The sequence below is a fragment of the Ewingella sp. AOP9-I1-14 genome, from assembly GCF_052375995.1.
GTDB lineage: Bacteria > Pseudomonadota > Gammaproteobacteria > Enterobacterales > Enterobacteriaceae > Ewingella > Ewingella allii.
The window spans coordinates 111,153-168,823 of sequence record NZ_JBQSVA010000007.1 but is presented as its reverse complement, the minus strand read 5'-3'; the positions used below and the strand labels follow the sequence as shown (position 1 = coordinate 168,823).

The following is a 57,671-nucleotide window of genomic DNA, read 5'->3' as shown; positions in this document are numbered from 1 at the left end:
GTCTGGGCGGTGATTGTCCCGGCGCTGATGGCTCGCGCCTCGCGCCTGCGTTTTGGCAGCCCGCGTTATCGCGTCTGGGGTGGCAAGGCGATGATTGCTTTAGTGCTGCTGTTTGGCGTGCTCAACGCCACGGTGCATATTCTCTCCAGCCTCAACTGGCTGCCGATATATCGCTAAAAAGCGGTCTGCTGTCGGCAATAAAAAACCGCCTTTATCGGCGGTTTTTTATTGCTAAATGCTTAACCACGGCAGCCTTATAGCCAGCGTTTAAACCACGCGGTTTGCTCGGCGACTACCGGCGTGAAGTGCTCGCCAGAGTAGAAGTCGTAGTGCTTCGCGCCTTGCTCTACGTAGAGCTTTTTCTCGGCGGTGGTCAGCGCGTGGTACAGGTCGATTCCCTGCTCCGGCGGGTTAACCTTGTCCTGCTCGGCAACCATCACCAGCACCGGACAGGTAACTTTGGCGGCGTGAACGGCGGGTTTGTAGCGCAGGGTTTCGCGCACGGTGAGGAATGGGATCTTGATATCCATCGCTGGATACTGGGTTTTATTCTCTTCGAAGAAGGCTTTGGACTCGTCGTCGCTCAGCACTTTAGTGATGGAAACCATCATCTCTTTGCCGGTGGCCAACTTCTTATCATTCATTTTTTCCAGCGTGGCGATAAAGCCCGCCTTATCTTCCGGCGACATCGCGCCGGTCACCACGTTTTCACCGTCGGCGAAGCCCAGCTGGCTCACCACGGCTTTCACGCGCTCACCCGCCTGCGCGGCAGCAGCCATCACGTGACAGCCGCCGAAGCTGGTGCCCCACAGGCCAATGCGCTGGCTGTCGATGATACTTTCATCTTGCAGCGTGCCGAGTACGGTGAGGATATCCGCGATCTGCATTTCAGGCACTAAACGGCCTTTCTCGCCGCCGCTGGCACCAAAGCCGCGATAGTCGAAGGTGACGGCGGCAAAGCCCGCGTCAACAAAGGCTTTCACGAATGCAGGCAAGAGGATTTCCTGAATACCGCAAAAGCCGTGGCAAAGAAGAATGGCGGGTACATTTTCACCGGTTTGGGGTGCATGAAGCGTAACAGCGATGTCGTCTGCGGTTTTATATTTTGAAATTTTCACCTGAACTACCTTATTGGTACGAAAGGAGCCCGTTGTATATCAACAAAATTAGCTTGGAAACAAGAGGCTAATTCTGACTTGATTACTACAGAATATTTCATCAACCGCCCAACCCTGCCGATTAACCGGCAAACACCCCACGTCCTTCCAGACAATCATCAATCACCTGCAACACGGCTTCCTCGCTATTCAAACCCGCGCGAAATTTGGCGTGAGTAAACACCGCAGGCTGGCCGTTTTGCATCGCGAAGCCATAACCGGCGGTTTTCAGCATTTCTAAATCATTGCCGCCGTCGCCGAAGGCCATCACTTCCGCATCTTCCACGCCATAAATCGCCTGGATCTTCTTCAAACCGTTGGCCTTGTGGTTGCCCGGAATAATCAAATCCACCGAGTCGTGGCCGCTGGAAACCGGAGTGACGATGTCGCCCAGAGCTTGCTGCACCTCTTTCATCAACTGCGGCAAATGGTCTTGCGACATTTCCAAGGCGAATTTGAAAATCACGTCGTCAATCTGTCCATAATCGCTGATGCGGTTCAGGCGGAAGTAGTAACGGTTCATCTTCTTGAAGAAGGCATCGCCAAAGGAATTGAGCATGTACGCGCCGTTTTTGCCGCACACCACCACCTGCAGATAATCAATTTGGCTGATGAACGCCAGCACCCGCTTTATCTGCTCTTGCGGCATTTGCCCGCAATAAATCTGCTGCTGTTTGTCCACCACGTAGGCACCGTTTTCGGCGACATAGGCGATATCTTTGTCCAGCTCATCGAAGAAGGTTTTTAACTGGTAATACTGGTTGCCGCTGGCGACCACAAACTTGATCCCCCTGCTCTGCAACTCGGCGTACTGCTGGGCAAAGCGCGGGCGATTGTAGTCGCCATGTTCATTCAAAAAGGTCCCGTCCATATCGACGGCGATAAGCTTAACTGCCATGTTAACTCCCCAAGTTTGTGAAAAAAAAGCCAGTACCCTCGTACTGGCTGGCACCATGCCACTCAGAAAAAATCAGTATTTCAGTTTATAAGCCCCAAGGCTGATGACGATAAACAGTGCCGCCATCATGGCGAAAGCCGCGGTCAGGCTGGAAAGATGGGCCACGAAGCCGATAAAGGCTGGTCCGGCTAACACGCCGAGATAGCCCAGCGTAGCAACCATTGCGACCGACATATTGACCGGCATCACCTTCTCTTGCCCGGCCAGCGTGATAAGCACTGGTACAATGTTAGCGACGCCAATCCCTACCAGCGCGAAGCCAATCAGCGCGTTACTCCAGCCCGGCGCGAGCACCACCAGCAGGTAGCCCGCAATGCCCAGCAGTGCGCCAAACACCAGCACCTTTTTGCGGCCCAGCTTCTTCACCACCGCGTCGCCGGTTAAACGCATAATCGACATGGTGATAGCGAAAATGGCGTAGCCCCAGCCCGCGTGTTCCAGCGCCAGCGCGCGGTCCTGAGTCAGAAACACTCCGCCCCAGTCGAGCACCGCGCCTTCGCCCATAAAGCAGATCATCGCCATCAGCGCCATCAGGATCAGGCGGAAGTTAGGTCGCGCCTTGCGCCCCGGTTCATGAGAGGCGTCTTCGTTGCCGCCGGTGGGCAACAGTCGGTTAAAGAACAAGGCGGTGATAAGCACCACCAGCGCCACGGCGTAGCCGGTGCTGTGTAACGGCGGCAGCCCGGCACTGAGCAATAGCGCGCCGCCGCCCGCCCCGGCAATGCCGCCGACGCTGTACAAACAGTGGAAACCCGACATCAGAGGTTTGTCGGACGCTTGCTCAATCAGCGTGCCCTGCACGTTCATTGCCACGTCGGTTAAGCCGATGCCCATGCCGAAGATAAACAGCGACAGCGCCAGCAAGCGGATGTCGCTCAGAACCGCCAGCGGCGGCAGCATCAGGCAAAACAGCGCAATGCCAATCACAATCATCGAACGGCAGCCAAAACGGCCAATCAGTCGCCCGGAGCCGAACATCGCCAGCAGGGAACCACTGCCCAAACAGAGCAGCAGCAGGCCGAGATCTCCCGCCTCCGCTTGCGTGCGCACTTGGGCATAAGGCACCAGCGCGGCCCACAGGCCCATCGCCAAACCGGTAACAAAGAAGATAGCCCGCGTCGCCAGACGATTAACGGGAGAGTCAGTAATGGAAGTCGCAATTTGCAGTGACATCAAGCGTTACTCACGTGTATTCAGAGGGAAAATAGGGCGCGAAAAAGAAATCACCACCACTTATTAAAAGTCTTTTAATAAGTGGTTAATCTACAGGTGATGCAGAAATAAAGTCAACTAGCGGAAAGGTAAAGAAGTGAAATTAGTCAGCGAAGATGCGCTGCCGCTGAAAGTTCGCCAGCGTCAGTTCGGCAATGCCGGTTAGGTAATCTGACTGAATCGATTGGCGATACACCAGCTGGGGCATGTGCTGTGGAGGGATAGTTAGCAGGCATTGGCGGCCGACTTCAGTAATCACCTCGGGAGAGATTTGCGCGCCGGAAATCGCAATCGTTGCGGGGTTAATCACCGCCACCAGCGACCTGACCAGATTGACCATTTTGGTGATAATCGGCACGTCATTGCCCTGCGGCACCGGCAAGAATGAAACTTCTCCGGCAAAGTGGCTGGCACCCTGCAACACCTGTCCATTAATCACCACCCCGCAGCCGGTACAGTGCTGCTCAGGTTGCAGAATATAGGCCAGCGGCGCTTGCTCATGCGGGCAACTGTTGCGGTAAAAGCCCCAGGCGCTGTAGTTCATGTCATTTGCCGCCTCGACAAAAATGCCGAACTGCTGGCGCAGCTGCTCGGTCAGCTTCACCCCTTCGAACAGCGGAATATCGCAGGCTAATACTTCGCCTTGGGAGACGACGCCGGGCAGGCCAATGCCCATCGCGCGGATCGCCGGGTGGCGGCCAATCGCCTCGCTAATGGTGTCAGTGAACTGCGCCAATGTGAGGAATTCAAAGTGCTTATCCCACTGCTCCAGCACCTCGCCCAAAGCCGAGCAAACCGACACCACGATGCGGCTCTGCTCGGTCGTGCCTTCGACGTACAGGCTGAGCAATGAGAAGAAGCTTGGGTCACAGGCGAAACGCTGGGCCGGACGCCCGCCGCTGGAAACGTCCTGCGCCAGCGCCATCACCTCTCCCGTCAGGCAGAGTTCATTGAGCACCGTGCCACAGGTGGCAATGCTCAACCCGGTGTGCGCCGCCAACTCGGCCTTGGTCGCTGACGTCAGCGCTTTTAAGGCATTAATCACCAGCACCACGTTGTGCTTTTTGATTTCGCGAGTTGTGCGGGTAACTGGGGTATTCATAACGCCTCATAGACTGGGAGTGAGCAGGATAGAAGTTAATTCATTGAGCCGAAAGGGATTACACCACGCGCCACACGCCGTTCTTGGTGGGGCCAACGCGGGTCAACAGCCCCTTTTCTTGCAGGACTCTAACATTACGTTCGACGGTACGGCGACTTTTCTACCGACATTTGTACCGACATTTCACGCGGGTGGCTGATAACCCGCCATGTAGAACCGCCGGTATCCCTAATCCAAAAAGCGCTGAGCGTGGTCAGCATCGAGTTTCTGTACTGCATCGTAACGGCCAAACAGCCGGTAACGGTTGATAGCAATGCGGTTGTAACACATGTCGCGGAAGGATTGCGGGAAAATGCGCAATATTCCCATCCAGCGCCAGGGCGCGGGTAAACCACTCATGGCGCGGAAAATTGCCTCAGAGCGCAGGAACACTTCCCCCTTATCAATCAACACGATGGTGTTGATCTTGTCGGCTGGCAGCCCGGACCAGACAAACAGCGCTTTGCCCTTTTCCGACTGCACCGGCACCATGCGCACCGTATGGTGTCGGTCATGGCGAATCAGGAAATTGACCCAGCCGATGCACAATTTGCAGGTGCCGTCGAAAATCACTATCCGGTCACCGGGCTGAATATAAGGGGGATTGCCGCGCATACTGTGCTCCAGTAAGTCTGTCAGCCGCGACCAAAAATGGCGATCACCGCGTCCAGATGTTCTTTCATCGCCTTTTTCGCGGCGCGAGTATCGCGCGCTTCAAGGGCAGTCAGAATAGCCAGGTGCTCGACTTCCGAACGATGCGGCATATCCTGCGGCGTATAGTGCAACTGTAGCCCGCGGAACATGGTGCCATAACGATGTCCGAGCAGATGAGCAATGATAAAAGCATAGGCCGGGTTTCCGCTAGCCTGTGCGATGCGAATATGAAACAAACGGTCACCGGGATGGGTCGCTGAACCTTGGCGATTATCGCGGCAGTTCTGCTCATATGCCTGCCTGATACCCGCCAACTCCTCATCAGACGCGTATCTTGCCGCCAGCGCGGCTGTTTCAGGTTCGATCAATCTTCTGGTCTGTAACAGCGAGAACGGCGGCAGCTCGGCGGTGAAATCCAGCTCAATATTCAGCTCATCGTCGACATCCGCCCACTGGTTGCGCCCTGCCTGAGCCATCACCGGTTCTTGGGTAGGTTGCTGCACAGTTGCTGGCTGTTCGCGGACGATCACGCCATTTCCCACCTTAACGTCCACCAGTCCGATCACTTCTAAAGCAATCAGAGCTTCACGCACCGAAGCGCGGCTGACCTGTAACTGGCTGGCCAGTTCGCGCTCGGCGGGCAGGCGGCTGCCGGGTGGAAATTCTTTCTTGTCGATTAAGGTTTTCAGTTGATCAGCTATCTGCCTGTAAATACGAGGATTTTCTAATTTTTTTATCGGCATCGGACACCTGAAGTCATTTTAAATTAAGTGATTCAGCTAACATTTATGGGACAAAAATCTTGCTGAATTGTTTTATGCATGTAAAAAACTAGTTAAATGAAAAGGCGTTTTAAGTTGCACTCTGGCTGGTATTTTAGCAAAAAGATAGCAAAAAGAGCCTGACTTGACCCGTTTTTTTCGCTTTCAATGGCCTGACCATTAGACCTAAATTCACCACATCGTCTTCGGAGAAATCATGGATCTGACCGGGAAAAAAGTGCTGATCACCGCAGCGGGACAAGGTATTGGCTTCACCACCGCCAACCTTTTTGCCAAGCAGGGGGCGCAGGTTTTCGCCACCGACATCAATATCGACCAGCTTCACGGCATCAATGGGATTCAGCCACACCTCCTCGACGTGACCAACCCACAGGCTATCAGCCAGATTGCCGAGAAAATCGGGCCGGTGGACGTGCTGTTCAACTGCGCGGGCGTGGTACACAGCGGCGACATTCTCAGCTGCACCGAGCGCGATTGGCAGTTCGCGTTGGATCTCAACGTCAGCGCCATGTTCCACATGATCCGCGCCTTCCTGCCTGCCATGCTCGAGCGCCAAACCGGCTCAATCATCAACATGTCTTCCGTGGCCTCAAGCATCAAGGGCGTGCCAAACCGTTTCGCCTACAGCGCCACCAAGGCCGCGGTGATTGGCCTGACGCGCTCGGTCGCCGCCGACTACGTCACGCAGGGCATTCGCTGTAACGCTATCTGCCCTGGAACCGTCGAATCCCCTTCTCTGCGCCAGCGCATTGCCGCTCAGGCCGAAGCCGAAGGGCGCAGCGAGGAAGAAGTTTACAAAGCCTTTGTGGCGCGCCAGCCAATTGGCCGCATCGGCAAAACCGAAGAAATCGCCCAACTGGCGCTGTATCTGGCCTCAGACGCCAGCTCCTACACCACTGGCACAGTGCAAATCATTGATGGCGGCTGGAGCAACTGATCTTCGCGCCTTGGTAACACATTCAATTAGAGGGATTTTGGCATGAAATTATTACGCTACGGCCCGGCAGGCAAAGAGCGCCCGGCCATTCTGGACAACAACGGCAAGATCCGCGATTTATCGGCTCAGGTGAGCGACATCGGCGGCGACGCCCTGTTGCCCGCTTCACTCAATAAGTTGCGCCATCTGGACATCAACAGCCTGCCCTTGGTTGACGGCAATCCGCGGCTCGGCGCCTGCATTGGCAGCGTCGGCAAGTTCATCTGTATTGGCCTTAACTACGCCGACCACGCGGCAGAAACCGGCGCTGAGATCCCCAAAGAGCCGGTGATTTTCAACAAGTGGACCAGCTCGATTGTTGGGCCAAACGACGATGTAGAAATCCCCCGCGACTCGGTAAAAACCGACTGGGAAGTGGAGCTGGGCGTGGTGATTGGTAAAGGCGGCCGCTACATCAGCGAGGCCGACGCCCTGTCCCACGTGGCGGGCTATTGCGTAATTAACGATGTCTCAGAGCGTGAATTCCAAATCGAGCGCGGCGGCACCTGGGACAAAGGTAAAGGCTGCGACACCTTTGGCCCTATTGGCCCATGGCTGGTGACCGCCGACGAGATCCCCGATCCGCACCAGCTTAACCTTTGGCTGGAAGTGGACGGAAAGCGATATCAGAACGGCAACACTCGCACCATGATTTTCAAAGTGCCGGAAATCGTCAGTTACCTCAGCCGTTTCATGAGCTTACAGCCGGGCGACATTATCTCTACCGGCACCCCGCCGGGCGTCGGGTTAGGGCAAAAGCCACCGGTCTACCTGAAAGCCGGACAAGTGATGCATCTGGGGATTGAAGGCCTCGGCGAGCAGCGCCAGAAAACGGTGCAAGCGTAAATTTTAAGGAGTTGTCACTCATGACCACCATCACGGCATTACGTGTTGAAGATATTCGCTTCCCGACTTCGCTGGCACTCGACGGCTCGGACGCCATGAATCCGGACCCGGACTACTCGGCGGCTTATGTCATTTTAGAAACAGATAATCCGTCGCTGTCAGGACACGGCCTGACCTTTACTATCGGGCGCGGCAATGAGATCTGCTGCGCTGCCATTAACGCGTTGCAGCATTTGGTGATTGGCCGCGATCTGGCTGCCATTACTGCCAATATGGGTGCTTTCTGGCGGGAATTCACCAGTGACAGCCAACTGCGCTGGATTGGGCCGGACAAGGGTGCGATTCATCTGGCGACCGGCGCGGTGGTCAACGCGGTGTGGGATCTGTGGAGCAAAGCCGAAGGCAAACCGCTGTGGAAATTGGTGGCCGACATGTCGCCTGAGGAGCTGGTGCGCTGCATCGACTTCCGCTACATCACCGACTGCATCACGCCGCAGGAGGCCCTAACGCTGCTGCAACAGCGCGCCGACAACAAGGCGCAGCGCGTCGAGAAGCTGCTGGCCGAAGGCTACCCGTGCTACACCACGTCGGCAGGCTGGCTGGGCTATCCCGACGACAAGCTGCGCCGCCTGTGCCAAGAAGCGGTGGACGCCGGTTTTGATTATTTGAAGCTGAAAGTCGGCCGCGATTTAGAAGACGACATTCGCCGCGTGCGCATCGCCCGTGAAGTGATCGGCCCAGACCGCAAGCTGATGATTGACGCCAATCAGGTGTGGGAAACCAACGACGCCATTCCGTGGGTCAACGCGCTGGCCTTCGCCAAGCCGTGGTTTATCGAAGAACCCACCAGTCCGGATGACATCGAGGGACATCGCAAAATTCGCCAAGGCGTGGCTCCGGTGAAAGTCGCCACCGGCGAAATGTGTCAGAACCGCATCATGTTTAAACAGTTCATTATGCGCGAAGCCATCGACGTGGTGCAGATTGACGCCTGCCGCATGGGCGGCGTCAACGAGGTGCTGGCGGTGATGCTGATGGCCGCCAAGTACAACCTGCCGGTATGCCCACACGCGGGCGGCGTCGGACTGTGCGAATACGTGCAGCATTTATCGATGATCGACTATCTCTGCATCGCCGGTACCCACGAAGGCCGGGTGATTGAGTACGTTGATCACCTGCACGAGCACTTTGTCCACCCTTGCGACATCAGGGGCGCGGCCTATATGCCGCCGCAAGCGCCGGGCTTCTCTATCGAGATGCATCAGGCGTCTATCGACCAATATCGCCACCACGCCTGATGGCATAGCTTTAGGAGCAGACGCGATGAGCCAGCCGAAAATCGATGTCCACCAGCACTTTTGGCGCTACACGCCGCGAGATTATCGCTGGATAAGCGACGACATGGCGGAGCTGAAGCAGGATTTATTGCCTGAGCAGCTGGCATCGGCGTTACAACGTCACGATATTCATGGTTCTGTGGTGGTTCAAGCCTGTTCAAGCCTCGAGGAAACGCGCTGGCTGCTGGAGGTTGCCGAGCACGCGGCTTTCGTGAAAGGCGTGGTTGGGTGGGTGGACGTGGCTTCGCCAGAGCTTGGAGTACAGCTCGAACAGCTGGCCCATCCGCTGCTGCGCGGCATTCGCCATCAGGTGCAGGACGAAGCCGACCCGGCGGCGTGGCTGCGCGACGGCGCGGTGAATCGCGGGATTCGCCAGCTGCAACAGCACGGCTATGTGTATGAGCTGCTGGTGACCCATCGCCATCTGCACGAAGGCGCGCAATTCGCGGCGCGCCATGACCAGCACCCAGTGATTCTGGACCATTTCGGTAAGCCTGATCTCAGCCGAGGCGTGGGCCACTGGGCGCAACAGATAGCGCCCTTTGCCAAGCTGGAGCACGTCAGCTGTAAGCTCTCCGGCCTGTTAACCGAGCCGCGCCCGGCGGGCATGACGGCCAACGACCTACTGCCCTATTTTGAGGTGGCGCTGGACGCCTTCGGCCCCGAGCGCCTGCTGTTTGGCTCCGACTGGCCGGTCTGCCTGCTCGCGGGGAGCTACGAAGATGCGCTAACCCTGTGCCAACGGGCCACCGCCGCGCTAAGTCGTGACCAGCAGGACGCCATTTTCGGTGGTAACGCTTACCGCCTGTACAACCTGCAAAACGCATTTTTGGAGTAACCATGAACCTGCATCTCGACAACAAAGTGGTGATCGTCACCGGCGGTGGCTCCGGCATTGGGGCCGCCATTTCGCTGACTCTGGCCGAAGAAGGGGCCATTCCGGTGATCATCAGCAATACCGAACCGGCCAACGAGCTGATGCACCAGCTGCAACAGCTTCAGCCGCGGGCAGGCTTTGTACTCACCGAGCTGCGCGACGAAGCTAGCTGCACGAAGGCGGTAAAAGAGGTGTTGACCCGCTATGGCAGCATCGACGGCCTGGTGAACAACGCCGGAGCCAATGACAGCGTGGGGCTAGAAGCCGGGCGCGAAGCCTTTGTGCGCTCGCTGGAGCAGAACCTGATCCACTACTACCTGATGGCCCACCTCAGCCTTGAGGCGCTGCGCGCCAGTCGCGGAGCCATCGTCAATATCAGCTCCAAAACGGCGCTGACCGGGCAAGGCAACACCAGCGGTTATGCCTCTGCCAAGGGCGGGGTGCTGGGGCTGACCCGCGAATGGGCGGCCGCGCTGCTCAAAGACGGCATTCGCGTCAACGCGGTGATCCCCGCCGAGGTGATGACTCCGCTGTATGAGCGCTGGATTAAAAGCTTTGATAAACCTGAAGAAAAGCTGAGCCAAATTACGTCGCATATCCCCCTCGGCCAGCGCATGACCACGCCGCAGGAAATCGCCAATACCGTGGTGTTCCTGCTCTCGTCCCGCGCCTCGCACACCACCGGCCAGTGGCTGTCGGTCGACGGCGGCTACACCCACCTTGATCGGGCGCTGACATGAGCCGCCGCTTCTGTCAGGCCCTGGATCTGGTCGATGACCCCCAGCTAATTGCCGAATATCAGCAGCACCATCAGCGCATCTGGCCGGAGATCGCCGAACATCTGCGCCAGCACGGCATTGTAGAGATGGAGATTTACCAGCTGGGCAACCGGCTATTTATGGTGATGGACACCACGGATGACTTCGACGGCGAGCAGTTCGCCCTTCGCAGTCAGGAGAACCCAAAAATCTGCGAATGGGAACAGCTGATGTGGAAGTATCAGCGCCCCACGCCATGGACGCCCGCAGGTGAAAAGTGGGTCGAGCTGAAGCGAATTTTTGCGCTTTCAGACCAGCCCTAGCTCGTAACCTAAGAGATTGTTTTTCAAGTTATCTGACATAAAAAACCAGCCCCGTGCTGAAACAAACCCTGCAACCAGATATCAAGGAATTAACCATGCTCGCCAATAAAACCGAAAACCCTGCTTATGCAGGGCAAAAAGCGGCCTCCGGATTCCGGCTGGCCTTTATGCTGGTCACCACGCTGTTCTTCCTCTGGGGCTTGTCCTACGGCCTGCTCGACGTGCTGAATAAGCATTTTCAGGAAGTGCTGCACGTCAATAAAGCCCAGTCCGGTCTGCTACAGGCGGCTTACTTCGGCGCTTACTTCGTCATCGCCCTGCCCGCCGGTTTCTTTATGGACAGATATGGCTACAAGGCGGGCATCTTAGTGGGTCTGTGCCTCTATGCCCTCGGCGCGCTGCTGTTTGTGCCTGCCGCCGGTGCCAGCAGTTTCACCATGTTCCTGCTGGCGCTGTTCGTGATCGCATTAGGCCTGGGCTGTCTGGAAACCGCCGCCAACCCTTATGCCACCGTGCTGGGTGAGCCTGCGGGGGCCGAACGCCGCCTGAATTTAGCGCAATCCTTTAATGGCTTGGGCCAGTTCGTTGGGCCAATCATCGGCGGTTCGCTGTTCTTTAGTGCCACCCAAGGCCCGGCGTCGGAAAGCCTCGATTCGGTAAAAATAACCTATGTCGCCATCGCCGTACTGGTGCTGCTGATTGCCCTGCTGTTTGGCCGCACCAAGCTGCCGGATATTCGCGAGAGTGGCTCTGCATCTGAGCAGGCCAGAGGCGTGGAAAAAGGTCTGTGGCAGCACGGCCACTTCACCGGCGGCGTAATTGCACAGTTCTTCTACGTGGCGGCACAGGTTGGCGTCGGCGCGTTCTTCATCAACTACACCACCGAGCACTGGCACACGCTGTCGAACCAGAATGCCTCTTATCTGCTGTCTATCGGTCTGGTGAGCTTCATGATCGGCCGCTTCTTCAGCACCTGGCTGATGGGCTTTGTGCGCCCGGCCACCCTGCTGGTGATTTACGCCATCATTAATATTGTGCTGTGCGGCATCGTGGTGGCGGGGATTGATAATGTCTCGGTGATCGCGCTGGTGGCGGTGTTCTTCTTTATGTCGATCATGTTCCCAACCATCTTCGCCATGGGCGTCAAGGACATGGGTAAGCAGACCAAACGCGCCAGCTCGGTGATGATCATGGCGATTGTCGGCGGGGCAATCATGCCTTACCTAATGGGCGCGGTCGCTGACCATTACGACACGGCGGTCTCCTATCTCCTGCCGCTGGCTTGTTTTGCCGTGGTGCTGGTCTATGGTTTACGTCAGAGAGCGCGTTAAGCGCATCGGCTTGCCGGGAAAACCAAAGGAATGCTGAACCATTATGATTATTTCTGCTTCAACTGACTATCGGGCGGCCGCGCAGCGCAGGCTGCCGCCCTTCCTGTTCCACTATATTGATGGTGGTGCCTACAACGAGCATACGTTACGCCGTAACACCGCCGACCTAGCGGACATCGCGCTACGCCAGCGCATCCTTAACAATATGTCGGAACTGAGCACCGCTACCACGCTGTTCGGCGAGCAGTTGGCGATGCCGGTGATCCTCGCCCCGGTGGGGTTAACCGGCATGTACGCCCGGCGTGGGGAAGTGCAGGCCGCGCGCGCCGCCGCCAAGAAAGGCATCCCTTTCACTCTCTCCACCGTGTCAGTTTGCCCGATTGAGGAAGTGGCACCGGCCATCGATCGCCCGATGTGGTTCCAGCTGTATGTGTTGAAGGACCGTGGATTCATGCGCAATGCGCTGGAGCGCGCGCAGGCGGCGGGGGTCAAAACGCTGGTGTTCACCGTCGATATGCCGGTGCCGGGGGCGCGCTACCGTGACGCCCATTCCGGCATGAGTGGCCCCAACGCCGCCGCACGCCGCATTCTGCAAGCCGTGACGCACCCGCAGTGGGCGTGGGATGTCGGCCTGAACGGCAAGCCGCACGACTTGGGCAATGTCTCGGCGTATCGCGGCAAACCCACCACCCTTGAGGACTATATCGGCTGGTTAGGCGCCAACTTCGACCCGTCGATTTCATGGAAGGATTTGGAGTGGATCCGCGAATTTTGGAAAGGGCCAATGATCATCAAAGGCATTCTTGACCCAGAAGACGCAAAAGACGCGGTGAGATTTGGCGCAGACGGCATCATCGTATCTAACCACGGCGGCCGCCAGCTGGACGGCGTGCTCTCCACCACTCGCGCCCTGCCTGCCATCGCCGACGCGGTCAAAGGGGATATCACGATTTTGGCCGACTCCGGTATCCGCACGGGTCTGGACGTGGTGCGCATGATTGCCCTCGGTGCCGACAGCGTGCTGCTGGGCCGCGCTTTCGTCTACGCCCTCGCCGCCGCGGGCGAAGCCGGGGTGATAAACTTATTGGAATTGATCGAAAAAGAGATGCGCGTCGCCATGACCCTGACCGGCGCGAAGACCATCGCCGATATCAGTAGAGATTCTTTGGTAGCGGGGAGTTTTGGTTAACCTATTCAGACAAAGTGATTATCGCCACTCGTCACGACTCTGGTTTTCAAAGGCAACGCTTTCGACCGACTGGTTTGCCCAGAGTCCAAAAGTTGAGTCATTCTGAATCAGGCCGCTGGTGCGCGCCAATGCAGTGATGGCATTTCGAATAACCTTATCTCGGGGAACCTGTAACAAGGTTCCCAGCTCATCTAACCGTTGAAGTTCCTCTTCTGATAGATCAATCACTAAGCGAGCCATAGCAACTTCCTCCTAAGTCCTTTTGACAAGCTTAGCGCTTTTACTCTCATTATTGCCAGACCGAAAATGACTGTTTTAGCACCAACAAAAACGCCCGCAATAAGCGGGCGTGATGCAGAGCGGGATCTCGGGTTACTTGGTTAAGGCAACAATACCCAAGGTCACGGCGGCGACGGCGGCAACACCACCGGCGACAGCGCCTGCGGTATCCCAGTTGTCCTGCGTGGTGCCTTTCATACAGGTATTGGTGTGAACCAAGCGGCCTTCGGAGTCGTACATCGGCGGGCACGGAGAGTTGGTGGCGCAGCCCGCCAGTAAGGTTGCCAATAGCCCAGCGATAATGAATTTTTTCATGGTATTCCCTTCATGGTGTCACCCTCTGCAATGGCAGGCTGGGTGATTATCGCGCGACTGTACCACTAATCTGTCGCGCGCCATTATCGGGGAATATTTGCAAATTATTTGGAATGTAAAGTTTCAGCAATCAACCGCGAGAACTCTGCGCCAAGTGCTAAGAAAGCGTAAGCGGCGGCAGTTCGAGGTTCTCGCGGAAGGTATCGCCGAGGTAATCTTCGTCAAGCAGATGGCGTTTTCGCAACTCGGGCAGCAGGCCGTTGAGCAGCAAATCTTCCTGATCGGGCTGGCCCAAGCCGTGGAGTGAAATCACATCCAGCACGCCCGCGTGATAGCGTTTTTCAATGGCATCGGCCAGCTTTTCCGGCGTCCCGGCGTTGAACCAGTGGCCGGTTTCCTGCGCCTGAATAATCAACTCACGCACGGTTAACCCCTGCTGGGCGAAGCGTTTGAAAATCTCGGCGCGGCCGCGACGGCGATTGACCTGCGCCACGTCGGGCAACAGGCTGGCGGGCAGAGGCTGGTCGAGCAACACGTCGCTCAAATCAATCTCGCCTCCCAGCATATCGGCCAGCTTGAGCCGCCCCTGCTGGTAGTCGATGCGTTCATGCTTTTCGCGCAGTCGGCGCGCCACGTCGGCATCGCTTTCGCCAATCACCGAATGGAAGGAGTTCATCACAAACGGCAGATTTTCGTGTCGGCCATAGGCCCGCGCCCGCTGGTGTAACTGCTCGACGAAGGCCACGGCATCCTCGAAGGTTGGCTGCGAGGTATAAATCACTTCGGCATAGCGCGCGCCGACGGAAACCCCCTCTTCCGACTGGCCGGCCTGAAACTGCACTGGCCGCCGCTGGGGCGGAACCGGCACGTTTAGCGGCCCTTGCACGCGGAAGAAATCGCCGTGGAAATTCACCGGATGCAGCTTTAACGGGTCAATTTTGGTGCCGCCGGACGCCGTGCGCTGCACCGCGCTGGTCTCGTTGGCGTCAAACAGCGCGTTCAGCACGGCAATAAACTCTGCCGCGCGGGCATAACGCTGGGATGGGTCTGGCAGGTTCGCCCCGCCGAAATTCTCTTCGCCCACCGAGGAGGTCACGGCGTTCCACGCGGCACGGCCACCGCTCACGTGGTCCAGCGTCGCCACCAGCCGGGCCAGATTATAGGGGTGCTGATAGGTGGTCGATACCGTGGCAACCAGACCAATACGCTCAGTCACCTGACTGAGCGCCGCCAGCGTGATCAGCGGGTCCTGACTGCCCGTCGTGCCCGCCAAACCGGCCGGATCGGCTTGCAATAGATCGGCGGTGAACAGCCCGGTAATTTTTTGCGCTTCGGCTTTACGCGCCAGTTCAACGGCGCGTTTTATGCCCGGTAATGGCCGCAGATCGTTGGCGGCATAGAGGTAACTCCCCGCCCCTACCAGCGTTTTTAAGCGTCTTCTGTTGTTTCCAGCCACGGTATTCCCTTCTTTGCTAAGCCAAACCTATAAAATAGGGCGCGGGGCTTTTTATTGGCTACCAAGAAAAAGGCATGAGCTTTCTACAATATAAGATAATCAGAGCGCTTACTGGCGCAGCCAAGGGGCGGCGGTGGTCCAGAATATAATATTCACCCCAAGGTAGTTCTCGGCGAACTGGATAAATTCCTGCTCGGTGAATTTCTTATGGGTTTTAGGATTGGTATAGGTCAGCGTGGGTTGTTGCACCGCCATCGCCACCAGATTCAGCTTGCCTTTATAGTGATGAAAAAACGGGTAAGCATTTTTCATCTGGCCCTTTTTATAAGGCACAATATCCGGGCCACCTAGCCCAATATTATTAGCCTGAGCCGTCTCAAATAGCCGCGACATATATCCATGGTCGTTATTCCATTCGCAGGGCCAAAAATTGACATACTGCACCACGTAGGATTTCTTAAACACCGACTTGGCAAACAGCATATTTTCCTGCGTAGCGGCGAAATAACGCTCACAGGTAAAACCGCGTTTTGCGGCCTGTTTCTCATCAATATCTATAGAGGTTTCCGGCAAGTTGATCCCGGCAATTCTGCCATCAAAGCTCTTGGCTAGCGCAGCCAAAAGCTGTTGATATTGCTGTCTTAGTGCAGGATTCCACTGCATCGCTACCCAGCCAGAACCCACCGGTTTGCCTTCTCCTGGGTTATCCGTCTGTTCTAATAAGCCGCCGAGATACTGCGGCTCTTGCTGGAGATAACTCGGGATATTTTTATGTTGCGGCTCAAAGAAGCGATCTTGCAGTTGAATAAACAGTTTCTTATGCAGTTTATGGGTGAAGGCTAAATCCTTTTCGATGGCCGAAAAATCATACTGCCCCTTTGCTTTCTCTAACTGCTTCCAGGAATAGACAATCTGCACGCCCTGAATATCATCGCGCTGCAACAGCGGGCGAATATTTTCTAATTCGTCGGACTCGGTAAAAAGATAATTTTGTGGCGTGGCGGCCTGTACCGCGCTGGCAAATAACAGGGCAAACAGAATAAACATAATGATGAATCGCATACCTGAAACCTTATTTCCACTGAGATAGGAATAACAGTATGGCGATAGCCCCGAGGTGAATTGTCAGAGCAATGTCAGGATGTAAAACTAATTTTGCAGGCTCAGCAGCGGCCCGGCGAAGCGATGCTCCAGCCGCAGGGTCAAGCCACCCCGCGCCTCCACCCGAATGACCGACATATTAGCCCAGATGGCGTCGGCGTCCGCGCGCTGCGGCCACGTCTTGGGCTGAAGATTATCGCTGCGCTGCCACCAGATTTGTTGGAAGTCGCTGCGGCGCAGCAACGTTTGTTCCAGCCATACCGGCGGGCAGGCCGCTGGCACCGTCGGTGGCCTCAGGGTGATTTTTTGCCCCTGTCGCTGGACCCAGTTCAGCCCGCCGCTGCCCTGTAAGGCCAGCGTTTGCTGCCACACCTCACTACCCGAACGGACGGTTAACTTATAAATTCCGGCGGGCAATGGCTCGCCGCGCTCCTGACTGTCCAGCCGAAATTGCTGGTCTGGGTCATATTCAGCATTGGCTTGGTTCATTACCTCCTCACCATTGGGCAAAGTCAGTGAGATTTGCAGGTCGTGTCGCAAACTTTTGCCACTGAACTGCACGCGGTAAATACGACTGAGAGGAATATCGCGCTGTATCAGCACCAGTGTCGGGTGATCTAACCACGCGGGCGCGGCTATCGGCAGGTCATTGCCGCATTGGCGGGATACCACGGCGTCCAGCGCCTGCCGCCACGCGTCGCGCTGCGCGGCGCTGCTCATCTGCGGCCAAAGGTTGATTAACTGCTGCCACGCCTGAGCATCCTGCTGGCTGAATAATGCGTGATAAACCGGCTCGAGGGGCGTCACGGGCAGCGCGCTCTTTGCGGGAGATGTCATCGCCAATGTAAAAAACAGGGCAGTGAGAATTTTCGACGTCATGATGTTTTATCCAGACGATAACCCACGCCGCGCACGCTGCTGATAGCAATGCCGGGCAGCTTTTGGCGCAGTTGCAAAATATGAGTATCTACCGTGCGCGTCGAGGGGAAATGCTGGTAGCCCCACACCTGATTGAGCAGCTCATCGCGAGTAAACACCCGCCCGGCCATCTGCACCAGCATCGCCAGCAGGGCGAACTCGGTGGCGGTCAGCGCCACCTCTTTTTGCTGCCAACTGGCCGACTGGCGCGAAGGGAACAGTAGCAGCTCGCCGCTGCCCAATTGCCCTTCCCCCAGCGGCCGCAGCTGCGCGCGAATGCGGGCCAGCAGCTCGACGTGAGCAAAAGGTTTACTGAGGTAATCCCGCGCCCCGGCTTCCAGACCGGCAACCCGGTCTTCCACATTGACGCAGGCAGTCAGCACAATTACCGGCAGCGCCTTTCTCGCCAGCCAGTTGGGTAACAACTTCAAGCTGTCGCCGTCGGGAAATTGCCGGTCGAGGATAACCAAGTCCGCCAGATGCCAATGGCGCTCCACTTGACTCAGCTCGCTCAGCCACTGGCAGCTAAAGCCTTCCTGCTGCAAAAACAGCTGCAATCCTTGCCCCAGCGCGGCGTCGTCTTCAATAAGCAGCAGGCTATGTTGGGTTTTAATGTTCACAAGGCAGCTCCAAAGTGAAAGTGGTCGGCGGGCCGCTAAGAGTCAGTTTACCCCCCAATCTGCGGGTTACTCGCTGGACAATACTCAGGCCAAGCCCCATCCCGGCGCGGGAAGAGAGCTCGCGGCGCAGCTGGGGCAGCTGGGGCAGAGCTTTGACACCCAGATCCCCGCCATCGCTGATCTCTAAAATCAGCCGCCCGTTGCGGCAACTGGCGCAAAGGCGCACCGGCGGTTTGCCGTGGCGAAATGCGTTATCGAGCAAGTTGTTCAGGCACAGGCTGGACCAATACAGCGGCAGTTCAACCTCAAGGTCGCTATCAAGACAAAATGTCAGGTCAGGATGTGCCTGAGCGACATGCCACAGCCAGTCGCTTAAGGCTATTTTTGATGGCGCTTCCAGCAGGTCGCGCACGCCGTCCCCGGCAAGATAATGCCGGCTGGCTTCGGCCATCTGGCGCATGCGCTGTACGCTATCGGCCAGCTCGCCGAATCTGGCCTGCGCATCGGGTGACAGGGTGTCAAAGTCGCGGCGGAAGTGCTCCACCACATTGCCTAATTGGCTGATCGGGGTGCGTAATTCGTGGGTGAGCATTTGCACAATAAACCGCTGACGCTGCTGTAAACGCCGCCGCTGCCAGCCTGTCCAACCTAAGGCCAACAGGGCCGCCAGCAGCGCCACGGCCAGCAACACCCGCCAACTATTGGCATAGCTGGTGGCGGGAATGGCGCACAGGGTACCCAGCGCGACGTCGCATCGCCCTCCGGCTGCCACCAGCTCAACTCCCGCGCGCTTGGCTAGCGGCTGCCAGACCTCAGGCGCATAGCGCACCCAGCGCTGGGGCTGCTGCCGCCATAAAATGCCATCCTGCATCAGCCAGGTTTGCCCATTCGCTAGCGCATCAAGGTTGTCATCCGATAGCTGGCCGACGCCGCCCAGCGCCTGCGGCCTTTCCCGCACATGCAAGTAAGCCTGCAATCGCCCCGCCTCGGCAGGATGGCGCTGGAGATAATGCCACGCCGTGCTGCCCCCCAGCGGATAGATCGGGTGAGCCGCAAACCACTGCTCCGGCAATTCGGTTTGCTGGCACTGCGCCCGTTCAAACTGTTGAAAAGATGGCGAAATCCCTGCGAGAGTGCCCGAACAGTGCTGGCTGTATTGGTAAAGCGTCGAGAGCGCTGGCACGGGCATCTCGCTGAATTGCGGATACAGGGAGGCAGGCCGCAATAGTAGAGGATCGAGCTGGCGCAGCGGGTTGAGCGAAACCTGCCCCAGAACAGGGGCATTGTCCAATAGGCGAGAGAAATCGCGCAGTGCCTGAGAAAAAGGCGGCGGCGTGCAGCCGCTGAATATCAGCGCGCTACAAAATATCAGGCTGAGTGTCCTGACTTTCTCCCTCATGTTTACCGCACTCCTTTGCTGAGAATGTCGCGATTATGCCTTGCAATAACAAAAATCCCAACTCAGCAAAACAGACTTTATTTATTGAATTTTATTGTCCTAATTAGCCAGCAGCAGGATTTCATTGATATCCACACTTTATCTGTTGGTTCTAATTGGGCGTGAATTCATAGGGTTATCGAAACATATTCTGCTAATTTTGCTTAAGTAAAGATTTGTTGGTGCAATTCTCAATCTCTGACTAACATTAAGTCAGCTAATACAACGTGATCGCTTGACGTGGAATTAGTGACGTGGCGCACGAACAGTGAATGCGCGCTCGAACATTCAAAGATGAAAAGTACGGCAATAAAGGGAGAGAGTCTATGAACGATCATTCTGCTCCTACATCGGCTCATTACAACGAAGCTTATGTAGAACCGGTAAATGGTGTGCCATTAAAACGTATTTCGTGGAGCGCTATTTTCGCCGGCGTCATTATTTCTATTGTGGTTTATTTACTGTTATCTATTTTAGGTACTGCAGTTGGGGCCAGCACCATTGACCCACTGAAAGAGCAAAATCCGTTGGACGGCATTGGTACCGGAGCCCTTATTTGGACCGGCCTCAGCATGCTGATTTCCATTGCTGCCGGGGGTTACGCCAGTGGCCGACTGGCGCAGCGCGAAGGTGCTTTGCACGGGGTATTAATGTTTGGGGTCAATACATTAATCAGCCTCTGGTTCCTGGTTGTTGTGGTTAATAGCGCAGTGAGCGGCGCAGCCAGCGTGGTAGGCAGTGGGCTGCAAACCTTGGGCAGTGGAATATCCGCCGCCGCCCCGCCGGTCACTCAGATGGTGAAAGACAAACTGGGAGAAAATAATATTAATCTCGACAGTTTGCAGAATGAACTGGAGACGACCCTGCGCCAAACCGGCAAGCCGGAATTACAACCTGAGAATTTGCAAAATAAAGCTGAGGGAGAAGTTAACAATGCCCAAAATCAAGCTGCAAATACGGCTAATCATCCACAAACCGCCGACACAGACGTCGTAAACTTTATTAAAGGTTTAGTTCAGCGCAACGAAAGTACATTCCAGGCCGCTGACCGTGAGGCGTTGAAAAATATCATTAAAGCGCGTACAGGGAAAAGCGATCAGGAAGTTGAACAGATTGTCGCTCAGACCGAGAAAAGCTATCAACAAGCCCGTGCGAAATATGAAGAGTTGAAACAGCAAGCCGAGCAAAAAGCCCGTGAAGCAGCCGATAAAGCCGCTGCTGCCACCGCGAAAGCCAGCTGGTTCGCCTTCTTCTTACTGATTGTTGAGGCCGTGCTTGCCGGTGCCATGGGTGCCCTGGGACGCCGCACTCAGCCACGCGCCGTGTTTAGCGATCAACGTCCATTGAGATAATGGCTTTACATCGCTGGTAAACCAACCCAGAGAGAGGATAGCAATATCCTCTCTTTTTCATTGTTAAAATGCCATGGTGAGCAAAACCAGCGTCAACAGCACCAGATAAATTCTGGCGTGCAGCTTGTCGGGAATGCGCCCCACCCACGGCGTCGCCGTCTGCATTCCCAGCCATGACCCCGCGAGTAGCACCAGAAACGCCAGCATGTCGACATAACCCCAATACCAGTGTCCCGGCAGCGAAGCAGCGCCCGGCGCGGCCATCATGTAGGTCAAGGTGCCGACTATCGCCACCGGCATACTCAGAGGGTTCGCCATTGCCGTCGCGATATTCATACTTAGTCCTCGGCGACGCATCATTGGCACCGTCATCACGCTTCCCCCCACGCCAAGAAAAGTGGCGATCGCGCCAATGACCACGCCGATTAGCGCAGTTTTCCCCGCAGTTGGCTGATGGAGAGCTGTCCTAGCTTGTTGAGAAATAAACCCTTTTCGCAACAAACCGTCGGCAATAGTCAGCGCCAGATAGGCCACAAAGAGCCAGCGAATCACCCCGCCGTGGGTGGCATTGGCCAGTAAAGACCCGGCCACCGCGCCAAGGGCGATATAGCCCGCCAGCGGCCACGCCAGGCCGAGAATCAAATTGCCCCTGCGCCAGTGGCGGCGGGTTGCCATCGCCGAGGTGACAATCATCACGCAGGTCGAGGTCGCCACCGCAATGTGCATTGCTGCGTGGCCTATCGGGCTATCTGCGCCGTAGAGGGTAAGCAAGGTGCGATACAGCAGCGGCACGATGATGAAGCCACCGCCAAAACCAAATAATAGCGTGGTGATCCCGGCCAGAAAGCCGAACAGCGCCAGCGTGAAGTACAAGGTGAACATGAGGATAAGCCCGAAGTTGATAAACAGGCCTTACTTTAAGCAGTCGAGTCTTGTCCTGCTTTCGTTACTCAGTCAATAATGTTTGTGTTACAGCCAATATGAGAACTCTGCGTGCACAACGTTTCGATTAATCAGCTGGATGCCACTCCGCGCCCGGTGGTTGCCATCCGCACAGACTACGCCTACGGCACTCAACTGGCCTGGCACAGCCATAGGCGGGCTCAGCTGCTCTACGGCGCGCCGGGCGTGATGGAGGTGTCTACGCAGCACGGTAGCTGGGTGGTGCCGCAGCAAAGCGCGGTGTGGATACCCGCCGAAACACCACACAAAGTGGTGATGCTCGGCGTCAGCACGCGGAGTCTGTATATCGAACCTTCCGCCACCCCCAGAAACGGCGAGCAGTGCGAAGTGATCGCCATTCCCCCGCTTTTGCGCCAGCTGCTATTGGATGCCGTGGATATGCCGTTGGAATACGCCACCTCTGGCCGGGACGGTGCGCTGGTCAACCTGATGATGCATGAGATCACTCGTGCGCCCACCCTGCCGCTGCATATCCCTTTCCCCAGCCATCCGGCTCTGGCGAAGCTGTGTCAGGGATTTATGCAGCAGCCCAATATCCATACATATCCGGACGGCTGGGCGCAGTTGCTGCATATCAGCGAGCGAACCTTCAGCCGCCAGTTTCGGGCCGAAACCGGTATGTCTTTCCTGCAATGGCGACAGAGGGTTTGCGTGGTGCTGGCACTCTCCAGGCTCGCCGCGGGAGTACCCATTACCACTATTGCGCTAGACATGGGTTATGACAGCCCGGCGGCTTTCTCAACCATGTTCCGCAAAATGCTCGGTCAGCCACCCTCGGCGTTTAGCCAGTTCTCTGGCGCGGTGTCGAAAACTTCAGGATAAATCGCCCGATTATCTGGCTCATTTCTTAAGCTGTGCTAAACCTTATACAGACTTAACAACAAGGAGTGAGTTATGAAGAGACGTTATCTAGTTGCATCAGCGTTAGTTCTTACCGCCTTACTCGCAGGCTGTTCTAGCAATTACGCCATTCAAACCAACGATGGGCGAACGATAGTCAGCGAAGGCAAACCAAGAGTTGACCGGGATACCGGGCTAATCAAGTACAAGGATGCCTGGGGGAAAGAGCGCCAAATCGCCCAGACCGACGTGAAAGTCATGTCAGAAATTGGCAAGTAGGTTGTACTGAGTCTTAAAAGTAAAAACCCGCTTCGGCGGGTTTTTTTGTGAATTAATAGGTTGCAGGAGCTATATCAAATGTATGGAGAGTATGAAAATTAATGGTTTGAGTGATAACTATCAGATATGAAATACCCGCCCCACGCCTTCAGGCAACTCAACGTTTAGGCTCAGCTTTCCGCCCATCGCCTCAATATATCGTTTGAGAGTAGCCAGTTTTACGTCATTACCTCTTTGCTCTATCTGGGTTATGGCGGGCTGACTGACGCCCATTAATTCCGCCAGTTTCTTCTGTGAGACCTGCATCTCTTCACGCAGCAACTGCAAACCGGTTTCCAGAATCATTTCATCCGCCATATCTTTAATGCGAGCCTGGCTCTCTGGCGAACGGGCAGCGATAGCTTCACGTAATGTTTTCATTTTTTCACCTCAGCGAGAGCTATGTGGCGGTCAGCACAGGGCTAACGCTCACATTCAAAAGCAAAATATAAGCTACAACTTATAACATCAATCTTCCACAGCATAGTAAATAGACGATACTTGAAATGCGATTTAGGTGGGAAAGCAGAATTACGAGGCAATAACTGGAGTTATATTGCTGATATTTAACCCATTCCCAATAAGACTGGGAAATGAGTTAGGCATCAAACCTTACAGCACATCAGCAAACAGTTGGTACATTTGAGCGAAGGCGCGGTGGGTGACTTTCTCATTGTACTGGCTCATGCCGGGAACGTTGGCGGTTGGATCGGTGAAGGAGTGAACCGCGCCGCCGTAGTTAATGAGCTGCCAATCAATGTTGTGACCTTTCATCTCTTCGACAAAGCCAGAAATTTGCTCTGCTGGGATCAATGGATCTTCTGCGCCGTTCAACACCAGTACGGAGCCGCTGATGTTCTTCGCGCCGTCGGTGTCCTTGGTGTCTAACCCGCCGTGGAAGGTCACGAAGGCGTTGAGTTTTGCGCCGCTACGGGCCAGTTCGAGCACGCAGTGACCGCCGAAGCAGAACCCGATCGCGGCTACTTTCGCCACGTTCACTGGTGCATGTTGTTGCGCCAGCAGTGCGTCCAGCGCCCCTTGCATGCGTTGGCGCTCGGCGGGCTGGTCTTTTACTACCATCATCGCCGCGGCGGCTTCATCACCATTAGTCGGGCGAACTTTCGCGCCGTACAGGTCAGCGACAAACACCACATAGCCTTTTTCAGCCACGGATTTCGCGGCGTCGATAGCCACGTCGGCCACGCCCATCCAGTTTGGCGCGAGCAGAACGCCCGGCTGGTTTTTGGCCCCTTTTGGGAACACCAGACAGCCCTGAAAATCCTGCCCTGCAACCTGATAATCGACATACTCAACGCTGATATTGCTCATTCACGACTCCAATAGATTTTGGTTTGGTTATCATTAAAAACTATCTCGCCATAAATGTATCAGTCAAATTGCGTATAAATATGAATGTCATACGGGATTTCGATGATGAAGAAGTTCCCAACCCTTCTCCCACGCCACCAGCCAATGGGTAAGCCCAAGCTGCGCCAGAAACGCCTCGTCGTGCGACACCACCAGCAGCGTTCCCTGATACTGATTGAGCAGCGCCTCAAGTGCAGCCAGAGAGGGAAGATCCAGATGGTTGCTTGGCTCGTCGAGCAGCAGGCAATCGGCGGATGGATCGGCATAAATCACCTTAGCCAGCGCGGCTTTGAGCTGCTCGCCGCCGCTGAGTTGCGCGCAGGGCAGTAGCACCCGGCTAGCGTCTAGCCCTAGCTGGGCGAGCTGCATACGCAGCTGAGATTCCCCGGCGATGCTATTCACCTCAAGTAACTGCTCGAGGATCGTTCGATGTGGATCAAGGCAGGAGAGCCGCTGGTCAAGATAAGCCATGTTGACCCATGCTTCGCGCAGGCCGGATATCGGCGGCAGCAGGCCTGCTAATACTTTCAGCAGGGTCGATTTACCACAGCCATTCGGGCCAACCACGCCAATTCGCTGACCGCCGCTAATGTTCAAGGTTATCTGGTTGAAAGGCGGCGCAACAAAGGGCAGCGTGACATCCTTCAGCGCCGCCACCTTTTGAGCAGTATTGGTCGTGAGTGAGCCGGAGTGCATGGCGATATGCGCCGCCGCCTCGAGGTGTTTCGCCGCCTCTTGGACCTGCTGGCTGAGCTGCGCCCGCGCTTCAAGTTGCTGCTTTTGCAACTTACCCGCCGAAGCTTCGCTGCGCCCTTTTTGCCGCCCCAGCAATATATTGGCTTGATTAGCCTCTTTACCACGACGTTCGCCGCGAGACTGCCGCTTTTCGAGTTTTTCGCGCTGCTCGCGCAATGCCTGCTCTTCACGTTTACGCTCGACTTTGAGCCTTTCCAACTTCTGGGCTGCGGCGGTGGTTTCTTGCGTCTTTGCCTGCTGGTAGAAGGCATAATTACCACCATAGCTGCGCAAACCCAGTGAGGACAATTCCACAATCCGCGCCATCTGTTGCAGCAACGCGCGATCGTGGCTTATCACCACTAAGCCGCCGGTCCAGCGCTGCAACTGCTGCATCAGTGCCCCTCGGCTAGGGCCGTCGAGGTGGTTGGTCGGCTCATCAAGAATGAGGAAATCGGCGTCTGAGAGCGTCGCCCCAATCAGCGCTACGCGCATCGCTTCGCCGCCGCTAAGTTGGCTGACCGGCGACTCTGGCGAAAGATAGCCCAATCCGGCGGATTCCAGCTGGGTATGTAGCCGCTGGCGGATATCCCAGTCATCGCCGACCTGCTCGAAATCGGCTGGATCGACGCTTCCCGTCTCAATACGCAGTAACGCGGCAAGGGTGTTCTCAAAGCCCGCCAGCGCCGCGACATTGGCATATTTTTCAGGGGTAAGGTGCTGCGCCAGATACCTGACTTTACCGGAACAGTGGCACTGGCCGGAAGAAGGCGCGAGCAGCCCGGCCAACAGCTGCGCCAGCAGGCTTTTACCCACACCATTGCGCCCCACCAGCCCAGTGTGGCGGTGATCAAATTGCTCGGTGATGTCGGTGAAAAGCGGCGTGCCGTTAGGCAATACCAAAGAGACGCGTTCCAGCGTCAGAAGAGAGTTCGTCATGCGATAACCTTAAAATTAATGCACCAAAACAACGCCACGGGGGAGTTGCAAGAGAGCCGCCGAGGGTGGCGGTGGGCATTAATTGCGCATTGGACGAATACCTCATTGAGATGTGAAAAGACCGGGTGACTATAAAACAGGCGGTTTTCCGCTGTCAAATCTCCCGGTCAGTTTTGTGATTTTATAATTCAGCCGCGCCGGGGTTATCAAAGCCTACACGCCCAACAAAAGGCAGGCGCAGCGCTGGAGATTTGATATCAACGCCAAGGTTCAGCCCTAGCAGATTGACTTCAACCCCCTCTTCTACCCCCAGCGTAAAGCCGAGAACGCCGAGCACTGATACCTGCAAGCCACGCCCCGACGGCGGCAAGCCGATCGGGTTAGTCAGACCACGGTAGTCTTTGCCGATGGCATTCGACGGCATATCTAGCTTGAGCGCCGGGACTTCGCGGCCAATGTGCGCCATGAAGGTGTTGCTGTTTGGTCCCGGCCAGGCGTGATAAGTGTGCGGATAAGGGTAGCTTTTTATCGCCGCTTCAATCTGTGGGATCAGCGTTTCAGCCAGTTCGCCACGGCGATCGGCCAGCAGTTTAGGCTTAGAACCAAACCAGTAGCCGTCGGGGATCGCGTAATCGCGGCGAACCACGTTGCTGCTACCCCAGCTCACCACGTCATAACGGGTGAACTGGGTGTCGCCCGCCCGTTTATAGATGATCCACGGATGCACCGCCACCAGCCCGCGCCAGCCATAGGTCGGCGCGGCGTAAATCTGGATAATCGCGGTGCTTTTCAGCTGTACCGGGTTGGGGGCAATACCCGCAGAATCGCGGCGCGCGGTAGACCAATCGCCGCCCACCGCCTGCTGCTCTTTGCCCTGCGAGCTTTTAACGTAACTGCACCCCAACGACAGAAAGAGGATGCAGACAATACACAGGGGAACCCATTTAATCACCATCATGCCTTATGTACCTGTGGAAGCTAGCCCGCGCCCTGCGGGAAATTCAGCCTGATAAATTATCACATGTACTCGCCGACGCTATTGCTCATCCTGCTGTTTAGCACGTTCGGCTCGGGCGAGCTGTCGCCCATGACGCCAGTTCAGCAGCGGGGTGACGGTCAACCCGTGTACCAGCACGCTGGCGACAATCAGGGTGAAGGCGATATCACCCATGCGCTCCGCCTCCAGGCCACCAATGCCGTGGGTGTAGGCATAGGCGATGTAGTTGATACTGCCAATACCGCGGATCCCCAGCCAGCCAATCATCAGCCGTCGGGCGCGCGGCGCGCCGCTGCCGATGGTCGCCAGATAGACCGACAGTGGGCGGATGACCACAAACAGGATCGCCGCCATCAGCAGGCCCGCCGGGTCCCAATGCTGTGAAAGGGTAATGCCCAGCACCACGATAATCGCGGCGGCGAACAGCCGCTCAATGGTATCGCCGAAGGAGAGCGCGTCGCCCACCATCAGCCCCACTGACTTGGCCGGGCCACTGTCAGAGAAGGCGTGGCGGATGTGCGGGTTCACCAACTCTTCGGCCGGGCGATAACGCTGGTCTTCATCCATATTTTCCGGCGGATGCAGGTTCACAATCCGCAGCTCGGCGGCGCGCAGCCCGACCCCGGCGGCGAAGGCGGCGAGGAAGCCTGAGGCGTCCACGCTTTGCGCCGCCGCATAGCTCAGGGCAATTAAAGACAGCGCGATAAAGTCACTCGGCGCGATATCGCCCTGCACGCTTCTCAGGCGCGTAGCGAGCAGGCCAATCAAGCGGCCCAGCAGATAGCCAATACCCAAGCCGCCGAGCAGCGCCCACAGTACGTCCACCAAGGCCCAGTGGCCGATTTGCAACCAGCTCAGCGGCTCGGGGGAATTCATAATGAGTAGCGCCAGCATCAAAATCGGCAGGGCTGAACCGTCATTCATGCCCGCCTCGCTGGACAACGAAACGCGCAGATTGTCGTCATCGCTGGCGTTATTGACTGAAATCAGGCTCGCCAGCACCGGGTCAGTAGGCGCGACGATGGCCCCGAGCGCCAGAGCTATCGGCCAAGACAGGCCAAACAGGTAGTGCGCCACCAGCATCACGCCCGCAACGGTTATCAGCATACCGGGGAACGCCAGCCTGACGCCCATTCGCCAACCGTGATTGCGAAACGGCATCCGCAGCTTCAAGCCGGTGATAAACAGAGAGGCCGCCATGGCGATTTCGGTCAATCGGCCGGTGAGTTCTGAATGCGCCACCATATCAATGTGCAGCAAATCCAGCACCCACGGGCCACAGGCCACGCCAGCGGCAAGGTACAGACCAAAGGTGGTCACCGGGCTGCGATGGATCCAGCCCGATGCCAATGACATTAGCAACAGCAGTCCACCCACGGCCGCTGTCCATCCTAGAAAACTCATGGACTCCTCCAGTAAAAGCGGGGTTGAGTGAAAGTTTAGAAAATTGAAGGGGATATAAAAGGTTAGACTAATTCGAAGATTCTTCAATATAATCAGATTATTCATTCACCAACGAAATATAAGGAGGATTGCCATGCTGACCCGTGAAATGTTTTTCATTTCGCTCGTCCTTAGCGATCGTCACTGCTCAAGCGTTACCGGTATCGTGCTGCGATAACCTGCTTGAGCGAAGCTAACTAACAACCTGAGAACTTCCCTCCGGCTTACCGGTTATCGTCAGCGATTTTTGACGATAGGCATTTCTATGCCTAAAAATCTGAGTAAGCATCATGAGCACACTACTTTCCGCACAATCTGTCGGCTACGACAATTCCTTCGGCCCATTGCTGGCTGAGATCACCTTTAGCCTAAAAAAAGGCGACCGCATCGGCCTGATTGGTCACAACGGCTGCGGCAAAAGCACCCTGCTGAAGATCCTCAGCGGCGCGTTATCCGCCAGCTCCGGCAGCATCACCCTTGCCAATCACTGTTTGATGGCCACCGTCGAGCAGCACTTGCCCGCCACCTTGCAGCACTCCACACTGCTTGAGGCGGTACTTAACCATTTGCCGGACAGCCTGCATCAGCCCGAGAGCTGGCAGGCCGAAGTGCTGCTCGCCACCTTAGGTTTTGATGAATCGGCGTGGGAACTGACGGCGGGAACCCTCAGCGGCGGGCAGCATACTCGCCTGCTGCTGGCCCGCGCGCTGATCCGCCAGCCGGATTTACTGCTGCTGGATGAACCGAGCAACCACTTGGACCTGCCCACGCTGCTGTGGCTCGAGCAGTTTCTGCAAAACTGGGGGGGCAGCTTTGTGCTGGTTTCCCATGACCGCAGCCTGCTGGATAGCGTCACCAACTGTACATGGATCCTGCGCGACAAAACGCTGCAATTCATACGCTTACCCTGCACTCAGGCACGTCAGGCTCTTGAAGAGAAGGACGCCGCCGATGCTCATCGCCATCAGGCTGAACAGAAGGAAATTGACCGGGTGGCGAAAAGCGCCAAACGGTTAGCCATCTGGGGCAGCGTGTATGACAACGAGAAGCTGGCGCGCAAGGCCAAGCAAATGGAGAAGCAGGTGGACCGGATGAAGGATGAGCAGACTCAGCTCACCGCGGGCAACCAGTGGCAGTTGAAGTTGACGGGTGAAGCCCTGCCCGCCGACCGGGTTTTGGCGCTAACCGACCTGAAAGTTCGCCCGGACCACGATGCGCCGGTGCTGTTCGAACTGGACGAAATCCGCGTAAAAAGTGGCGATCGCGTGGCGCTGGTGGGCCGCAACGGCTGTGGCAAATCTTCATTGCTGCACAGCTTATGGCGCGCTTTCGAGCAGCCCGAAAGTCCGCAGCCGGGGATGGTCTTCCACCCCAAGGTGCAGATGGGTTATTACGACCAGAGTCTGCATCAGCTGCGTGACGACGACTCGCTGAGCGACGCTCTGGCTCCTTTCGCCCCATTGACCGAGGATCAGCGAAAAATGGCGCTGATTGGCGCGGGTTTCCCCTATCTGCGTCACCAGCAAAAGGTCAGTACCCTCAGCGGCGGCGAGCGTTCGCGCCTGCTGTTTATCGGCCTGACGCTGGCAAATTACTCGCTGTTATTACTGGATGAGCCGACCAACCATCTGGATATGGAAGGCAAAGAGGAGCTGGCCGAAACCCTGAAAACCTTCGCGGGCGCGGTGTTACTGGTTTCCCACGATCGCACCTTGATTGAGCAGAGCTGCAACCGATTCTGGCTTATCCACCAGCAGTGTTTAGAGGAGTGGCACGATCTGGCCCCCGTCTACGCCATCTTGGCAGACAAACAGGTGCCAGTGACAAGTGCGAGCTGTGATGAAAAACCAGAGGCGACACCTCTCAAAGCAGACAGCGAGGAAGAGCGCCTGCTCGCCACCCTAGTCGAACTCGAAACCAAGCTGGCCGAGGACTTGGCCCGCAAACCTAAGCATCAAAAACCCGCCCTACAGCGGGAATGGCAACAGCAAATCGAGCAGTTGAATCAGTTGTTAGATTTGGCGTAAGCGGAAGGCCGCAGGGATGCGGCCTGACTTCAAGATGGGGATAAAGAGGAGTTATCTCTACAGGAAGGACTTAAAAATGCGTCTTTCTTGTAGACTTAATGCCAGTCACTCAATCACATCTTGGCGCTCAATCAGAAAATCCTCTTCTGTCTTTTCATGCTTTAAAAGTGAGGTCCAGCTTGGCTTAGCAGGTTGCGGGATCAGGACCTCATCATTTGGTCCATTTTTTAACTCAGTCTCGAGGTTATTACCTTTTTTGGAAACCAATAAAGTGCGCATTATATTTCTCCTTGTTTTCACTCATGTGCGCTGTGCACCGCTCTCTCCTTACCCTGCCCGACCCACCAGCCCCAAAATCGTCTCCACTAACTCATTCTTAGCTTCTTCGGCGCTGATTTGTTGGCGCACTGCGGCGTTGGACAGGGCTTCGGCGGCGCCGAGCATTGCCCAGAGTCCGGCGATGGAGATCGCGCCTTGCGTAACGTAGGGGCTTAAAATCCCCCGGCACTTCTCGATAAAGCCGCACTCGTATTCACATTTGATCTTTTCCAGCTCGGGCGTGCCGCTCAGGGCAGAAACGATGCCTGAAATTTCCCGTCCTTGATTCAACACGCACTCCACATAAGAGTTGGCAATCACCGCCGCTTTATCTGCCAGCTGCTCGCCGCTTTCCTCCAATGCCTTGTCCATCACCAGCGTTTGGCGGTTGTCGTAATCCTGATACAGCACCGCCAGCAGGCCGGAGCGGGTGCCAAAATGGTCATAAACTACCGGTTTGGTCACGCCCGCTCGCTCTGCCAGATAGCCGAGAGTCAGTGCCTCGGTACCCTCTTCACGAATAATTGCCCATGCCACGCTGACCAATTGCAGATAGCGGTCCTCTCTGGACAGCCGAATGCGTGGGCGTGATGAGGCCACTTCTTTCCTGTTTTCGTCGCTTGACATGCTTATATACCAAAGGTAACTTACCAATAGTATATTATTTTACAGCTCACCCAGACCCTCTACAAGAAGGAATTTGCACCATGCACACTCTTATTGTTGTTTCACACCCGATTACCGACTCGCTAACCCACACCCTCGCCAAGCAGATTGCCGAGGGGATCACTGGCGCAGAGGGAGGTCACAGCGTCGAAATCGCCGACCTTGCCGCTGAAGATTTTGATCCTCGCTTCACCGCGACTGATATGAATGCTTTCAATGGCAAATCCGCTTTGCCCCAGGACGTGCTGGATGAACAAGCCCGCGTTGACCGGGCAGATGCGCTCATCTTGGTTTATCCGATTTACTGGTGGTCAATGCCAGGCCAGCTGAAAGGTTGGATCGATCGGGTCTTTGCCAACGGCTGGGCCTACGAAGACGATGGCTCGGGCAAAGTGGTGAAAAAGTTGCTTCACCTGAAGGTGCATTTGGTGGCGTTGGGCGGCGCGGATATGCGCACTTTCGCGCGGCACGGCTACTTTGGCGCGATGAAAACCCAGATTGACCACGGGATTTTTGACTATTGCGGCGCGCCGGTTCTGACCTCTGAACTGATTCACACGGCCAACCCTGCAGATTTCGAGGCAAACTTAGCCTTAGCCAAAAAGCTTGGTCAGAAAGTGGTCGCCACCCACCAGCACGCCGAATCACTGTGCGCATAATGGCTCATTTGCCTTAAACAAAACCCGCTTTACCCCCTTATTCCTGCGTTTGATTGCCAGCGGCTGACGGTAAAATCACCACAATCGCCGATAGAGCATTATTTTCTGCCGCTGGCACCTCTTCAAGCACCTCCAATACGGGGCAATTTTTGCGTGGCAAAATCATTTTTACGCAGTGGAAGTTTGGACGATATTCAGGCACTTGGTGAAAACGGCCAGCCGGTTTACGCCTCTGCGCTGCAAATCCGCGAAACATTACGTCTTCGCAAGCAGCAGTCGATTGCCGACGTGCTGGCCATTCCCCAACCCAACGAAGCGGGCGACCGCATTGACTGGTATTCCCCTATCGCGGGCAAAGTCACCTCGTGGTTATCCGCCAGCGACAGCGAGCGCGCCTCGGCCATTACCCAGCTCGAACAGTGCCGCGCCGTGGTGCAGACGCTGTGTCAGGCGGCGCTGAAATCTAGCAAGCCGGGCCAGCAGCTGTTTGGCACCTTGTTGGCGAAAGCCATCCAGTTTCCTGACCAAAACCACGTTTATCTGGTGAATGGCAGGCCCGTTCTGACCTTCTGGGGCTTTGTTCATCTGGATAAAAAATCCCGTATTGATGCCCTTGATTGCCTGCGCCCGCCGGTGTTTAAACCGGAAAGCTCGCTAGTTGATCTGCCGTTACCGACCGTCAAACGCACTGAGCCACTGCCACCGTTGGTGGAGCCTAAACCTCAGGTTGAAGTCAAACCGCAGCCAGAAACCGCGCCTGCCGCCGCCGTGAAAAGCCCGGCCAATCGCGGCTGGCTGCGTTTTTGGTGGCTGATCCCCGGCGCGGCGCTGGCCGCCACGCTGGTGATGCAATTTACCGGCGCATTTTCCTCAGCCAAGCACGCGGCCCCGGTGGCACCGGCAGTTGCCGAGAAGCGCGCCCTGCCTGCCAGCGATGCCCCGGTGGTCACGGCCAAGGCCATCGAGCCAAAACCTGTAGTGGAAGATAAAGTGGAAGATAAATCGGCTGCCGTGGCCGCGACGCCCGCGCCGGAAGTCATTCCTGCTAAAACCGCCGAGCTGCCATTGGCTCCCGCCGTCGCCACGCCGCCAGTGGCGGAACCCGCTCCGGCTCCTGCCCCAGTGGCAGCCACGCCGACAGCACCGGAAGATAAAACCGCGCTGACCATGCCGCCGGACGCCGTCAAAGTCGGCTCTACCAAGTTCCTTAATGGCAACTGGCGCGTGGTGCTGGACATTAAAACTCCGGTCACCGGCAAGCCGCCGAGCCTGAAATACCAAATCAAAAACGGTAAAGGCACGGCAAAAATCCAATATGGCGACGGCATGAGCTGCAAAGCAGACATCAGCGCCGGGCTGATGAGTTCAGGAAATCTGGTGATTAACAGTCGATTTAAAGCCAAATGCAGCGATGGTTCGAGGTATCAAATGCCAGAGATCGTCTGTACCCAACCTCTGAACGGCACCGCCGATTGTAAAGGCCGCTACGACGCCAACACCGTCATCCCGATGACCATGAAGCGCGAGAGTAAATAACCGATGCTGGCATCTATTCCTGATTATAAACAGCGTATTACGCTGATTAAGAACAGCGGCATCCAGTTTCTGGACTTCGCCCTGACGCCGCAGATTGATGAAGATCTGCCGTCCAAATTCGTCCGCAAAAGCGCCAACGGCCCGCTGCTGCGCCTCGACCACGATCCGCTGACCGGCAAATACTCCCTGCCGGTGCCGGGTGCGCAGGTTGAAGTGGTGCGCCCTGAATCCAGTATTTCGCTGGCCCAGTCCCTCGCGCTGCTGGAGAAAATCTGGCTGCCGTTGCCGTTCCTGCGTTTTACGCCGCCGCGCAACTTCTCCGGCGGGCCGGATAACTGGGCGCGGATGCAGGTGATTGCGCTGGATAAGCCGGATAACGAAGGCTACACCCATCGCATTATTTTGGCATTTGATACCAAGGTTTATACTGACACCGCTGAATTGGAAGAGGGCCAACAGCCCGAGCAGCTGACGCCAAATGACAATGACATCAAGACCGGCGCCAGTTTCGCCTTGGCTTTTTACAATGATGAGCTGAGTGACTTCCTCGACCTGACCTGGGTGGACGGCTGGTTGCGCGAAGCATTCAGCCAGCAGGCGATTCAGCGCGAAAACCGCAATCCGCGTGATATCAAAACCGCCCTGCGCGAATTTGAATATCAGGCGCACTACCTGAATTTGTTGGAAATGCTGGGTACCCAGCTGTCGATCCCTGAAATCAAAATCAGCACCAGCACGCTGCAAGAGCCGGCGATCAACGTGGATCTGATTCTGGATGTCGGCAACTCCCACACCTGCGGTATTTTAGTGGAAGAAAGCCCTGACGAAAGCAACGGTCTGAAGCAGACTTACGAGCTGCAAATCCGCGATTTAAGTCAGCCGCATCTACAATATAACGAACTGTTTGAAAGCCGGATTGAGTTCGCGGAGGCGCATTTCGGCAAGCAAAACTTCTCGGTGGAAAGTGGCCGCGACGACGCCTTCATCTGGCCTTCTATCGTCCGCGTCGGGCGCGAAGCCAGCCGCATGGCGCTGACGCGTCAGGGCACCGACGGCTCCACCGGGCTTTCCAGCCCGCGCCGCTACCTGTGGGATGAAGAGAGCTACGCGCCGGGCTGGCGATTCAGCCAGAGTAGCGGTCGTTCCGCGCAGGAACCGGCGGCCACCGCGCTGCCGCAAACTTTCCTGTTCAATGACGAAGGCCAGCCGCTGTTCACCGTGCCGGTGGACGAGCGCCTGCCAGTGTTCTCGCCGCACTACAGCCGCAGCTCGATCATGACCTTTATGCTTTCCGAGCTGCTGGCGCAGGCGCTGATGCAAATCAACAGCGCCGCGCAGCGTATGAAGATGATCCACTCTGCCGCGCCGCGTCGGCTGCGCAATATCATCCTGACGCTGCCTTCGGCGATGCCGAAACCCGAACGCGAAATTTTCCGTCGCCGCATGCTTGAGGCGATAGGCGTGGTGTGGAAAGCCATGGGCTGGCACCCGGCTGATGAAGAGTTCACCACGGCGGCTCAACGCGCGTTAAGCCAGGTTCCGGTGCCAGAGGTTCAGATGGAGTGGGACGAAGCCACCTGCGGCCAAATGGTCTACCTGTATAATGAATCTCAGGTGAATTTTGCCGGGCGTACCGAGGCATTCTTTGCCAGCATGGCGCGCCCGGACAAAGAGTTGGCCGAAGGAGAAACCGTAGGCAAAACCCTGCGCATCGCCTCGATAGATATTGGCGGCGGCACCACGGACTTGGCTATCACCCAGTATTGGCTGGACGACGGCGTGGGCAATAACGTGAAAATCCTTCCACGTTTGCTGTTCCGCGAGGGCTTTAAGGTGGCGGGAGATGACATCCTGCTCGACGTGATCCAGCTCTACGTGCTGCCTGCGTTGCAAGGCGCACTAAAGAAGGCCGGCATCGCCAACCCCGAGCCGCTAATGGACAAGCTGTTTGGTCATGAAGGCCGGATGGACGGCCTGTCGATTCTGCGCCAGCAGGTCACTTTACAGATCTTCATGCCGGTCGGCCGCGCGATCCTCGAAGCCTATGAAAGCTTCGACCCGTTAGACACCAGCGCCGAAATCGAAACGCGCTTTAGCGATCTGCTCGAGCAGCTGCCGACGCAAAAAGTTCGCGATCACATTAACAGCGAAGTGCAGCGCGAACTGCGCAACGACGCCGCGCCATTCGACATTCTACAAGTGCCGTTAATCCTCAATCTGAGCAAGCTGCACGCCGAGTTTTTGTCGCCGCGCATGCACATCACCCAGCAGCTGCGCTCGCTGTGCGAAGTAGTGGCGCTCTACTCTTGCGACGTGCTGCTGCTGACCGGCCGCCCTTCCCGCTTCCCGGGCATTCAGGCGCTGTTCCGCCTGCTCCAGCCTTTACCGGCCAACCGCATTTTGTCCCTTGATGGTTATCATACCAGCGATTGGTATCCGTTTAACAAGTTAGGCCGAATCGATAACCCGAAATCCACCGCCGCCGTCGGCGCGATGCTCTGCCTGCTATCGCTGGACCTGCGCCTGAACAGCTTCTATTTCAAGGCGGGCGACTTCCAGCCGTACTCGACTATTCGCTATCTCGGTATGCTCGACAGCAATAACGCGCTGACCGGGGAGAACGTCTATTACAGCGATATCGACCTCGACCAGCCGGATTTCCAACTCAGCCAAGAGGTGAGTTTCCAGATGCGCGGCCCGCTGTGCCTGGGTTTCCGCCAGTTGGACAATGACCGCTGGCCCGCGTCGCCGCTCTATACCTTGTCGATTAACGATCACAAACTGGCGCGACGCATCGCCGGAGATAACGTGCTGACCCTGAAGCTAAAAGTGAGCAAGCAAGGCGATGGCGACAGCCCCGAGCAAGTGGAAATCGCCCAAGCGGCACTTCAGGACGGCACGCCGGTGCCGACCGACCATCTGCGACTGAAATTGAATACCCTGGCGGCCAGTGGCTCAGGTGCCACTCACTACTGGATCGACAGCGGGAGCGTATTTAAGAAATGACTTCAACCCACACCGAACTTCTCAACAGCCAGCTGACCCAGATCGCCAGCGGCGTCACTCAGGCCATACAGTGGATTGAGAGTAACCGCCAGCAGTCGCCGCGCCTGAATATGGAAGCCGACCGCCTGAAGCTGAAGCTGCGCCGCCAACGCCACAAGGCCGAGAATCTTGCCATCTCAGCATCACAGAATCCTGGGATTGGGCTTTATGGCTACTCCCAGGCGGGTAAATCTTATCTGCTGAATGCCCTCACTGCCGGGGAAAACGGCACGCTGGAAACGCTGCTGGGCGATCGCGTTCTCGACTATTTCAGCCATATCAACCCCAGCAGTCAGGCCACCACGTTGGTCACTCGCTTTACGCGTCTGTCAGAGAGCGCGGACTCGCAGTGGCCGGTGCAACTAACGCTGCTTAGCGAAGCCGAGCTGATAAAAATCGCCGCGCTGGATGCCGCGACCCAAGGCCCGCACGCCGAGTGGGATCAGCAACAGATCCTGACTCACCTGCACAGCCTCTCTTTGCATCGCCAGCCCGACGCCATTGACGGCCTGACCGGCGATGACGTGGTGGCTATCTGGGACATGTTGGCGCGCACGGATGCTAAAGCCGACCGGCTGCGCGCCCTGCACTTCTGGCCTGCGGCGGTGGAACTGGCGCCTTATCTGGGCATTGACGATCGCGCCCGCCTGTTTTCCATTCTGTGGAATGAAGCCAGCCACGCCACGGCGTTTTACCGCCATTTCGCCCACGTTTTGCAACAACTGGAGGGTGCGACGCAGGTTCTGGCGCCTCTCAACGTGCTGGTGGATGACCACCTGCTGCCCGCCGATGGGATAATGAGTCCGATCACCCTAACCGCCGACTTTGAGACGGAATCGCGAGGTCAGAGCCTGTCGGTTCGCCCGGTGCACCAGGGCGTGGCCGGGCAGCCGGTTGAGATTTCTCTGGTGGAAGTAACGGTGTTGACCGCCGAACTGCTGCTGCCGTTACTGTCGGCGCCGCAGGAAGCGCTGTTTGAACAGGTTGACCTGCTGCTTTTCCCCACTCAGGCCGATGCCCGTGAGTTGGGAACCACCCACAGTCTGCTGTCGCCGGGCCTGTTGCACGCCAAAAACGCCGGACTGCTGGAGCGATATACGGAAAATCAGCAGGTCAATTCGCTATTAGTCTGCACCGCCGCCGGGAACCGTGGCGCGGTGAAAAGCGTCAGCAAGGCGCTGGATAATTGGGTGAAACAGACCCAAGGCGAAAACGCGCAGATCCGCAGCCAGCGCAAGCCGGGCCTGATTTGGGCGCTGACGCCATTCGACCAGCGCATCACTCACAGCGAGCATTTCGATGAAACAGTGCAGCGCCACGTTGGCACCCCCGGCGATGCCTGGGGCACCATGCTGGCGATGGACAAACGAGGCATTGAGCGCATGGCGAGCTGGCTCACCGCCGAGGTGACTCCGGCCAACAAACTGGCGCGCCTAGGCGAGCAGCGCGACGAACTGCGCCGCGTGCTGACCGACAACCTGCTGGGAAGCTGGCTGCCCTCTTCCAATGAGCAAGAGTTAGCGCAGAAGCAGAAAATTGCCGAAAGCTTACTCAAAGCGCTGCAAACCCGCGCGGGCGTTCATGGCGAACTGCTCGAGCGCCTGCTGCCCGCCCGCGAGGATCTGCGCCGCCTCTACTTGCAGCAGTTCGACATTCAGCCCGCCGCCAACATCACCGGCGGCGGCGCGACTGCTCCTGTTCTGACGGAAACCTTTGGTATTGGGATCAGCATCGACCTGTTCAGCGACGAACCGCTGGATGCGCCGGTCGAGGATCAGCACGCCGCCCAGCCGCCTGTGGCCGAAACCGACTTTGCGCGCCAAACCCAGCATTACTGGATTAACCACCTGCGCGGCCTGCCGGACAATGCGCCGCTGGTGGATTTGCTCGGCATAGGCAAGCCGGGGGTCGAAATGCTGGTGGAAGAGGTGATCACCGCCGGGGTGCGGATGGACGTCGCGGGCATGCTATCTGGCGTGCTGGAAGAGACTCAGCAATCCGCCGCCGCCAGCGAAAGTCAGGCCGATCGTCAGGTGTCACGCGTGCTGACGGTGATGGGTGACTTTGTGGCCTGGCTGGGCTTCTTGCAGATTGAGGAGTCACAGCGTCCGGACAGCCGCATTAACCGTGGGCACAAGATCTTCGCCAAGCCAGCGAAAAACTGGAGCACCTCCCAACGTCTAACCAAGCTGACGCTGGCACCCGCTAATAACACCGCGTTCTACATTTACGACTGGTTAGTGGCGCTGAATGACGTGATTATCCAAAACGCCGGATACTCCGCCGGGCGCGAAATTCCGCTAGCACAGCGCGAGAGGTTGGGAGAGATTTTGCAGCAGATACGCGACGAGTAACCTTACCCAAGATAGACAAAAGGCCTGCTTTCTCCAGCAGGCCTTTTTCATTATTAACGCGAGTGACATGATCACCTGCTGGCTCTGACGTTGATAACCGAGCTTACATACGTATTGGCCGATCCTTGAAGAAAGACAATGAGTGGTATAGGTAACAATATAACCCTACATTACAATTAATGAGTCTTATAAGTGACAAAAATTGAATTTTCCTCAGTTAAAGAGCACTATACTACTCATAAGACTTTCTGGAGATCCGTATGGAATATTTAACACTACAAGCTTTCCTGCAAAATCAATGGGTGGATATGGCGCACATCACCTTCCCAGAAAGTGAAAACAACGCTTTTCGAATCACTGAACTCCATTATGATTCAGACTATGCCGTTGAAAATCTCGGCCGCGATGATAATCACGCGGTGTCACTGAATCACCCTGTTTCTCTATTTTTTGAGAACGAAGGCCCACGCGGCTGGCTGAAATTCCTTGATGATATTATTCCAAGCGGGGCCAGCAGGCGCTATTGGGCAAACTATCTGGATCTTGAGGGTATGGCGGCCGACCAGCAGGATTTTGTATTACTGCGCCACGGCACCATGTCGCCGGTCGGCAATTTAAGGATTAAAGAGTCACTCCCCGAATATCACCCTCTGGCTGAACAGCTATTTTTTACCCTCGACGATGTGAAAAATAGAGCTTCGGATTTTCTGGATTACGCCCAGCAGCGCGGAGCTGCCGCCGGGGGGGCGACAGGCGCGGGCGGCGAAGCACCAAAACTATTACTAAGATGCAGCCAGCAAGGGCGAATTTGGATTGATACCTACCAGAACGATTCACTCAATCGAGATACCCACTATCTGGTGAAGTTCCCGCGCGGAGGCCGCAGTGAGGTTGACTGCAATATTCTGCGGGCTGAATTCCATTTCTATCACGAACTCGCGGCAATGGGTTTTGATACCATCCCAACTCAACATATGCGTCTTGAGGAAGGTCTAACCTACCCTTCTTTATGGCTACCAAGATTTGATATTTGTTTCGTAGATGATAACCAGATCAAACGCTTTGGCATGGAATCAGTCTATTCAGCATTAAGAAAAGCACCCGGCACGACGCTGTATCATGAGGAAGCCATCAGGGTGCTTATCAATAAAATCACCCACGGCGACACCGTGATTGAACAGGGATTTGACTTTGATATTCCAGCCTTTGTGATTGAATGGGTGCGCCGCGATTTGCTCAATATTATCTTTGGCAATAGTGATAACCATGGGCGTAACACGTCGCTGCTCAAGGATGAACACAGGATTGGTCTGGCGCCGATATACGATTTCGCCCCGATGAAAGCTGACCCCGAAGGAATAGCCCGAACCACTAAATGGACCGCCCCATTAGAAATCGGTGGTGAGTATGATTTTACGGGTATAGCGGCAGCGCTTAATGACCTTGTTCCAGCGGAAACGCTGTTAGAGGCTTTGAGGGAAACGGCTCAACAGCTCCTCGGCCTTAAAGCAAGGTTGGTGGACAGGGGCGTGCCGGAACAGATTATTAACATGCCGGGGATCGGCTTTGACTTTATCGCTGAAAAACTGCGTCGCTGGGGGCTGCTATGAAAGGTCATGAATCAGCCCCGATCTCAGCGAAAGAGACCATCCGCAAAATTCGGGAAAGGCAGAAGCTGTTGCAAAATGCCGCAGATTCTCCAGTCGAAAAGCCAGCAACGATGGCAGAGAGTTCCTCGCGTACGCCTTCTCGGCAAAGAGTATCTAAAAGCTCTACAGCTGTAAGCACTCAGGACCGGCAAGCCGTGATGCATGGCATCATTAAACAGCTGCTATTGGGCGAGTTAACACAGGGAGGTGCGTTGAAAAAGTTGCGGATCGAGGTGTTGAACCTGAAGCAGGATGCTTATGCAAAATTGGTTGCTGTCTCAAGGAAAACCTTGTCAGACGTCGAGAACGACAAAGGGAATTATACCTCGGACATCATCAACAAATTGTTCAAGCCGTTTGGCCTGCAAGTTGGGTTGGTGCCGGTCTCCAAACAGCTGTTAAGTACGCTTTTGAAGTAATTCCTGCCATATCCTCGCCCTATAAAAAACAACACGCCCGGTCATTGATGGCCGGGCGTCGTTACGCGGAGTCTTAATCTAGGGTCTTATCTACGCAGAAAACTTAGCTACACATGCAGCCGCTGCGTTCTGGCTGGTTGTGGAGTGTTTTGCGCCAGTCGCCCGGAGTTTGGCCAAATTGGCGCTTGAAACTGCGGTTGAAAGACTGCTGGGAATCAAAGCCCAGGGAGATCGCAACATTGACGATTGGCTCGCCGCTGTTTGCCAGTCGCTCGGCAGAAATATTTAATTTTTTCGCACGAATATATTCGCCCAACGCCGAGCCGGTATGCTCTTTAAACATCCGTTGCAGATACCATTTTGAGTACCCTGCTCGCTCGGCGACGGTGTTGATATCCAGTCGCTCTTCCAGATTCTTGTCGATCCAGTCAGTTAAATCGTGAATAAAATCAGCCGTTTTCATGTTATTTCTCCCGTCTCTCTGACGAAATGTAGTTTCTGGTCTGTTTTTAGACTGACGGGATTTGCGGATAAATGCAAGTATTATTGTTGCATTAAATCTTAGGTTTTACTCCGTGACCTACTTCACAGTAATGCGGTTTTGAAAACAGCACATAAAGTGCAACAGTAATTCTTGCTCTTTGTTAGGGACCTCCCTACAATCCCCCCGAATTAATGTATCTTTCATTGATACTTTAAATTTAGCAACACCTCTTTTCTCGCTACAAAATTGTGTCATTGAACGACGCAAATCGGACAAAAGCCCGCTCAGGCAAAGGACGTTACCCGGATGACAGGATCCGGTTGTATTGCCTGACTGAGCTTACTCACTGGAAATAAAAATAATGGCAAGTCTGCAAAACCCAATGGTTAAACGGGGCCGCTCACTTCGCGCGCCTCTACTCGCTTTGCAACTCTCTTTGGTTGCGATCTTGGTCACCGTGCTCAGTGCTTGCGACAACAGCGCAGCAAAAAATGGCCCGCCACCGCCTCCGGGCGTCAGCGTAGCGGATGTCGTCGTCAAACAGATTAACCAATGGGATGATTTTAACGGCCGCATTGAAGCCGTGCAGAGCGTGCAACTGCGCCCGCGCGTTTCCGGTTATATCGATAAAGTGAACTACACCGAAGGTCAGGAAGTTAAAAAAGGCCAGATTCTGTTCACCATCGATGACCGCACCTATCGCGCCGCCCGCGAGCAGGCTCAGGCCGAGCTGGTTCATGCACGCAATCAGGCGAATCTGACCCGCAGCGAGTCAGGCCGTACTGAGAAATTGATTGGCACTCAGGCCGTCTCAACCGAGATCTGGGAACAGCGTAAAGCCGCCGCGTCGCAAGCGCAGTCCGACGTTCTTGCCGCGCAGGCTCAGCTGGATGTGGCTCAGTTAAACCTCGACTTCACTCAGGTCACGGCGCCCATCGACGGTCGCGCCAGCCGCGCCATGATAACCGTGGGTAATCTGGTGACAGCCGGTGACAGCGCGAGTGTTCTCACCACGCTGGTGTCTCTCGACAAAGTCTACGTTTACTTTGATGTAGATGAAGCCACTTTCCTGCGTTATCAGTCACTTGCTCGCGATGGCCAGCACATTGCCGCGCCTGGCACCAAGTTGCAGGTCAACGTCGGTTTGGCGGGTGAGCAAGGTTATCCGCACACCGGCTATGTCGATTTCACCGACAACCAGCTGAACTCCGGTACCGGGACTATTCGTATGCGCGCCGTGCTCGATAACAGCGAACGCCGCTTCACGCCAGGCCTGTTTGCTCGCGTGCAAATGCCGGGCAGCCCACGCTTCGACGCGGTGCTGATCAACGATAAAGCCGTGCTGACTGACCAAGACCGCAAGTTTGTCTATGTGCTCGATAAAGAAGGCAAGGCGCAGCGTCGCGATGTCGAATTAGGCCGTCAATATTCAGGTCTGCGTATTGTGCAAAAAGGTTTAGTCAGCGGTGACAAAGTCATCGTCGATGGTGTGCAGAAGGTATTTATGCCGGGCATGCCGGTGAATGCCAAGACGATTGATATGGCTTCAACTGTCGCTTCTAACTAAGCCCTGAAAGAGAATCCTGAATTATGGACTTTTCCCGCTTTTTCATCGACAGACCGATTTTTGCCGCGGTGCTGTCGATCCTGATTTTTGTTGGTGGTTTAATCTCCATCCCGCTTCTGCCGATCAGCGAATACCCGGACGTGGTACCGCCGAGCGTGCAGGTACGCGCCGTGTATCCGGGTGCCAACCCGAAAGTGATCGCCGACACCGTGGCTACACCGCTGGAAGAGTCGATCAACGGCGTTGAGAACATGATGTACATGAAATCTGTGGCTGGTTCTGACGGCGTGCTGGTCACCACCGTGACTTTCCGCCCGGGTACTGACCCGGATCAGGCGCAGGTTCAGGTGCAAAACCGCGTGTCTCAGGCGCAAGCCAGATTGCCGCAGGACGTAATTCGCCAAGGGATCACCACCCAGAAACAGTCTCCAACGCTGACGCTGGTGGTGCATCTGTTCTCCCCTTCCGGCAAGTACGACTCGCTGTATCTGAGTAACTACGCCACGCTGAAAGTGAAAGACGAGCTGGCGCGTTTGCCGGGCGTCGGTCAGGTGCAAATTTTCGGTGCCGGTGAGTACGCGATGCGCGTCTGGCTTGACCCGAACAAAGTGGCGTCGCGCGGCTTAACGGCGTCTGACGTGGTCAACGCAATGCGCGAGCAGAACGTTCAGGTCTCTGCCGGTCAGCTTGGCGCAGAGCCGATGCCGACCAAAAGCGACTATCTGCTGTCGATTAACGCCCAAGGGCGTCTGCAAAACGAAGAAGAGTTTGGCAATATCATCCTGAAAACCAGCGATGACGGCACCGTGGTGCGCCTGCGCGACGTGGCCCGTATCGAGATGGGGTCAGGTAACTACGCGCTGCGTTCCCAGTTGAACAACAAAGACGCGGTAGGTATTGGTATCTTCCAGGCGCCGGGCGCCAATGCGATCAACCTGTCTGACGCCGTTCGCGACAAAATGGCCGAGCTGGCGACCCGTTTCCCGGAAGGTATGACCTGGAAAGCGCCTTACGACCCAACCGTGTTCGTGCGTGACTCCATCAGTGCCGTCGTCCATACGCTGCTGGAAGCCGTTCTGCTGGTCGTGCTGGTGGTTATTCTGTTCCTGCAAACCTGGCGTGCGTCGATCATCCCACTGTTGGCGGTGCCGATTTCAGTGGTTGGTACTTTCAGCGTGCTCTATTTACTCGGTTTTTCGCTCAACACCTTGAGTCTATTCGGACTGGTGTTGGCGATAGGGATCGTGGTGGATGATGCCATTGTGGTGGTGGAAAACGTCGAGAGGAATATCGAGGAGGGCCTCACCCCGCTGGCGGCTGCCCATCAGGCGATGCGCGAAGTGTCTGGGCCGATTATCGCCATTGCTCTGGTGCTCTGCGCGGTGTTCGTGCCGATGGCCTTCTTGTCCGGCGTAACCGGCCAGTTCTACAAGCAGTTTGCGGTCACCATTGCCATTTCAACCGTGATTTCAGCTATCAACTCCCTGACGCTCTCCCCGGCGTTGGCGGCGCTGTTGCTCAAACCGCACGGCGCGAAGAAAGATATTCCGACGCGAATCATCGATCGACTGTTCGGCTGGCTGTTCCGCCCGTTTAACCGTTTCTTCCACAAAAGTTCTGAACGCTATCAGGGCGCAGTTTCACGCACGCTCCACCGCCGTGGGTCAGTGTTCGTGGTCTATCTGCTGCTGCTTTGTGGCGCAGCCTTTATGTTCAAACTGGTGCCGGGTGGTTTTATTCCGACCCAAGATAAGATGTACCTGATTGGCGGCGTGAAGATGCCAGAAGGTGCCTCCCTTGAGCGTACGGATGCCATGATCCGCAAGATGAGTGAGATTGGGTTGAGCGTGGACGGCGTGAGTGATTCAGTCGCCTTCCCCGGCCTGAATGCGCTGCAATTCACCAACACGCCGAATACCGGCACGGTGTTCTTTGCCCTAAAACCGCTGAATGAGCGTACCCGCACCGCGGCGGCGATCAATGCGGAAATCAACGCCAAGATTTCACAGCTGCAGGAAGGTTTTGCCTTCTCTATTATGCCGCCGCCAATCCTTGGTTTAGGTCAGGGTTCGGGCTATTCGCTGTATATTCAGGACCGCGCGGGTCTGGGTTACGGCGCATTGCAAACCGCGATCAACACCATGTCCGGCGGCATCATGCAGACCCCGGGCATGGGCTTCCCGATTTCATCTTATCAGGCCAACGTGCCACAGCTTGATGCCAAGATCGATCGCGATAAAGCCAAGGCCCAGGGCGTGTCGCTGGATGATTTATTCAGCACGCTGCAGACCTATCTCGGTTCGACCTACGTTAACGATTTCAACCGTTACGGCCGTACTTATAAAGTCATGGCGCAGGCCGATGGTCCCTATCGTCAAACCATTGAAGATATCTCCAACCTGCGCACCCGCAACGATAAAGGCGAGATGGTGCCGATTGGCAGTATGGTGAACATCACCACCACCTACGGTCCAGACCCGGTAATTCGTTATAACGGCTTCCCGGCGGCGGACATCATTGGTGATGCCGATCCGCGCGTATTGTCTTCGACCGAGGCTATGACCAAGGTGAGCGAGCTGGCGGATAAAGTCTTGCCGAACGGCATGAATATCCAATGGACTGACCTGAGCTATCAGCAATCAACGCAGGGCCACGCGGCGCTGATCGTCTTCCCGGTGGCTATTCTGTTGGCATTCCTGGTGCTGGCGGCGCTGTATGAAAGCTGGACATTGCCACTGGCGGTCATTCTTATCGTGCCGATGACCATGCTCTCCGCGCTGTTCGGGGTGTGGCTCACTGGCGGGGACAACAACGTCTTCGTGCAGGTCGGGCTGGTGGTGCTGATGGGGCTGGCTTGTAAGAACGCCATTCTTATCGTCGAGTTCGCTCGTGAACTGGAAATGCAAGGCAGAGGGATTGTTGAAGCCGCGCTCGAGGCATGTCGCCTGCGTCTGCGCCCTATCGTTATGACGTCGATTGCCTTTATCGCCGGGACTATCCCGCTGATTTTAGGCCACGGCGCGGGTGCCGAAGTACGCGGCGTCACCGGTATTACCGTGTTCTCCGGCATGCTGGGGGTAACGCTGTTCGGCCTGTTCCTCACGCCGGTGTTCTACGTGGCGTTGCGCCGACTGGTGACGCGTAAAGAACGTCAGGAAACCGTGGCGGTCTAACCGTAAGTAGCGGAAAGCAAAAAGGCCGGGTGAATAACCCGGCCTTTTTTATGGCTCAGTTTCAATCAACACTGAGCACTGGTGCTAAATGAAAGCTGTCTTGTGCTTATTTCTCGGCGGAAGCTTCTTCATCCTGTTCCGTGCAGGCGTTTTTCTTATCGCTGCACCAGGTGCGGGTGTCATTACATTCAAACTCACTCAACGCATCAGCCACGGTGTGGCGAGCGAGCACGGCCAGCGAGGCTTCTTCAGCTTCGCTAACGACCGATTTGAAATACCAGCAGGCGTTGGCGCTGACCAGACACTTGGCTTCCACCTCGGGGCGCGACGCCCAAATGCGTTTGTCATCAATCACCGCGGTGTAAATGTCACGCAGCGTGATTTGATCTGTCGGGCGGCCGAGCGTAATGCAGCCTGTTCGGCCAAGCGTAGACACAATAATGCCGTTACGCGTCAGCGGAACCATCAACTTGCGAATAAAACTTGGGTTAGCTTCCAGAACCTTAGCCAAAACCGCACTGGTTGCACGTACGCCGGTTTTTTCGGCCACGGCGACGCTGAGTACCATTTGCATTGCAGTCGGAAAGCGAAAATCTAACATGTCATTGTCCTGAGCGACGAAGTTCTAAAAGTATATTGGCTTTAGTGAAATACGCCAAAATCCTGAACGTCAATTGGACAATAATATAACAAACACTGCTGCAATATTGAAGTTCAGCACCCTCGGAGCGCACAGATAGACTATGTTTCAGACGTTTTCACCCCAAAGGCACGCATAACTTCTATACAGTAGTCATTGTTAATTCAGGCTAAAGGATGACAAGTTGGCGCTTTCGTGGCATCGAGCGATAAACGCACAAATGGCTTACTACGGCTAAGGTTGTTGCAGGGGTGGGGATTCGCTGAGTTTGCATTTTCCTGTGCCGAACAAGTTGGCACTGGCGACAGGCTGGAAAGCAATAAATGCGCTTTTAACCAAAGCAGGATAAAAATCAGAAAATGGTTGTTCTAAATTTTTAGCTGACTGATAAAATGAGACATCCATCACACTTATGAAACACCAATGTTCAAAACCATCATCTTCGTTTGCTCCGCCTGCTTGTTGTTAAAATTAGCTCTGGACTGGCAAGTTATTCTGCAAGTCGCTGATAGCTAAAAACATATCAATTAATCCCATAATCCAAGAATTATATAATCACAGGATTATGGGATTTCAAAATCATGAAATCACTGAATCATAAAACTTCAAGATTCAATGATTCCCCGACTGATACAGGGTCGTCACGGCCTGCTGGTTAGCACTCAGCACCTCCTCCAACGTCATCTTACCGTCCAGAAGTGCAGAGATATTTTTACCCACGGCGTCACCCATCTGGTCAAAACCCGGAATACTGACATACTGCACGCCCTGATAAGGCACAGGGAAAAGCGTTGGCTGCTCGGGCGTGGCGGTTTCTAAAGCCTGTTTCACCCGCGCCGCGTAAGGCGCCAGCTTCTGATAATGAGGTTCAGCATAAGAGGAATAGCGGCTGCCGGGAGGAATTGCGCCCCAGCCCACTGTCTGCGCAACTTGCTGGATATAGGCCGGCGACGTCGCCCAGGTGATAAAAGCCTGTGCCTGAGCCTTTTGACTGCTGCTTTGCGGCACGGCCAGCGACCAGGCCCAAAGCCAGTGCGATCCGTTAGAGGAAATGGCCACCGGTGCTGGCGCAAAGTCAACCTTGTCCGCCACCATCGAGATTTGCGGATTAGTCACCATCCCAGCCGCCACCGTGCTATCGACCCACATTGCACATTTACCTTGGGAGAAGAGCTTGAGGTTTTGCCCAAAACTGTTCGATTTTGCATCCGGCGGACCATAGTTTTGCAGCATAAACACATAATCTTTTAAGACGTTACGCCATTCGTCGCTGTCCAAATGAGGCTTCCAGTCGGCGTCGAACCATTCGGCCCCATAGGCATTGGCCATGGTGGTGACTAACGCGACGTTGTCACCCCAGCCAGCTAACCCACGCAGGCAGAGACCGTAAATCCCCTGCGACTTATCAGTCAGTTCAGCGGCAAGATTTTTGATTTCATCCCAGCTTGGGTTTTCTGGCATTGTCAGGTGCTTAGCCGCGAACAGGTCTTTGCGATAATAAGTCATGCTGCTTTCACCATAGAAAGGTAAAGCATAGAGCTTATTCTGCCAGGAAAGAGCACTACGAATGGGTTTCAGCAAGTCATCAACCTGATAGTTAGCCGGCAGATTATCCAGCGGCGTGAGCCAGCCTTTTTGGCCCCACAGCGGGACTTCATAAGTGCCTACGGTTATCACGTCGAAGTTGGCCTTGCCGCTGCTCATATCACTGAGAACCTGCTTGCGCAGTTCGCCATCATCCATTACGTACCACTCAAGCTTGATATCAGGGTGAGCCTGTTCATAACTGCTTGAAAGCTGCTGCATAATGGTCATATCGCCATTCGCGATGGTAGCAATCTTCAAGGTAGTCACGGCATGAGCATTCAGGCTTAACGCCGCCATCGCCGCAGGAAAAAGCCATTTTAGCCCTTTTAAATCAGACATTAACCGGCTCCAGCGTTGAAGCCGTCGCGGGCTGATAGGCTTCTGCCACGGGGTGCTTAGTGACTTTGTCAGGAGCGGCAGGCGGTATTTTTTTCAAATGGAAGAAGGCCATTTTCTCCACCAATTTACCGGCGTGGGCATTTACCGTCTGGCTGGCAGCGGTGGCTTCTTCAACCAACCCCTCGTTTTGCTGAATCGCGCTCTCCATCTGCACGATTGCAGCATTAACCTGAGTAATACCGCTCGACTGCTGGTTGCTGGCAACAGCTATCTCAGCCACAAAATCCACCACTTTCACCAAACCCTCGTTGATTACATTGAGGGTTTCACCGGAACGCAGAACCAGTTTGCTGCCCACATCTACCTTGCTGACGCTAGCCTGAATTAGGGTCTTGATCTCCTGCGCCGCTTTAGCTGAGCGCTGCGCCAACTGTCGAACTTCAGCAGCGACCACGGCAAACCCCCTGCCCTGCTCGCCTGCGCGAGCCGCTTCGACCGCCGCATTGAGCGCTAGTAGGTTTGTCTGGAAGGCAATCTCATCAATGACGCGGTTGATATCGCCAATCTTCTTACTCGACTGTTCAATATCTTGCATTGCCGTGACAGCGTCACTTAGCACTGAACTTCCCTTTTGCGCATGCTGTCGCACGGTTTGCACCAGTTGGCTGGCCTGCGAGGCGTTGTCCGCATTAAATTTCACGGTGGCCGTCATCTGTTCCATGCTGGCGGCGGTCTGTTCGAGGGAGCTTGCCTGAGAGTGAGTGCGCGCAGCTAAATCATTATTGCCCTCTGCCATTTGCTCCGCCGCCTGGCTTAAAGCCTTGGCGCTTTCGCCAACATCGCGAACGATGGATGACAGCCGCGCGTCCATTTGGGCCAGCGCCTGCATCAGTCCCCCCATCTCATCCCCTGGAATATCGCCGATGTGATGATTCAAGCCACCCGCTGATATGGATTCGGCCAGACGTTTTGCCCGACTGATAGCCGCAGTTAAAGAGCGAATAAGCAGGCCCCCGGCAATCAGCGCGATGAAAATGCCGGCGGCGAGAATGCCTAACATGCTGTTACGCATAATATTAAAAGCATTAGAACTGGCGCTGTAGTTGGCTTCAGCCTGCTGACGCATCAGGTTATCCAAGGCGTCGATATCTTTTTGTAGAGCAAGACTGCCGGAACGAAGGCGAGTTTCAATAATGACTAAGGCTCCTGAAGGGTTACCCGATGCCAGTAAAGAACCGGCGTCACGCAGCGCGACCTGATATTTTGCTAAATCATTGAGGAAATTCTGGCGCAAAGCAGCACTGCCTGAAACTATGGACGTCGCCTGATAGGCTTGTTGTTCAGCGACGATTTGTTTGCGGTAAGTGTCGATTTGCTGCATCCGCTGGCTCACTTCGTCGCTGTCAGTCCAATAGCGCAATGTTTCAAAAAGCGTAGCTGACTGAAGTTGGGCCAGTCGATAAAGTTTGGCGGAGTGCTGTAGAGGAAGCAGTTCAGTGCGGTAAGTAGATATGGCTCTCTGGTCGGCTGCGCGTAATCCGATGATCCCCCAACCTGTGGTGATTGCTAGCAAAATGCACAACAAACCGACGATGCCTATCAGTCGCGCGCGAATGGTGAATCGCATAACTCACTCCATAACCAAAGATAAAAGCAATGAATCCGCAGGCTATCGACATCGTGAACCCCCCATGATGTCACGGCCCAGAGAACAACTTATCGGCAGTTAATGGATAATCTTTATGCAGAGAAATAAATAAGCTGCGTCAGTGGAAATCCTGAGATTTAGAAATCCCACAATCCCAGGATTGCAGAATCCCATGATTTTAATCTTCTAACTACGCGTTTTAGGATCCTCTGATTTAAAGATTATGGGATTATAAGATTATAGAATCCCGAGACATCAGGTGCACAAAATCATAGGATTCTAGGATTAGAATCCCCTTTAGATAAAATCTAGCACTCCCCTCCCCCGTCGCTGAGGGGTCTCATCATAATATGTAACTCATTGATTAAACTATTATGATTATGGGATTATGAAATCTCAGGATTTTGTGATGATAGGATTTGGCAAGTTAAGGTTGGAGATTTCAGCATCCTGTAATCATAAAATCTCAGGATTCTAACAAATTATATCTTAGGATTTCAGGATTTTTAAATCCTAGGATTATGAATATAACGCCGCAGCAACAGTGCCACGTCTCTTGGCTTTCCTCAAATGGAAAACTCCATTCACTATCCAAGTAATAGTGGAATTATGAGATTTTGAGATTATAGAATCCTAGCACTGCGTGGTGAACATGATGATGCAATCCTCAAATCCTAACCACCCAAGATTCAAAGATTCAGTCATCTCGAGATTCCACAATCCTAAGATAATGGGAACATCAGATATGGTAATCTCAGAATCCTAGGATTAGGGAATTATATGATTTACAAATCCTGAGATATTGAAATCCTTGGTGTTGGACATTATAGTATCCCATACTCATGAGATTCGTGGATTTTATAATCACAGAATCCTGAGATTATACGATGTCAGACTTGGATAATCTTTGAATCCTAGGATTCAAAGATGGTGAAATCTTATGATTCCATAATCCATCACTAAGAGGTTGCAATGGCAGCGAAAATAATTTCCTTCCTGAACGGGAAGGGCGGGGTAGGGAAGACCACAACGTCCATTAACATCGCAACCTGTCTCGCCAGACAAGGACACAAAGTTGTGATGGTCGATACAGACCCTCAGGGCAGCATCAGCAACTGGTATGACGAAAGCAAGTGCCAGTTCGACCTTGCAGAAGCGGCGTCGGAGAAAGAAGTCTACACCGTCAGAAAACAGCTGAAGGAATATGACTACGTAGTGATCGACGGAGCTGCCGCCATATCGGCTATTTCCTCCGCAGCGGTCATGGTAAGCGATTTGGTGTTAATTCCGGTTACTCCCTCACCTTTGGACTTTGCGGCCTGTGGCGCTATCCTGGCGGTCGTAGAAGCGCGTGAAAACCTGCAACCCGTGATTGCGCGTTTTCTGATCACCAAGAAGGTCGCTTCCGCTAAAATGTTAGAAGTGTTGAAAGAGTCGATTGCAGATACTGGCGTTCCAGCACTCAGAACAGGCACCTCTCAGCGTCAAGTTTATGTCCGCACCATGATGGATGGCGGCACTGTATTTGATACTACAGACGGCAATGCGAAAGGGGAGATTGAGATTATGACCAAAGAGATCATGGAGTTGCTGAAATGAAAATGAAATTAGGCCAGCATCGACAACTCAATACGGCTCTGGAAGCTGTATCTAAACCGCCATCAAGCGTCAAAAAACTGCAAACCAATATCGACGAAGATCTGCATAAGCGCTTTAAGACCAGCTGCTTTTTGCAGGATCGTGAAATGAAAGATGTTCTAACCGAGCTTATCGAAGGCTGGTTGATCCACAACGAACGCGTTTAATCTTCGGTCTGCATGCTGATCAGCGATGGTCAGCATGATCTTCCCGCTTTTTGCCAAACCCCCGCCAGGCGCCTGTTTTAAGGGAAGGATCCAAAGATCTAATAACTCTTTTGTTTCTTTTTAACTTTAAACCTTTCTCTTTAGAGCGCCTTTTTCACTTTTAGTATCAACCAGTTACGCGCCTATATGTGGAGTGATTTCATGCTTCATGTGGAGATCATTCCTGTTGAATGTGGATCCTTTTCCTGTTCCATGTGGAGTAATTTCCTGTGGATAACTTTAGGGATATCATGATCTTACTTATGTGGAGCAATTTCCTGTTGATAACTCTGGACTGTTTGAGACTTTTAGTATTCTAGCAGGATCACCGGGACTAAGCGTTATGTGTAAAGGGTTTAACTACTGCATTAGCAGGGCAGAACATCAAAGGTGGAGGAATTTCCTGTTGGTGTTGACGCCTCATATGTGGAGATTTTTCCTGTTACCGCGTCACACATGAATCCCTTACTTGAACGACTAAATGTGGAAAGATTTCCTGTACGCGTTGTCGTAACTTCATGTGGAGACTTTTCATGTTCCAGCTCTGAAATTTTCTTAAAACGTCTGCCTTATACTTTTCACTAAATCATCCACTTATGTCCTTTGTGACAGCGTCACATTGTTATATGTGGAAAGATTATCTGATCATTTAACATCTCTGCATACGTGGAAAGATTTCCTGTTCGATTGTCTGGATCCCTTGTTGGTAGCCGTTTCTCTAACAAGGGGAGGGCGATATGTGGAGAAATTTCCTGTTGCCTCGCATCAGTCCATATGTGGAAACTTTTCATGCTGTTTGGTGGAGGCTAATGTGGAAAGATTTCCTGTAATGGGCATCGGCACAGCTAAAAACCGGTAAATTGCGAGATGAGAGCTTGATCACACAACCCAATAACCCTGTCGAAAGTTCATATGTGGAGAGATTTCCTGATCCAAACCGAAAGAAATCTCACATTGGGTTGCGCGGCGAAGTGCGATCCTTATCGCTTAATGTGGAAGAATTTCCTGTTCGCTCTGCGTCACGAATCGCCAAGGATCTTATCTTGCGAGACATCTCGAAAAATCTTATGTGGAGAAATTTCCTGATCGCACTTTTTTGGAAGCCACATAACACAATGATATAAAAGAATTAATTAGTTAGTATTTTTGCTTTACGGCAGCAATTTATATGTGGAATAATTTGTCTACATTCCACCTATGGATCCTGCGACATGGAACTCAATAAACTAACCGTTGTTCAGGGAAATGATCTTCTCGAGGGGGCGTATAGCGTAACCCTTGATGAGATGCGGTTACTCAATTTGGCTTTAGCCCAAATCGATAGCAGGAAACCACAGCCAGACACTCTTTACCGGCTTTTCCCTCAGGATTATCAGCGGATCTATGGCGTGAACCCCACCAGCAGCCACAGGCAGCTGCGCGAAGCCGCTGAAAGCCTGATGAAAAAGCCGGTCACTATCTACAAACCTGATGCTAAAACCGGCAAGATCCGCACGGTTCAGCTCTCCTGGTTCTCACGACTTGAGTATGTTAGCAGCGACGATCATAGCGCCGTCGTGCTGCGTTTCGGCCAAGACGTTGCACCCTATCTCTATGAATTAAAAGAGTCTTTTACCAAACTTAATTTCGCCAACATCGCCAAGCTAGATACGCCATTCTCAGTGCGGCTGTATGGCTGGTTGATCAAAGCTAAAAACCTTTACGGCCGCCGTCCCGGTAAAGCCATTGAGGTGACGCTGGATCTTAACTGGATGCGTGAGAAGGCCGGGCTGGCCGGTAAATACGAGGATTACCGCGATTTCCGCCAGAAGCTGCTGGAACCGACCATCAATCGGATCAACGCCAATACCGATATCTCAGTGGTATGGGAGCCGGTAAAAAGCGGCAGAACCGTGGTTTCAATCAAATTTGCCTACATGGACGAGTCCACGCCAGAGGCCACCAAGCCTATGCGACCACGCTTACCGCGCCGTCCTCGCGCCGTGGCAGGTTCACAGTTAGAGGGGGAGTGGGCGCGTCGCTGCATAGCTATTTTCGAAGATTATCGAATTAAATTAGCCGCTTATGATGCTGACGAGAAATCAGCAGTGCCGGATCTTCGCAAGCTGGCTGGCTGGTACAAGATCATTGGCGATAAAAACAAACAGAAAGAAGTGATGGCAGAAGTGGGTTCCCGCAGTAAAAAAGCCGCCGCTAAGTGATATCGTAGCGAACACACAACGTCTTCTAATATCAATGTAATTACGCGTAATTAACTTCTGAATAACACCTTATTTTGGCGCTCGCCCTCAGGGGAGGGCGTTTGTAATATGGCCTTGTAAGTTAGTAAGCGCTTACTGGGTGAGGGCAGGAAATCATTCCACCTTTAGCACATCCGGGTGCTTTTCTGTGGCCGCCTCGTGGAAGATGTCACCAAGGTAAATGGCTATCTCATGCTCTTCTATAAAGTCAGGAATAGCGACCTGATGATTAAGTGAGTACTTCCTCTCTGGCAGCGTCACGTTGAAAACCTGCCAGCGACCGTCGATTTTCTTGACGCCCAGCAGGCGGCCGAACACGTTGTAAATCATCATCGGGACACTCCTCCGTTACATTCTTCATTAATAGTCGTTTTAGGCGTAAGTATAAGCTGCTGTCTGGTTCACCCTTACTAGCAGAGTGCCAGTACAAAATTGCTATAAGCCATACTTTTTCGTTGTTAGACAAGCCGAAAACCCGACCTTACTCTTTGTCACGTTTTGTAAAATTTAATGCAAATACCTTGATGAGGAACGTCTTTTGGCAAAGTCTCTGCACGATTCTAAAACCCGCGGCCTGCCGCGCTTTACGCCACTGAAGCTGGCAGTGCTCTGTGGCTCTCTTTTATTCTCCTCTCTGTCTATTGCTGACGAGCAGCTAAAAGAAGGCATTACGCCTGCCACCGATGCCAGCCAGATCCCCGCTGCGGCTAAGTTACGCAAAGATACCGTGATCGCGGGTATCTCTGAACCTCAGGGTATTTTTAACCCTTACTTCTTCGTCAACGGTTGGGACGAAAACGTCACTAACGTGATTTTTGCCCGACTGATCGATTTAAACAGTCACGGCGAATCTGTCCCAGGTTTAGCTGAAAGCTGGACCGTATCCCCCGATGGAAAAACCTACACCATCAAGCTTCATCCTAACCTGACTTTCAGCGACGGATCGCCGTTAACCGCTGAAGACGTGGCGTTCACGCTGACCGTACTTTATGACCCGAAATATGATGGCGACACCGACATTTCATTAGCCCATATCGTCGGCGGTGATGACTACAAAGCCGGTAAAGCAGATAGCGTATCTGGCCTGAAGGTGATCGACCCGCAGACCCTGCAAGTGACCACCACAGAGGCGGGCGCCACGACGCTGCAAAAAATCGGCGGCCCGGTTCTGTCAAAAGCCTATTACGGCAAAGGCTATTCCCGCGGCAATCTCGATGAATTGAGAACCCTGCACGGCAAGCCGCTAGGCAATGGCCCGTATGTTTACGAAAAATACATTCCGGGACAGGAGATACGTTTCCACGCCAACACCCATTACTATAAAGGCGTGCCGCCAACGCCGCGCTTTATCTATCGCGTGACCAACCCGTCGACTAACTTCCAGCTGTTCCAGACCGGTGACACCGACTACGACGCCTTTACTTCGCGCCCAGACGATATCGAGCAGCTCAAGCTACTGGGCTTCGCCAACATCAACCTTTATGGTTCCAGCGATTACAGCAAGATTGAGTTCAACTTCCGCCGCCCGGCCCTGCAAGATGTCAAAGTCCGTCAGGCGCTGATCTACGGTCTTGATCGCCAAAAATTGGTCGACGTGGTCTATCAGGGCTACGGTACCGTAGCCAATGAGCCGATCTCGCCAATCTCTTGGGCTTACAACGCCGAGGGCGTGAATCAATACAAATACGACGCGGCCCAGGCTAAGAAACTGCTGGACGAAGCAGGTTGGAAAGTTGGCTCTGACGGCATCCGTGAGAAAGATGGCAAGCGCCTTGAACTGACGCTGCTGGTCAGCAAGAAAGTGCTGAACGACGCGCTGATCCCGATTGCCAAAGAGAACTACCGCCAGATTGGCGTGCTGCTCAAACCACAGGTATTGGACTTCAACGCGCTGATGTCCCAACGCAAGGCGGGCAACTACGATCTGGCCTCCTTTAGCACCAGTACGCTGAACGATCCGCACGACGGCGTGTGGGATTTCTATAGCAAAGAAGCCGCCACTCAGGGTGGGTACAACAACCCGCAGGTGGATGAACTGATCCATCAGGCCAATGCTGAACTGGACATTGAAAAACGTAAGCCGATTTATCATAAGTTGTATCAGGTGCTGGCCAACGATCCGCCAGTCATTCTGTTGGCAAACCGTAAAATTCTCTCGGCCAGTAGCGCACGGGTCACAGGCTTCAAACCGGATATCTACAACGGTCTGACGGGAAGCCTGCCAGATGTGAAAGTGGTTAAATAATCAGAAATAACGCCACTGCCGGTCTTTGATTGGCAGTGGCAATGAGAACGTCATGAGAAATTTCATTCTGCGGCGATTGCTGCAAACCATCCCGATGCTGTTCCTCGCCTCGCTGTTGATCTTCATGCTGTTTGCGTTAACTCCCGGCGATTTCATTGATGGCAACGTGACGCTGACGGCGCAACGTGCCGCCGAACTCAAAGCGCTTTACGGCCTCGATCAGCCGGTGTTTACCCGCTATTTCCGCTGGCTGGGCCAGCTGCTGCAGGGCAACCTCGGCTTTTCGCTGCAATACCAAATTCCCGTCAGCCAGCTGCTCAATCAATATATCTGGAACTCCTTCCTGCTGGCCGGGATCTCCATGGTGCTCTATTGGGGCATCGCGCTGGCAGTGGGCATCGTTTCGGCGTTGAAACCTTATTCGCTGTTTGATCACGTGGTCAGCGTGGTGATCTTCGCCGCCATGTCTTTCCCCACCTTCTTCCTCTGTTTGCTGCTCATCAAATGGTTTGCCGTGGACTTACATTGGTTGCCGGTTGGCGGCATGACCAATACCGGCAGCGATGCGACAGGGTGGCCCTGGGTGATGCAGGTTGCGGCACACCTGA

52 protein-coding genes (2 of these 52 cut by a window edge) are annotated in these 57,671 nt (G+C 54.7%); 26 read left to right on the top strand and 26 right to left on the bottom strand.

Features of this window, described 5'->3' with window-relative positions; all coding sequences use genetic code 11:
- Positions 1-177, top strand: partial view of a tryptophan permease gene (gene mtr, locus ACT3RT_RS18325; RefSeq protein WP_496203510.1) — the 3' portion only. 1,068 nt of this gene lie to the left of the window's left edge; only the last 177 of its 1,245 coding nucleotides appear in the window; the start codon falls outside the window, past its left edge; its stop codon occupies positions 175-177.
- Positions 178-254: 77 nt separating this feature from the next.
- Here the strand turns inward: mtr and uilS are convergent, their stop codons facing one another.
- From uilS to ACT3RT_RS18295, 6 genes are all read right to left on the bottom strand, one after another.
- Positions 255-1,118 (bottom strand): UilS family quorum-quenching N-acyl-homoserine lactonase, encoded by an 864-nt coding sequence (gene uilS / locus ACT3RT_RS18320; protein ID WP_496203509.1) that lies wholly within the window; start codon positions 1,116-1,118, stop codon positions 255-257.
- A 121-nt stretch (positions 1,119-1,239) separates the two neighbouring features.
- Positions 1,240-2,055: a Cof-type HAD-IIB family hydrolase gene (locus tag ACT3RT_RS18315; RefSeq protein ID WP_496203508.1), complete on the bottom strand. Its 816-nt coding sequence runs from the start codon at positions 2,053-2,055 to the stop codon at positions 1,240-1,242.
- Between the two features lie 72 nt (positions 2,056-2,127).
- A complete protein-coding gene (locus ACT3RT_RS18310; protein WP_485903435.1) occupies positions 2,128-3,288 on the bottom strand; it encodes an MFS transporter in 1,161 nt (386 codons plus the stop codon).
- Positions 3,289-3,430: 142 nt separating this feature from the next.
- On the bottom strand, positions 3,431-4,429 hold the full coding sequence (locus ACT3RT_RS18305; protein WP_353504066.1) for an ROK family protein: 999 nt from the start codon (positions 4,427-4,429) through the stop codon (positions 3,431-3,433).
- Positions 4,430-4,657: 228 nt separating this feature from the next.
- The gene (locus ACT3RT_RS18300; RefSeq protein ID WP_485903434.1) at positions 4,658-5,083 is read right to left on the bottom strand and encodes a thiol-disulfide oxidoreductase DCC family protein; all 426 of its coding nucleotides are present in this window, start codon (positions 5,081-5,083) and stop codon (positions 4,658-4,660) included.
- A 20-nt stretch (positions 5,084-5,103) separates the two neighbouring features.
- Positions 5,104-5,865 carry a FadR/GntR family transcriptional regulator gene (locus ACT3RT_RS18295; RefSeq protein WP_485903433.1) on the bottom strand — a complete coding sequence of 254 codons (762 nt, stop codon included), beginning with the start codon at positions 5,863-5,865 and terminating at the stop codon, positions 5,104-5,106.
- A 235-nt stretch (positions 5,866-6,100) separates the two neighbouring features.
- On the opposite strand from ACT3RT_RS18295, the gene ACT3RT_RS18290 reads away from it, so the two are divergent.
- The 8 genes from ACT3RT_RS18290 (at position 6,101) to lldD (ending at position 13,541) form a co-directional block, all read left to right on the top strand.
- Positions 6,101-6,841 (top strand): SDR family oxidoreductase, encoded by a 741-nt coding sequence (locus tag ACT3RT_RS18290; protein WP_485903432.1) that lies wholly within the window; start codon positions 6,101-6,103, stop codon positions 6,839-6,841.
- Positions 6,842-6,883: 42 nt separating this feature from the next.
- Positions 6,884-7,726, top strand: a complete 843-nt coding sequence (locus ACT3RT_RS18285) for a fumarylacetoacetate hydrolase family protein (RefSeq protein ID WP_485903431.1) — start codon at positions 6,884-6,886, stop codon at positions 7,724-7,726.
- A gap of 20 nt (positions 7,727-7,746) precedes the next feature.
- Complete coding sequence (locus ACT3RT_RS18280; protein ID WP_496203507.1) at positions 7,747-9,024, top strand: L-fuconate dehydratase; 1,278 nt, start codon at positions 7,747-7,749, stop codon at positions 9,022-9,024.
- Between the two features lie 25 nt (positions 9,025-9,049).
- Complete coding sequence (locus ACT3RT_RS18275) at positions 9,050-9,901, top strand: amidohydrolase family protein (protein ID WP_496203506.1); 852 nt, start codon at positions 9,050-9,052, stop codon at positions 9,899-9,901.
- Between the two features lie 2 nt (positions 9,902-9,903).
- Complete coding sequence (locus ACT3RT_RS18270; protein WP_496203505.1) at positions 9,904-10,680, top strand: SDR family oxidoreductase; 777 nt, start codon at positions 9,904-9,906, stop codon at positions 10,678-10,680.
- Positions 10,677-11,021 (top strand): L-rhamnose mutarotase, encoded by a 345-nt coding sequence (locus tag ACT3RT_RS18265; RefSeq protein WP_496203504.1) that lies wholly within the window; start codon positions 10,677-10,679, stop codon positions 11,019-11,021. The genes ACT3RT_RS18270 and ACT3RT_RS18265 overlap by 4 nt, the downstream gene beginning before the upstream one ends.
- A 95-nt stretch (positions 11,022-11,116) precedes the next feature.
- Positions 11,117-12,352 (top strand): L-fucose:H+ symporter permease, encoded by a 1,236-nt coding sequence (fucP, locus tag ACT3RT_RS18260; RefSeq protein ID WP_496203503.1) that lies wholly within the window; start codon positions 11,117-11,119, stop codon positions 12,350-12,352.
- 43 nt (positions 12,353-12,395) lie between these two features.
- Positions 12,396-13,541, top strand: coding sequence for an FMN-dependent L-lactate dehydrogenase LldD (gene lldD / locus ACT3RT_RS18255; RefSeq protein WP_353504057.1), 1,146 nt, complete (start codon positions 12,396-12,398; stop codon positions 13,539-13,541).
- Positions 13,542-13,559: 18 nt separating this feature from the next.
- Here lldD and ACT3RT_RS18250 read toward each other — a convergent pair whose 3' ends face one another.
- The 7 genes from ACT3RT_RS18250 to ACT3RT_RS18220 form a co-directional block, all read right to left on the bottom strand.
- Positions 13,560-13,781, bottom strand: coding sequence for a hypothetical protein (locus ACT3RT_RS18250; RefSeq protein WP_353504056.1), 222 nt, complete (start codon positions 13,779-13,781; stop codon positions 13,560-13,562).
- Between the two features lie 132 nt (positions 13,782-13,913).
- Positions 13,914-14,135 carry a putative periplasmic lipoprotein gene (locus tag ACT3RT_RS18245; protein WP_034796191.1) on the bottom strand — a complete coding sequence of 74 codons (222 nt, stop codon included), beginning with the start codon at positions 14,133-14,135 and terminating at the stop codon, positions 13,914-13,916.
- Between the two features lie 157 nt (positions 14,136-14,292).
- The gene (locus ACT3RT_RS18240; RefSeq protein ID WP_496203502.1) at positions 14,293-15,591 is read right to left on the bottom strand and encodes an NtaA/DmoA family FMN-dependent monooxygenase; all 1,299 of its coding nucleotides are present in this window, start codon (positions 15,589-15,591) and stop codon (positions 14,293-14,295) included.
- A gap of 108 nt (positions 15,592-15,699) precedes the next feature.
- The gene (locus tag ACT3RT_RS18235) at positions 15,700-16,653 is read right to left on the bottom strand and encodes a hypothetical protein (RefSeq protein WP_496203501.1); all 954 of its coding nucleotides are present in this window, start codon (positions 16,651-16,653) and stop codon (positions 15,700-15,702) included.
- 87 nt (positions 16,654-16,740) lie between these two features.
- On the bottom strand, positions 16,741-17,571 hold the full coding sequence (locus ACT3RT_RS18230; RefSeq protein ID WP_496203500.1) for a DUF2861 family protein: 831 nt from the start codon (positions 17,569-17,571) through the stop codon (positions 16,741-16,743).
- Positions 17,568-18,230: a response regulator transcription factor gene (locus ACT3RT_RS18225; protein ID WP_496203499.1), complete on the bottom strand. Its 663-nt coding sequence runs from the start codon at positions 18,228-18,230 to the stop codon at positions 17,568-17,570. The genes ACT3RT_RS18230 and ACT3RT_RS18225 overlap by 4 nt, the downstream gene beginning before the upstream one ends.
- Positions 18,220-19,629, bottom strand: coding sequence for a DUF3404 domain-containing protein (locus ACT3RT_RS18220; protein WP_496203498.1), 1,410 nt, complete (start codon positions 19,627-19,629; stop codon positions 18,220-18,222). Before ACT3RT_RS18220 ends, ACT3RT_RS18225 begins: the two co-directional genes overlap by 11 nt.
- Positions 19,630-19,994: 365 nt before the next feature.
- On the opposite strand from ACT3RT_RS18220, the gene ACT3RT_RS18215 reads away from it, so the two are divergent.
- The gene (locus tag ACT3RT_RS18215) at positions 19,995-21,020 is read left to right on the top strand and encodes a hypothetical protein (protein WP_353504267.1); all 1,026 of its coding nucleotides are present in this window, start codon (positions 19,995-19,997) and stop codon (positions 21,018-21,020) included.
- A 63-nt stretch (positions 21,021-21,083) separates the two neighbouring features.
- On the opposite strand, the gene ACT3RT_RS18210 is transcribed toward ACT3RT_RS18215, so the two are convergent.
- On the bottom strand, positions 21,084-21,902 hold the full coding sequence (locus ACT3RT_RS18210; protein WP_496203497.1) for a sulfite exporter TauE/SafE family protein: 819 nt from the start codon (positions 21,900-21,902) through the stop codon (positions 21,084-21,086).
- 111 nt (positions 21,903-22,013) lie between these two features.
- Between ACT3RT_RS18210 and ACT3RT_RS18205 the strand changes: the two genes are divergently transcribed.
- Positions 22,014-22,805 (top strand): AraC family transcriptional regulator, encoded by a 792-nt coding sequence (locus ACT3RT_RS18205; RefSeq protein ID WP_496203496.1) that lies wholly within the window; start codon positions 22,014-22,016, stop codon positions 22,803-22,805.
- A gap of 72 nt (positions 22,806-22,877) precedes the next feature.
- Complete coding sequence (locus tag ACT3RT_RS18200) at positions 22,878-23,102, top strand: YgdI/YgdR family lipoprotein (RefSeq protein ID WP_353504264.1); 225 nt, start codon at positions 22,878-22,880, stop codon at positions 23,100-23,102.
- Between the two features lie 120 nt (positions 23,103-23,222).
- On the opposite strand, the gene ACT3RT_RS18195 is transcribed toward ACT3RT_RS18200, so the two are convergent.
- The 5 genes from ACT3RT_RS18195 to ACT3RT_RS18175 form a co-directional block, all read right to left on the bottom strand.
- On the bottom strand, positions 23,223-23,522 hold the full coding sequence (locus ACT3RT_RS18195; RefSeq protein WP_496203495.1) for a helix-turn-helix domain-containing protein: 300 nt from the start codon (positions 23,520-23,522) through the stop codon (positions 23,223-23,225).
- 231 nt (positions 23,523-23,753) lie between these two features.
- A complete protein-coding gene (locus ACT3RT_RS18190; protein WP_496203494.1) occupies positions 23,754-24,470 on the bottom strand; it encodes a dienelactone hydrolase family protein in 717 nt (238 codons plus the stop codon).
- An 87-nt stretch (positions 24,471-24,557) separates the two neighbouring features.
- On the bottom strand, positions 24,558-26,183 hold the full coding sequence (locus ACT3RT_RS18185; RefSeq protein ID WP_496203493.1) for an ABC-F family ATP-binding cassette domain-containing protein: 1,626 nt from the start codon (positions 26,181-26,183) through the stop codon (positions 24,558-24,560).
- A gap of 181 nt (positions 26,184-26,364) precedes the next feature.
- Positions 26,365-27,141: a DUF3750 domain-containing protein gene (locus ACT3RT_RS18180; RefSeq protein WP_353504259.1), complete on the bottom strand. Its 777-nt coding sequence runs from the start codon at positions 27,139-27,141 to the stop codon at positions 26,365-26,367.
- Positions 27,142-27,219: 78 nt separating this feature from the next.
- Positions 27,220-28,584: a cation:proton antiporter gene (locus ACT3RT_RS18175; protein ID WP_486032338.1), complete on the bottom strand. Its 1,365-nt coding sequence runs from the start codon at positions 28,582-28,584 to the stop codon at positions 27,220-27,222.
- Between the two features lie 329 nt (positions 28,585-28,913).
- Here ACT3RT_RS18175 and ACT3RT_RS18170 point away from each other — a divergent pair, with 329 nt between their 5' ends.
- A complete protein-coding gene (locus tag ACT3RT_RS18170) occupies positions 28,914-30,650 on the top strand; it encodes an ABC-F family ATP-binding cassette domain-containing protein (protein WP_496203492.1) in 1,737 nt (578 codons plus the stop codon).
- Between the two features lie 105 nt (positions 30,651-30,755).
- Here ACT3RT_RS18170 and ACT3RT_RS18165 read toward each other — a convergent pair whose 3' ends face one another.
- Both ACT3RT_RS18165 and ACT3RT_RS18160 read right to left on the bottom strand, forming a co-directional pair.
- Positions 30,756-30,929, bottom strand: a complete 174-nt coding sequence (locus ACT3RT_RS18165; RefSeq protein WP_496203491.1) for a hypothetical protein — start codon at positions 30,927-30,929, stop codon at positions 30,756-30,758.
- A gap of 48 nt (positions 30,930-30,977) precedes the next feature.
- Entirely contained in the window at positions 30,978-31,595 is a 618-nt protein-coding gene (locus ACT3RT_RS18160; RefSeq protein ID WP_496203490.1) for a TetR/AcrR family transcriptional regulator, read from the bottom strand.
- Between the two features lie 80 nt (positions 31,596-31,675).
- On the opposite strand from ACT3RT_RS18160, the gene ACT3RT_RS18155 reads away from it, so the two are divergent.
- The 6 genes from ACT3RT_RS18155 (at position 31,676) to ACT3RT_RS18130 (ending at position 41,296) form a co-directional block, all read left to right on the top strand.
- Entirely contained in the window at positions 31,676-32,293 is a 618-nt protein-coding gene (locus ACT3RT_RS18155) for an NAD(P)H-dependent oxidoreductase (protein ID WP_496203489.1), read from the top strand.
- A 153-nt stretch (positions 32,294-32,446) separates the two neighbouring features.
- Entirely contained in the window at positions 32,447-33,829 is a 1,383-nt protein-coding gene (locus ACT3RT_RS18150; protein ID WP_496203488.1) for an SrfA family protein, read from the top strand.
- Between the two features lie 3 nt (positions 33,830-33,832).
- Positions 33,833-36,835 carry a virulence factor SrfB gene (locus ACT3RT_RS18145; protein ID WP_496203487.1) on the top strand — a complete coding sequence of 1,001 codons (3,003 nt, stop codon included), beginning with the start codon at positions 33,833-33,835 and terminating at the stop codon, positions 36,833-36,835.
- Positions 36,832-39,228, top strand: a complete 2,397-nt coding sequence (locus ACT3RT_RS18140; protein WP_496203486.1) for a virulence factor SrfC family protein — start codon at positions 36,832-36,834, stop codon at positions 39,226-39,228. The genes ACT3RT_RS18145 and ACT3RT_RS18140 overlap by 4 nt, the downstream gene beginning before the upstream one ends.
- 260 nt (positions 39,229-39,488) lie before the next feature.
- On the top strand, positions 39,489-40,838 hold the full coding sequence (locus ACT3RT_RS18135) for a type II toxin-antitoxin system HipA family toxin (RefSeq protein WP_496203485.1): 1,350 nt from the start codon (positions 39,489-39,491) through the stop codon (positions 40,836-40,838).
- Complete coding sequence (locus ACT3RT_RS18130) at positions 40,835-41,296, top strand: helix-turn-helix transcriptional regulator (RefSeq protein ID WP_485903406.1); 462 nt, start codon at positions 40,835-40,837, stop codon at positions 41,294-41,296. Before ACT3RT_RS18135 ends, ACT3RT_RS18130 begins: the two co-directional genes overlap by 4 nt.
- Before the next feature lie 103 nt (positions 41,297-41,399).
- On the opposite strand, the gene ACT3RT_RS18125 is transcribed toward ACT3RT_RS18130, so the two are convergent.
- Positions 41,400-41,759 (bottom strand): helix-turn-helix domain-containing protein, encoded by a 360-nt coding sequence (locus ACT3RT_RS18125; RefSeq protein ID WP_353504249.1) that lies wholly within the window; start codon positions 41,757-41,759, stop codon positions 41,400-41,402.
- 403 nt (positions 41,760-42,162) lie between these two features.
- Between ACT3RT_RS18125 and ACT3RT_RS18120 the strand changes: the two genes are divergently transcribed.
- Together ACT3RT_RS18120 and ACT3RT_RS18115 are read left to right on the top strand one after the other, a co-directional pair.
- Positions 42,163-43,347 carry an efflux RND transporter periplasmic adaptor subunit gene (locus tag ACT3RT_RS18120; RefSeq protein ID WP_496203559.1) on the top strand — a complete coding sequence of 395 codons (1,185 nt, stop codon included), beginning with the start codon at positions 42,163-42,165 and terminating at the stop codon, positions 43,345-43,347.
- A 23-nt stretch (positions 43,348-43,370) separates the two neighbouring features.
- A complete protein-coding gene (locus tag ACT3RT_RS18115; RefSeq protein ID WP_486032356.1) occupies positions 43,371-46,520 on the top strand; it encodes an efflux RND transporter permease subunit in 3,150 nt (1,049 codons plus the stop codon).
- Positions 46,521-46,626: 106 nt separating this feature from the next.
- On the opposite strand, the gene ACT3RT_RS18110 is transcribed toward ACT3RT_RS18115, so the two are convergent.
- From ACT3RT_RS18110 to ACT3RT_RS18100, 3 genes are all read right to left on the bottom strand, one after another.
- Entirely contained in the window at positions 46,627-47,121 is a 495-nt protein-coding gene (locus tag ACT3RT_RS18110; protein ID WP_485903404.1) for an RrF2 family transcriptional regulator, read from the bottom strand.
- Positions 47,122-47,772: 651 nt separating this feature from the next.
- Complete coding sequence (locus tag ACT3RT_RS18105) at positions 47,773-49,086, bottom strand: ABC transporter substrate-binding protein (RefSeq protein WP_496203484.1); 1,314 nt, start codon at positions 49,084-49,086, stop codon at positions 47,773-47,775.
- On the bottom strand, positions 49,079-50,713 hold the full coding sequence (locus tag ACT3RT_RS18100) for a methyl-accepting chemotaxis protein (RefSeq protein ID WP_496203483.1): 1,635 nt from the start codon (positions 50,711-50,713) through the stop codon (positions 49,079-49,081). The genes ACT3RT_RS18105 and ACT3RT_RS18100 overlap by 8 nt, the downstream gene beginning before the upstream one ends.
- Before the next feature lie 993 nt (positions 50,714-51,706).
- On the opposite strand from ACT3RT_RS18100, the gene parA reads away from it, so the two are divergent.
- From parA to ACT3RT_RS18085, 3 genes are all read left to right on the top strand, one after another.
- A complete protein-coding gene (gene parA / locus ACT3RT_RS18095; protein WP_034796139.1) occupies positions 51,707-52,333 on the top strand; it encodes a ParA family partition ATPase in 627 nt (208 codons plus the stop codon).
- On the top strand, positions 52,330-52,539 hold the full coding sequence (locus ACT3RT_RS18090; RefSeq protein WP_154147395.1) for a plasmid partition protein ParG: 210 nt from the start codon (positions 52,330-52,332) through the stop codon (positions 52,537-52,539). Before parA ends, ACT3RT_RS18090 begins: the two co-directional genes overlap by 4 nt.
- Positions 52,540-53,789: 1,250 nt before the next feature.
- A complete protein-coding gene (locus ACT3RT_RS18085) occupies positions 53,790-54,779 on the top strand; it encodes a replication initiation protein (RefSeq protein ID WP_353504244.1) in 990 nt (329 codons plus the stop codon).
- Between the two features lie 153 nt (positions 54,780-54,932).
- Here ACT3RT_RS18085 and ACT3RT_RS18080 read toward each other — a convergent pair whose 3' ends face one another.
- A complete protein-coding gene (locus tag ACT3RT_RS18080) occupies positions 54,933-55,151 on the bottom strand; it encodes a DUF7661 family protein (protein WP_485903401.1) in 219 nt (72 codons plus the stop codon).
- Between the two features lie 259 nt (positions 55,152-55,410).
- Between ACT3RT_RS18080 and ACT3RT_RS18075 the strand changes: the two genes are divergently transcribed.
- Together ACT3RT_RS18075 and ACT3RT_RS18070 are read left to right on the top strand one after the other, a co-directional pair.
- Positions 55,411-57,063, top strand: a complete 1,653-nt coding sequence (locus ACT3RT_RS18075) for an ABC transporter substrate-binding protein (protein WP_486032606.1) — start codon at positions 55,411-55,413, stop codon at positions 57,061-57,063.
- A gap of 52 nt (positions 57,064-57,115) precedes the next feature.
- On the top strand, positions 57,116-57,671 hold the 5' portion of the coding sequence (locus ACT3RT_RS18070) for an ABC transporter permease (RefSeq protein ID WP_353504241.1). Its footprint extends 404 nt past the window's final position; 556 of the gene's 960 nt are visible here — the first part of the coding sequence; the start codon lies at positions 57,116-57,118; the stop codon falls past the right edge of the window.

Coding starts and splice junctions, on each gene's coding strand:
- ACT3RT_RS18315 (WP_496203508.1), bottom strand. CDS start 2,055: ATGGCAGTTAAGCTTATCGCCGTCGATATGGACGGGACCTTTTTGAAT.
- ACT3RT_RS18310 (WP_485903435.1), bottom strand. CDS start 3,288: ATGTCACTGCAAATTGCGACTTCCATTACTGACTCTCCCGTTAATCGT.
- ACT3RT_RS18305 (WP_353504066.1), bottom strand. CDS start 4,429: ATGAATACCCCAGTTACCCGCACAACTCGCGAAATCAAAAAGCACAAC.
- ACT3RT_RS18300 (WP_485903434.1), bottom strand. CDS start 5,083: ATGCGCGGCAATCCCCCTTATATTCAGCCCGGTGACCGGATAGTGATT.
- ACT3RT_RS18295 (WP_485903433.1), bottom strand. CDS start 5,865: ATGCCGATAAAAAAATTAGAAAATCCTCGTATTTACAGGCAGATAGCT.
- ACT3RT_RS18290 (WP_485903432.1), top strand. CDS start 6,101: ATGGATCTGACCGGGAAAAAAGTGCTGATCACCGCAGCGGGACAAGGT.
- ACT3RT_RS18285 (WP_485903431.1), top strand. CDS start 6,884: ATGAAATTATTACGCTACGGCCCGGCAGGCAAAGAGCGCCCGGCCATT.
- ACT3RT_RS18280 (WP_496203507.1), top strand. CDS start 7,747: ATGACCACCATCACGGCATTACGTGTTGAAGATATTCGCTTCCCGACT.
- ACT3RT_RS18275 (WP_496203506.1), top strand. CDS start 9,050: ATGAGCCAGCCGAAAATCGATGTCCACCAGCACTTTTGGCGCTACACG.
- ACT3RT_RS18270 (WP_496203505.1), top strand. CDS start 9,904: ATGAACCTGCATCTCGACAACAAAGTGGTGATCGTCACCGGCGGTGGC.
- ACT3RT_RS18265 (WP_496203504.1), top strand. CDS start 10,677: ATGAGCCGCCGCTTCTGTCAGGCCCTGGATCTGGTCGATGACCCCCAG.
- fucP (WP_496203503.1), top strand. CDS start 11,117: ATGCTCGCCAATAAAACCGAAAACCCTGCTTATGCAGGGCAAAAAGCG.
- lldD (WP_353504057.1), top strand. CDS start 12,396: ATGATTATTTCTGCTTCAACTGACTATCGGGCGGCCGCGCAGCGCAGG.
- ACT3RT_RS18250 (WP_353504056.1), bottom strand. CDS start 13,781: ATGGCTCGCTTAGTGATTGATCTATCAGAAGAGGAACTTCAACGGTTA.
- ACT3RT_RS18245 (WP_034796191.1), bottom strand. CDS start 14,135: ATGAAAAAATTCATTATCGCTGGGCTATTGGCAACCTTACTGGCGGGC.
- ACT3RT_RS18235 (WP_496203501.1), bottom strand. CDS start 16,653: ATGCGATTCATCATTATGTTTATTCTGTTTGCCCTGTTATTTGCCAGC.
- ACT3RT_RS18230 (WP_496203500.1), bottom strand. CDS start 17,571: ATGACGTCGAAAATTCTCACTGCCCTGTTTTTTACATTGGCGATGACA.
- ACT3RT_RS18220 (WP_496203498.1), bottom strand. CDS start 19,629: ATGAGGGAGAAAGTCAGGACACTCAGCCTGATATTTTGTAGCGCGCTG.
- ACT3RT_RS18215 (WP_353504267.1), top strand. CDS start 19,995: ATGAACGATCATTCTGCTCCTACATCGGCTCATTACAACGAAGCTTAT.
- ACT3RT_RS18210 (WP_496203497.1), bottom strand. CDS start 21,902: ATGTTCACCTTGTACTTCACGCTGGCGCTGTTCGGCTTTCTGGCCGGG.
- ACT3RT_RS18200 (WP_353504264.1), top strand. CDS start 22,878: ATGAAGAGACGTTATCTAGTTGCATCAGCGTTAGTTCTTACCGCCTTA.
- ACT3RT_RS18195 (WP_496203495.1), bottom strand. CDS start 23,522: ATGAAAACATTACGTGAAGCTATCGCTGCCCGTTCGCCAGAGAGCCAG.
- ACT3RT_RS18190 (WP_496203494.1), bottom strand. CDS start 24,470: ATGAGCAATATCAGCGTTGAGTATGTCGATTATCAGGTTGCAGGGCAG.
- ACT3RT_RS18185 (WP_496203493.1), bottom strand. CDS start 26,183: ATGACGAACTCTCTTCTGACGCTGGAACGCGTCTCTTTGGTATTGCCT.
- ACT3RT_RS18180 (WP_353504259.1), bottom strand. CDS start 27,141: ATGATGGTGATTAAATGGGTTCCCCTGTGTATTGTCTGCATCCTCTTT.
- ACT3RT_RS18175 (WP_486032338.1), bottom strand. CDS start 28,584: ATGAGTTTTCTAGGATGGACAGCGGCCGTGGGTGGACTGCTGTTGCTA.
- ACT3RT_RS18170 (WP_496203492.1), top strand. CDS start 28,914: ATGAGCACACTACTTTCCGCACAATCTGTCGGCTACGACAATTCCTTC.
- ACT3RT_RS18165 (WP_496203491.1), bottom strand. CDS start 30,929: ATGCGCACTTTATTGGTTTCCAAAAAAGGTAATAACCTCGAGACTGAG.
- ACT3RT_RS18160 (WP_496203490.1), bottom strand. CDS start 31,595: ATGTCAAGCGACGAAAACAGGAAAGAAGTGGCCTCATCACGCCCACGC.
- ACT3RT_RS18155 (WP_496203489.1), top strand. CDS start 31,676: ATGCACACTCTTATTGTTGTTTCACACCCGATTACCGACTCGCTAACC.
- ACT3RT_RS18145 (WP_496203487.1), top strand. CDS start 33,833: ATGCTGGCATCTATTCCTGATTATAAACAGCGTATTACGCTGATTAAG.
- ACT3RT_RS18140 (WP_496203486.1), top strand. CDS start 36,832: ATGACTTCAACCCACACCGAACTTCTCAACAGCCAGCTGACCCAGATC.
- ACT3RT_RS18135 (WP_496203485.1), top strand. CDS start 39,489: ATGGAATATTTAACACTACAAGCTTTCCTGCAAAATCAATGGGTGGAT.
- ACT3RT_RS18130 (WP_485903406.1), top strand. CDS start 40,835: ATGAAAGGTCATGAATCAGCCCCGATCTCAGCGAAAGAGACCATCCGC.
- ACT3RT_RS18125 (WP_353504249.1), bottom strand. CDS start 41,759: ATGAAAACGGCTGATTTTATTCACGATTTAACTGACTGGATCGACAAG.
- ACT3RT_RS18120 (WP_496203559.1), top strand. CDS start 42,163: ATGGTTAAACGGGGCCGCTCACTTCGCGCGCCTCTACTCGCTTTGCAA.
- ACT3RT_RS18115 (WP_486032356.1), top strand. CDS start 43,371: ATGGACTTTTCCCGCTTTTTCATCGACAGACCGATTTTTGCCGCGGTG.
- ACT3RT_RS18110 (WP_485903404.1), bottom strand. CDS start 47,121: ATGTTAGATTTTCGCTTTCCGACTGCAATGCAAATGGTACTCAGCGTC.
- ACT3RT_RS18105 (WP_496203484.1), bottom strand. CDS start 49,086: ATGTCTGATTTAAAAGGGCTAAAATGGCTTTTTCCTGCGGCGATGGCG.
- ACT3RT_RS18100 (WP_496203483.1), bottom strand. CDS start 50,713: ATGCGATTCACCATTCGCGCGCGACTGATAGGCATCGTCGGTTTGTTG.
- parA (WP_034796139.1), top strand. CDS start 51,707: ATGGCAGCGAAAATAATTTCCTTCCTGAACGGGAAGGGCGGGGTAGGG.
- ACT3RT_RS18090 (WP_154147395.1), top strand. CDS start 52,330: ATGAAAATGAAATTAGGCCAGCATCGACAACTCAATACGGCTCTGGAA.
- ACT3RT_RS18085 (WP_353504244.1), top strand. CDS start 53,790: ATGGAACTCAATAAACTAACCGTTGTTCAGGGAAATGATCTTCTCGAG.
- ACT3RT_RS18080 (WP_485903401.1), bottom strand. CDS start 55,151: ATGATGATTTACAACGTGTTCGGCCGCCTGCTGGGCGTCAAGAAAATC.